Origin of the sequence: Actinomadura sp. NPDC000600, assembly GCF_040492135.1 — a bacterium.
In the GTDB taxonomy this organism is placed as follows: Bacteria; Actinomycetota; Actinomycetes; order Streptosporangiales; family Streptosporangiaceae; genus Spirillospora.
In genome coordinates this window covers 390,636-441,922 of record NZ_JBEUPD010000003.1, presented here as the reverse complement: position 1 = coordinate 441,922, position 51,287 = coordinate 390,636, and the positions used below count along the sequence as shown (strand labels likewise).

The 51,287-nt window shown below is 72.4% G+C and carries 50 protein-coding genes (1 of these 50 only partly in view); 21 read left to right on the top strand and 29 right to left on the bottom strand.

What is annotated here, in order from left to right; all coding sequences use genetic code 11:
- Positions 1-119 precede the first annotated feature (119 nt).
- The 5 genes from ABWI07_RS07255 to ABWI07_RS07235 all read right to left on the bottom strand — a co-directional run bounded on the left by ABWI07_RS07255 (position 120) and on the right by ABWI07_RS07235 (position 5,530).
- Positions 120-1,376, bottom strand: coding sequence for an ABC transporter substrate-binding protein (locus ABWI07_RS07255; protein WP_353817993.1), 1,257 nt, complete (start codon positions 1,374-1,376; stop codon positions 120-122).
- An 81-nt stretch (positions 1,377-1,457) separates the two neighbouring features.
- Positions 1,458-2,228, bottom strand: a complete 771-nt coding sequence (locus ABWI07_RS07250; protein WP_235036901.1) for a carbohydrate ABC transporter permease — start codon at positions 2,226-2,228, stop codon at positions 1,458-1,460.
- Positions 2,229-2,349: 121 nt separating this feature from the next.
- Entirely contained in the window at positions 2,350-3,351 is a 1,002-nt protein-coding gene (locus ABWI07_RS07245) for a carbohydrate ABC transporter permease (RefSeq protein WP_353817992.1), read from the bottom strand.
- A gap of 203 nt (positions 3,352-3,554) precedes the next feature.
- Positions 3,555-4,571: an aldose epimerase family protein gene (locus tag ABWI07_RS07240; RefSeq protein WP_149259952.1), complete on the bottom strand. Its 1,017-nt coding sequence runs from the start codon at positions 4,569-4,571 to the stop codon at positions 3,555-3,557.
- Complete coding sequence (locus ABWI07_RS07235; RefSeq protein WP_353817991.1) at positions 4,568-5,530, bottom strand: LacI family DNA-binding transcriptional regulator; 963 nt, start codon at positions 5,528-5,530, stop codon at positions 4,568-4,570. The genes ABWI07_RS07240 and ABWI07_RS07235 overlap by 4 nt, the downstream gene beginning before the upstream one ends.
- 146 nt (positions 5,531-5,676) lie before the next feature.
- Between ABWI07_RS07235 and ABWI07_RS07230 the strand changes: the two genes are divergently transcribed.
- From ABWI07_RS07230 to ABWI07_RS07220, 3 genes are read left to right on the top strand one after another with little or no spacing between them, the layout of a single operon-like run.
- Complete coding sequence (locus ABWI07_RS07230; RefSeq protein ID WP_353817990.1) at positions 5,677-6,564, top strand: NAD-dependent epimerase/dehydratase family protein; 888 nt, start codon at positions 5,677-5,679, stop codon at positions 6,562-6,564.
- Positions 6,565-6,595: 31 nt separating this feature from the next.
- Positions 6,596-7,639, top strand: a complete 1,044-nt coding sequence (locus ABWI07_RS07225; protein WP_149259955.1) for a mandelate racemase/muconate lactonizing enzyme family protein — start codon at positions 6,596-6,598, stop codon at positions 7,637-7,639.
- Positions 7,636-9,552, top strand: a complete 1,917-nt coding sequence (locus tag ABWI07_RS07220; protein ID WP_353817989.1) for a DUF6807 family protein — start codon at positions 7,636-7,638, stop codon at positions 9,550-9,552. Before ABWI07_RS07225 ends, ABWI07_RS07220 begins: the two co-directional genes overlap by 4 nt.
- On the opposite strand, the gene ABWI07_RS07215 is transcribed toward ABWI07_RS07220, so the two are convergent.
- Positions 9,542-10,033, bottom strand: a complete 492-nt coding sequence (locus tag ABWI07_RS07215) for a Rossmann-fold NAD(P)-binding domain-containing protein (RefSeq protein ID WP_149259957.1) — start codon at positions 10,031-10,033, stop codon at positions 9,542-9,544. The genes ABWI07_RS07220 and ABWI07_RS07215 overlap by 11 nt on opposite strands.
- Before the next feature lie 203 nt (positions 10,034-10,236).
- Here ABWI07_RS07215 and ABWI07_RS07210 point away from each other — a divergent pair, with 203 nt between their 5' ends.
- From ABWI07_RS07210 to ABWI07_RS07200, 3 genes are all read left to right on the top strand, one after another.
- Positions 10,237-10,530 (top strand): hypothetical protein, encoded by a 294-nt coding sequence (locus ABWI07_RS07210; protein WP_235036865.1) that lies wholly within the window; start codon positions 10,237-10,239, stop codon positions 10,528-10,530.
- A gap of 80 nt (positions 10,531-10,610) precedes the next feature.
- Positions 10,611-11,651, top strand: coding sequence for a permease (locus tag ABWI07_RS07205; RefSeq protein ID WP_353817999.1), 1,041 nt, complete (start codon positions 10,611-10,613; stop codon positions 11,649-11,651).
- On the top strand, positions 11,648-12,394 hold the full coding sequence (locus ABWI07_RS07200) for a TIGR03943 family putative permease subunit (RefSeq protein WP_149259958.1): 747 nt from the start codon (positions 11,648-11,650) through the stop codon (positions 12,392-12,394). The genes ABWI07_RS07205 and ABWI07_RS07200 overlap by 4 nt, the downstream gene beginning before the upstream one ends.
- 124 nt (positions 12,395-12,518) lie before the next feature.
- Here ABWI07_RS07200 and ABWI07_RS07195 read toward each other — a convergent pair whose 3' ends face one another.
- Both ABWI07_RS07195 and ABWI07_RS07190 read right to left on the bottom strand, forming a co-directional pair.
- On the bottom strand, positions 12,519-13,439 hold the full coding sequence (locus ABWI07_RS07195) for a glycoside hydrolase family 19 protein (protein ID WP_353817988.1): 921 nt from the start codon (positions 13,437-13,439) through the stop codon (positions 12,519-12,521).
- Positions 13,439-13,975, bottom strand: coding sequence for a lytic polysaccharide monooxygenase auxiliary activity family 9 protein (locus ABWI07_RS07190; protein WP_353817987.1), 537 nt, complete (start codon positions 13,973-13,975; stop codon positions 13,439-13,441). Before ABWI07_RS07190 ends, ABWI07_RS07195 begins: the two co-directional genes overlap by 1 nt.
- A gap of 593 nt (positions 13,976-14,568) precedes the next feature.
- Here ABWI07_RS07190 and ABWI07_RS07185 point away from each other — a divergent pair.
- The gene (locus tag ABWI07_RS07185; RefSeq protein WP_353817986.1) at positions 14,569-16,173 is read left to right on the top strand and encodes a GMC family oxidoreductase; all 1,605 of its coding nucleotides are present in this window, start codon (positions 14,569-14,571) and stop codon (positions 16,171-16,173) included.
- Positions 16,174-16,218: 45 nt separating this feature from the next.
- Here ABWI07_RS07185 and ABWI07_RS07180 read toward each other — a convergent pair whose 3' ends face one another.
- The 3 genes from ABWI07_RS07180 to ABWI07_RS07170 are packed head-to-tail and all read right to left on the bottom strand — an operon-like array spanning position 16,219 to position 19,775.
- Positions 16,219-16,650, bottom strand: coding sequence for a protein-tyrosine phosphatase family protein (locus tag ABWI07_RS07180; RefSeq protein WP_149259962.1), 432 nt, complete (start codon positions 16,648-16,650; stop codon positions 16,219-16,221).
- Positions 16,647-17,231, bottom strand: coding sequence for a CGNR zinc finger domain-containing protein (locus tag ABWI07_RS07175; RefSeq protein ID WP_353817985.1), 585 nt, complete (start codon positions 17,229-17,231; stop codon positions 16,647-16,649). Before ABWI07_RS07175 ends, ABWI07_RS07180 begins: the two co-directional genes overlap by 4 nt.
- Before the next feature lie 51 nt (positions 17,232-17,282).
- Positions 17,283-19,775: an ATP-dependent Clp protease ATP-binding subunit gene (locus ABWI07_RS07170; protein ID WP_149259964.1), complete on the bottom strand. Its 2,493-nt coding sequence runs from the start codon at positions 19,773-19,775 to the stop codon at positions 17,283-17,285.
- A gap of 280 nt (positions 19,776-20,055) precedes the next feature.
- Between ABWI07_RS07170 and ABWI07_RS07165 the strand changes: the two genes are divergently transcribed.
- The gene (locus ABWI07_RS07165) at positions 20,056-20,520 is read left to right on the top strand and encodes a nitroreductase family deazaflavin-dependent oxidoreductase (RefSeq protein ID WP_149259965.1); all 465 of its coding nucleotides are present in this window, start codon (positions 20,056-20,058) and stop codon (positions 20,518-20,520) included.
- On the opposite strand, the gene ABWI07_RS07160 is transcribed toward ABWI07_RS07165, so the two are convergent.
- Both ABWI07_RS07160 and ABWI07_RS07155 read right to left on the bottom strand, forming a co-directional pair.
- On the bottom strand, positions 20,457-21,095 hold the full coding sequence (locus ABWI07_RS07160) for a pyridoxal-phosphate dependent enzyme (protein WP_353817984.1): 639 nt from the start codon (positions 21,093-21,095) through the stop codon (positions 20,457-20,459). The genes ABWI07_RS07165 and ABWI07_RS07160 overlap by 64 nt on opposite strands.
- Positions 21,096-21,105: 10 nt before the next feature.
- A complete protein-coding gene (locus ABWI07_RS07155) occupies positions 21,106-21,879 on the bottom strand; it encodes a glucose 1-dehydrogenase (RefSeq protein ID WP_149259967.1) in 774 nt (257 codons plus the stop codon).
- An 88-nt stretch (positions 21,880-21,967) separates the two neighbouring features.
- On the opposite strand from ABWI07_RS07155, the gene ABWI07_RS07150 reads away from it, so the two are divergent.
- Positions 21,968-22,579, top strand: a complete 612-nt coding sequence (locus ABWI07_RS07150) for a TetR/AcrR family transcriptional regulator (RefSeq protein WP_149259968.1) — start codon at positions 21,968-21,970, stop codon at positions 22,577-22,579.
- On the opposite strand, the gene ABWI07_RS07145 is transcribed toward ABWI07_RS07150, so the two are convergent.
- Positions 22,576-24,126: a class I adenylate-forming enzyme family protein gene (locus ABWI07_RS07145; protein ID WP_353817983.1), complete on the bottom strand. Its 1,551-nt coding sequence runs from the start codon at positions 24,124-24,126 to the stop codon at positions 22,576-22,578. The two genes, ABWI07_RS07150 and ABWI07_RS07145, sit on opposite strands and share 4 nt — an antisense overlap.
- A complete protein-coding gene (locus ABWI07_RS07140) occupies positions 24,123-25,010 on the bottom strand; it encodes an alpha/beta hydrolase (protein ID WP_149259970.1) in 888 nt (295 codons plus the stop codon). Before ABWI07_RS07140 ends, ABWI07_RS07145 begins: the two co-directional genes overlap by 4 nt.
- Before the next feature lie 79 nt (positions 25,011-25,089).
- Between ABWI07_RS07140 and ABWI07_RS07135 the strand changes: the two genes are divergently transcribed.
- Positions 25,090-25,737: a TetR/AcrR family transcriptional regulator gene (locus ABWI07_RS07135; RefSeq protein ID WP_353817982.1), complete on the top strand. Its 648-nt coding sequence runs from the start codon at positions 25,090-25,092 to the stop codon at positions 25,735-25,737.
- Between the two features lie 53 nt (positions 25,738-25,790).
- Here ABWI07_RS07135 and ABWI07_RS07130 read toward each other — a convergent pair whose 3' ends face one another.
- Positions 25,791-26,771 (bottom strand): helix-turn-helix transcriptional regulator, encoded by a 981-nt coding sequence (locus tag ABWI07_RS07130; RefSeq protein WP_353817981.1) that lies wholly within the window; start codon positions 26,769-26,771, stop codon positions 25,791-25,793.
- A gap of 120 nt (positions 26,772-26,891) precedes the next feature.
- On the opposite strand from ABWI07_RS07130, the gene ABWI07_RS07125 reads away from it, so the two are divergent.
- A complete protein-coding gene (locus ABWI07_RS07125; protein ID WP_353817998.1) occupies positions 26,892-27,287 on the top strand; it encodes a RidA family protein in 396 nt (131 codons plus the stop codon).
- A gap of 74 nt (positions 27,288-27,361) precedes the next feature.
- Here ABWI07_RS07125 and ABWI07_RS07120 read toward each other — a convergent pair whose 3' ends face one another.
- Both ABWI07_RS07120 and gdhA read right to left on the bottom strand, forming a co-directional pair.
- Positions 27,362-27,871: a potassium channel family protein gene (locus tag ABWI07_RS07120; RefSeq protein ID WP_235036903.1), complete on the bottom strand. Its 510-nt coding sequence runs from the start codon at positions 27,869-27,871 to the stop codon at positions 27,362-27,364.
- Positions 27,872-27,980: 109 nt separating this feature from the next.
- Positions 27,981-29,318 carry an NADP-specific glutamate dehydrogenase gene (gdhA, locus tag ABWI07_RS07115; RefSeq protein ID WP_200841949.1) on the bottom strand — a complete coding sequence of 446 codons (1,338 nt, stop codon included), beginning with the start codon at positions 29,316-29,318 and terminating at the stop codon, positions 27,981-27,983.
- A gap of 343 nt (positions 29,319-29,661) precedes the next feature.
- Here gdhA and ABWI07_RS07110 point away from each other — a divergent pair, with 343 nt between their 5' ends.
- Genes ABWI07_RS07110 through ABWI07_RS07100 form a run of 3 tightly spaced genes read left to right on the top strand, consistent with a single transcriptional unit; the run spans position 29,662 to position 32,525 of the window.
- Positions 29,662-29,973 carry a circadian clock KaiB family protein gene (locus tag ABWI07_RS07110; RefSeq protein WP_353817980.1) on the top strand — a complete coding sequence of 104 codons (312 nt, stop codon included), beginning with the start codon at positions 29,662-29,664 and terminating at the stop codon, positions 29,971-29,973.
- Positions 29,973-31,457, top strand: a complete 1,485-nt coding sequence (kaiC, locus tag ABWI07_RS07105; RefSeq protein ID WP_353817979.1) for a circadian clock protein KaiC — start codon at positions 29,973-29,975, stop codon at positions 31,455-31,457. The genes ABWI07_RS07110 and kaiC overlap by 1 nt, the downstream gene beginning before the upstream one ends.
- A 15-nt stretch (positions 31,458-31,472) precedes the next feature.
- Positions 31,473-32,525, top strand: a complete 1,053-nt coding sequence (locus ABWI07_RS07100; protein WP_149259976.1) for a sensor histidine kinase — start codon at positions 31,473-31,475, stop codon at positions 32,523-32,525.
- Positions 32,526-32,561: 36 nt separating this feature from the next.
- Here ABWI07_RS07100 and ABWI07_RS07095 read toward each other — a convergent pair whose 3' ends face one another.
- The 3 genes from ABWI07_RS07095 to ABWI07_RS07085 all read right to left on the bottom strand — a co-directional run bounded on the left by ABWI07_RS07095 (position 32,562) and on the right by ABWI07_RS07085 (position 34,371).
- Complete coding sequence (locus ABWI07_RS07095; protein WP_149259977.1) at positions 32,562-32,918, bottom strand: DUF488 domain-containing protein; 357 nt, start codon at positions 32,916-32,918, stop codon at positions 32,562-32,564.
- 54 nt (positions 32,919-32,972) lie between these two features.
- Positions 32,973-33,365 (bottom strand): hypothetical protein, encoded by a 393-nt coding sequence (locus tag ABWI07_RS07090; RefSeq protein ID WP_149259978.1) that lies wholly within the window; start codon positions 33,363-33,365, stop codon positions 32,973-32,975.
- 160 nt (positions 33,366-33,525) lie between these two features.
- The gene (locus ABWI07_RS07085) at positions 33,526-34,371 is read right to left on the bottom strand and encodes a hypothetical protein (RefSeq protein WP_353817978.1); all 846 of its coding nucleotides are present in this window, start codon (positions 34,369-34,371) and stop codon (positions 33,526-33,528) included.
- A 136-nt stretch (positions 34,372-34,507) separates the two neighbouring features.
- Here ABWI07_RS07085 and ABWI07_RS07080 point away from each other — a divergent pair, with 136 nt between their 5' ends.
- Positions 34,508-35,500, top strand: coding sequence for an RNA-guided endonuclease TnpB family protein (locus tag ABWI07_RS07080; protein WP_149259980.1), 993 nt, complete (start codon positions 34,508-34,510; stop codon positions 35,498-35,500).
- A 26-nt stretch (positions 35,501-35,526) separates the two neighbouring features.
- On the opposite strand, the gene ABWI07_RS07075 is transcribed toward ABWI07_RS07080, so the two are convergent.
- From ABWI07_RS07075 to ABWI07_RS07065, 3 genes are all read right to left on the bottom strand, one after another.
- Complete coding sequence (locus ABWI07_RS07075; protein ID WP_149259981.1) at positions 35,527-35,775, bottom strand: hypothetical protein; 249 nt, start codon at positions 35,773-35,775, stop codon at positions 35,527-35,529.
- A gap of 347 nt (positions 35,776-36,122) precedes the next feature.
- A complete protein-coding gene (locus tag ABWI07_RS07070) occupies positions 36,123-37,052 on the bottom strand; it encodes a dienelactone hydrolase family protein (RefSeq protein WP_353817977.1) in 930 nt (309 codons plus the stop codon).
- 397 nt (positions 37,053-37,449) lie between these two features.
- A complete protein-coding gene (locus ABWI07_RS07065) occupies positions 37,450-39,042 on the bottom strand; it encodes a CocE/NonD family hydrolase (protein WP_353817976.1) in 1,593 nt (530 codons plus the stop codon).
- 81 nt (positions 39,043-39,123) lie between these two features.
- Between ABWI07_RS07065 and ABWI07_RS07060 the strand changes: the two genes are divergently transcribed.
- Complete coding sequence (locus ABWI07_RS07060) at positions 39,124-40,029, top strand: arginase family protein (protein WP_353817975.1); 906 nt, start codon at positions 39,124-39,126, stop codon at positions 40,027-40,029.
- A gap of 20 nt (positions 40,030-40,049) precedes the next feature.
- The gene (locus tag ABWI07_RS07055; RefSeq protein WP_353817974.1) at positions 40,050-40,235 is read left to right on the top strand and encodes a hypothetical protein; all 186 of its coding nucleotides are present in this window, start codon (positions 40,050-40,052) and stop codon (positions 40,233-40,235) included.
- Positions 40,236-40,304: 69 nt separating this feature from the next.
- Here ABWI07_RS07055 and ABWI07_RS07050 read toward each other — a convergent pair whose 3' ends face one another.
- From ABWI07_RS07050 to ABWI07_RS07040, 3 genes are all read right to left on the bottom strand, one after another.
- Complete coding sequence (locus tag ABWI07_RS07050; protein WP_149259984.1) at positions 40,305-41,420, bottom strand: hypothetical protein; 1,116 nt, start codon at positions 41,418-41,420, stop codon at positions 40,305-40,307.
- A gap of 124 nt (positions 41,421-41,544) precedes the next feature.
- Positions 41,545-42,780: an RNA-guided endonuclease InsQ/TnpB family protein gene (locus ABWI07_RS07045; protein WP_353817973.1), complete on the bottom strand. Its 1,236-nt coding sequence runs from the start codon at positions 42,778-42,780 to the stop codon at positions 41,545-41,547.
- A gap of 305 nt (positions 42,781-43,085) precedes the next feature.
- The gene (locus ABWI07_RS07040) at positions 43,086-44,423 is read right to left on the bottom strand and encodes an LCP family protein (RefSeq protein WP_353817972.1); all 1,338 of its coding nucleotides are present in this window, start codon (positions 44,421-44,423) and stop codon (positions 43,086-43,088) included.
- 334 nt (positions 44,424-44,757) lie between these two features.
- Here ABWI07_RS07040 and ABWI07_RS07035 point away from each other — a divergent pair, with 334 nt between their 5' ends.
- On the top strand, positions 44,758-44,904 hold the full coding sequence (locus tag ABWI07_RS07035) for a hypothetical protein (RefSeq protein WP_160160939.1): 147 nt from the start codon (positions 44,758-44,760) through the stop codon (positions 44,902-44,904).
- Here ABWI07_RS07035 and ABWI07_RS07030 read toward each other — a convergent pair.
- Positions 44,888-45,343 (bottom strand): ATP-binding protein, encoded by a 456-nt coding sequence (locus ABWI07_RS07030; RefSeq protein ID WP_149259988.1) that lies wholly within the window; start codon positions 45,341-45,343, stop codon positions 44,888-44,890. The genes ABWI07_RS07035 and ABWI07_RS07030 overlap by 17 nt on opposite strands.
- 176 nt (positions 45,344-45,519) lie before the next feature.
- Between ABWI07_RS07030 and ABWI07_RS07025 the strand changes: the two genes are divergently transcribed.
- Positions 45,520-46,917, top strand: a complete 1,398-nt coding sequence (locus tag ABWI07_RS07025; RefSeq protein WP_353817971.1) for a sensor histidine kinase — start codon at positions 45,520-45,522, stop codon at positions 46,915-46,917.
- Here ABWI07_RS07025 and ABWI07_RS07020 read toward each other — a convergent pair.
- On the bottom strand, positions 46,895-47,767 hold the full coding sequence (locus ABWI07_RS07020) for an NAD(P)-dependent oxidoreductase (RefSeq protein WP_353817970.1): 873 nt from the start codon (positions 47,765-47,767) through the stop codon (positions 46,895-46,897). The two genes, ABWI07_RS07025 and ABWI07_RS07020, sit on opposite strands and share 23 nt — an antisense overlap.
- A 90-nt stretch (positions 47,768-47,857) precedes the next feature.
- On the opposite strand from ABWI07_RS07020, the gene ABWI07_RS07015 reads away from it, so the two are divergent.
- Positions 47,858-50,929, top strand: coding sequence for an AfsR/SARP family transcriptional regulator (locus ABWI07_RS07015; RefSeq protein ID WP_353817969.1), 3,072 nt, complete (start codon positions 47,858-47,860; stop codon positions 50,927-50,929).
- 25 nt (positions 50,930-50,954) lie between these two features.
- Positions 50,955-51,287 carry the 5' portion of an arylamine N-acetyltransferase family protein gene (locus tag ABWI07_RS07010; protein ID WP_353817968.1) on the top strand. The gene runs 543 nt beyond the window's last position, so the window shows 333 of its 876 coding nt (coding positions 1-333); it begins with the start codon at positions 50,955-50,957; its stop codon lies beyond the right edge, outside the window.

Below are 51,287 nucleotides of genomic sequence, written 5' to 3'. Positions count from 1 at the left end.
GCGAAGCGGGCCTTCCCGCCGCCCAGGTAGAGGTCGGCGCCCGTCTGCACCTGCTGCTCGGCGATCGAGCCGGGCCCCCCGTTGACCTTGTCCTGGCACGGCTCGTCACGGGTCGGACGTCAGGACAGCGCGTTGTCGGCCTCGGTGAGGAAGGTCTTGGCCGCCGCGTCCGGCTGCGCCTTGCCGAACAGCACCGAGTCGGTGGCGCGCTTGAGGATGTCCTCCATCTCCATCGCGCCCTTCGGCGGGACGACCACCGGGCTGAGGTCGCCCTTGATCGATTCCATGAAGGCCAGCACCTTCTGGTCCGCCGGGGTGAGCTTGCCCTTGATCGCCGTGATGACCTTGGCGTTGGTGGGCAGGCCCCGGTCGCTGAGCAGGATCCCGCCGGCCTCCGGGTCGTTGACCAGGAAGTCGACGAACTTGCGGGCGTTCTCGGACTTCTCGGTCCGGGACGAGATCGTGTAGTACATCGCCGGCTGGAGGAACATGCCCGAGGCGGAGGCGCCCGGCGCCTTCGGCATGCGCAGCAGGTCGAGCTCCTGCCCGGAGCCCTTGGTCAGCGCGTCGAGCTGGTTGCTCCACCAGCTGCCGAACACGCTGGTGTTGGACCCGAGCAGCGCCAGGTCGACCTTGGTGCCCGTCTCCAGCATCTTGCTCGCGGACGGGCCGGCCTTCGTGTCGATGATCTTCTTCAGCAGGGCCCACCAGTCCTTGACGGTCTGCTCCGACAGGGCCACCTTGCCGTCGCCGTAGAACTGCTCGCCGCGCTGCGCGGCGAAGATCTGCAGGAACGCGGGGTTCTCGTTGTACTCGGTGCCCCAGACCTTGCCGCCGCTCTTCTCGGTGATCCTCTGGGACGTCGCGATGTAGTCGTCCCAGGTCCAGGTCTTGTCGTCCGGCATCTTCTGGCCGTACTTCTCCAGGGCCGCCCTGTTGACGATCAACGGGAAGGCGTTGACCCCGGTGGGGATCGCGTACTGCTTGCCGTCGACCTGGCCGGCCTTGAGGACGCTCTGGTCGAGGTCGGCCGTGTTCACCTTGCCGGTCAGGTCGGCGAGGGTGCCGCGGCCCGCGTACTCGGCCAGGCCGCGGATCTCGATCGACATGACGTCCGGGGCGTCCCCGGCGGCGGTCTTGGTGGCCAGCTTCTCGTAGTAGCTGTCCCAGTCGGAGAAGTCGCCCTCGACGTCGATCCCCGGGTTCTTCGCCTCGAACCTGGCGATGGCCGCCTCGGTCAGCTTCTGCCGGGAGTCGCTGCCCCAGTAGGAGAAGACGATTTTGTTCTTGCCGCCGGAATCGCCGTCACCGCTGCCGCACGCGGTGGCCGACACCGCGAGCAGGGTGAGGGCGGTGGCCGCCAGGATGCGCTTCATCAGTCGTGTACCTCCGGGGACGGGGGTGGGGAGGGACGGGGGGCCGGTTCGGGAGGGCGGGAGCCCGTGCGGGAGCGGGGCCTATTTGAGGCCGGTCGTCGCCATTCCTCGGACGAGGTATTTCTGGCCGGCCAGGAAGAAGCCGAAGATGGGGCCGAGCGAGATGATCGACATCGCGAACATCGGCCCCCAGGAGGAGTCGCCGCTGGAGTCCATGAACTGGCGCAGCGCGACCGGGGCGGTGAGCTGGTCGGAATTGGTGAGGTAGAGGTTCTGGGTGAAGAAGTCGTTCCACGTCCAGATGAAGGTGAAGATCGCCGTGGTGGCCAGCGCCGGGACGCACAGCGGCATCACCACCTGCAGGAACGTGCGCCAGTAGCCCGCGCCGTCGATCGCCGCGGCCTCGTCCAGCTCCCGGGGCAGGGTGCGGATGAACTGCACCATCAGGAAGATGAAGAACGCGTCGGTGGCGAGGAACTTCGGCACCACGATCGGCCAGATCGTGTTGATCCAGTCGATCTTGTTGAACATGATGTACTGCGGCACGACCGTCACATGGTGCGGCAGCATGATCGATCCCAGCATGAGCGCGAACCAGAACCGCTTGAGCGGGAACTCCAGCCGGGCGAACGCGTAGGCGGCCATCGAGCAGGCCAGCAGGTTCCCGACGACCGCGAGGGACGTGATGACCGCGGAGTTCCAGAGGTAGTAGCCGAAGGAGTGCTTGAGGGCCACCCACCCCTCGGAGTAGTTCTCGCCGGTCACCTCGGACGGCACCAGGCCGGGCTCCCGGAAGATCAGCTCCTCGGGCTTGACCGAGCTGGAGATCATCCAGAGCAGCGGGTAGAGCATGAACAGCCCGAACGCGATCAGCAGCAGGTGCCTGGTCAGCCGCGACACGGGCCGGAACAGCACCGGTGTCCGCCTGCCCGCCGCCGGATCGCCCTTCGCGCGGTCGCCTGTCGCCATGCGCTTACCTGTCGTCGCCATAGAAGACCCAGAATCGAGACATGAGGAAGTTGACGGCGGTCAGGGCCGCGATGATGAGCAGGAGCACCCACGCCATGGCGGCCGCGTAGCCCATCTCGTAGTTCTTGAAGCCCTTGATGTAGAGGTAGAGCGTGTAGAAGAGGGTCGAGTCGACCGGCCCGCCGTTGCCGCCGCTGACGACGAACGACTGCGTGAACGACTGGAACGACTTGATCACTTCCAGCACGGCGTTGAAGAAGATGATCGGTGTGAGCAGCGGCAGCGTGATCGAGCGGAACTGCCGGACCCGGCCGGCGCCGTCCACCCGGGCCGCCTCGTACAGGCTCTGCGGGATCTGCCGCAGCCCGGCCAGGAAGATCACCATCGGGGCGCCGAACGTCCAGACGTGCAGGACGATCAGCGTCCAGAGCGCGGTGTCGGGGCTCGTGACCCAGCCCTGCCCGTGGTAGCCGAACCAGCCGAGGAAGGTGTTGACGATCCCGTCCACCCCGAAGATCTTCCGCCACAGGATCGAGATCGCCACGCTGCCGCCGAGCAGCGAGGGCAGGTAGAAGACCGACCGGTAGAACGACAGCCCGCGCAGCCCCCGGTCCAGCGCCATCGCCAGCCCGAGGGCGAACGCGAGCTGCAGCGGGACGGAGACGACGACGTAGGTCGTCGTGACCTTGAGGGAGTTCATGAACCGGTCGTCGGCCGTGAACATCGTGTCGTAGTTCTTCAGGCCGACCCAGTGCGCCTCGCTCAGCAGGCTGTAGTCGGTGAACGACAGGTACAGCGAGGCGATCATCGGGCCGAGCGTGACGGCGAACAGGCCGATGAACCACGGGGCCAGGAACAGGTGGGCCGCCCACGCCTGCGAGCGCGCGCGGGAGCCCGCACGCCGACGGCGCCCGCGTCCCCACCGCGGCGCGCCCGCCCCGGCGGGCGGCACGACCGGCGGCTGCGGCGTCGCCGCCGTGCCGGACCCCGCGGATCTCAGCGTCATCACTGGCCCCTCGGTCAGTCGAGCGAATTGAGATAGCGCTTTCTTATAGCTCCGCCGTCGATCCCGTCAACCCTTTGCAGTGAGCTGGCTCACGATCAGCTCCGCGGCCGTTTCAGATCTTCCCAGGTCAAGGGAAGATCCAGCACGCAGCGCGAGCGCCAGATTGTTGCGGGTTGCGAGCTGTTACTACAACCGCTTGCAGTTCAGGCCTGACCGAAGCGGTAGGTGGTGACCGAAACGTGCTCCTGGCCGGGCCGCAGGACCGCGGACGGGAACGCGGGCCGGTTCGGCGCGTCCGGAAAGCGCTGGGTCTCCAGGCAGAGCCCGGCGAACGGGCCGTAGGGCGTGGCGACGCCGTCCAGCATGTGGCCGGTGTAGAACTGGACGCCCGGTTCGGTGGTGGTGACCTCCATCGTGCGCCCGGTGGCCGGATCGGCGACCGCCGCCCCGCCCCGGAGCACGAAGCAGTGGTCGTAGCGGCCGCCGAGCCGCGCGCCCACCCGGGTGGGGACGGTGAAGTCGAACGGCGTCCCGGCCACCGGGGCGGGCTCGCCCGTTGGGATCTTGCCCTCGTCCACCGGCAGGTACCGGTCGGCCTCGATCGTCACCACCTGGCGGCGCACGTCCCGCGTGCCGGACAGGTCGAAGTAGGAGTGGTTGGTCAGGTTGACCACCGTGGGGGCGTCGGTCGTTGCCCGGTACTCCAGCCGCAGCGCGTCGCCGTCCAGGGCGTACCGGACCTGGGCGTGCAGCTCTCCGGGGTAGCCCTCCTCGCCGTCCGGGCTCGCCAGGCTCAGCAGCAGCTCCGCCGGGCCCGCCGTCTCCACGCGCCACACCCGCTTGTCGAAGCCGCGGACGCCGCCGTGCAGGCTGTGCGCGCCGTCGTTGACGGCGAGCCGGTGCTGCCTGCCGTCGAGCGTGAACCTGCCCCCGGCGATGCGGTTGGCGTACCGGCCGACGACCGCGCCGAAGTACCGGCTGCGGTGCAGGTAGTCATCCAGCGTGGGGAGACCCAGGACGACGTCGGCGCCGTCGGCGATCTCAAGCCGCTGGAGGATCGCGCCGTAGGTGAGGACGGAGGCGCGCAGCCGCCCGTTGTCGAGCACGTGCCGCTCGACCCGCTCCCCTTCCGGCGTGACACCGAAGTCGAGCCCTGCGCCGGATTCGGGGGTGGCATCGTTTTCTGGAGTAGCGCCGGGAGCGCCGTCGTGAAGCCTCATGGGGATCCTTTCGGAGGGGCGGTGGACTCGCGGACGACCAGGTGCGTCTCCAGGACGGTGGCGGCGCTCATCGACTTGATGAGCAGGTCGACGGCCATGCGGCCGGCGTCGGCCGTCGGCATCGCGACCGTCGTGAGCTTCGGCCGGTGCAGCCGCCCGGTGACGCTGTCGTCGACGCCGATCACGCTGACGTCGCCGGGCACGCTGACGCCCCGCTCCTCCAGCGCCTCGATGAGGCCGATCGCGACGAGGTCGTTGTAGGCCAGGACCCCGGTGACCCCCGCCTCGGCCACCCGTTCGGCGACCGCGATGCCGCCCCTCTCGGTGGGCGCGTTGGGGCCGATGACGAGCGTGTCGAGGCCGGGCACGTCGGCCACGGCACGGCGGATCTCGCCGCTCGTCCAGGAGCCGGCCGGCCCCGAGACGAGGGCGACGCGCCGGTGGCCGAGCGCGGCGAGGTGCTCCATCGCGGCGCGGGCGCCCTGGGCGACGTCCATGACGACGGTCGGCACCCCGCGCATCCGCCGGTTGACCAGGACGAACGGGATCGTCTCGGCCAGCTTCTCCAGGGCCTTGTTGGACGAGCGCGGGCTGCACAGCACGATGCCGTCCACCTGCTTGGAGAAGGCCTGGACGAGGTCCTGCTCCTCAGCGGGGTCCTCGTCGGTGTCGGCGACGAACAGGTGGTAGTCCTGGCCGCGGGCGGCGGCCTGGGCGGCCTTGATCAGCGGGGGGAAGAATGGGTTGGCGAGGTCGGCCACGATCAGCCCGAGGTTGTTGGTCCGGCCCGTGGTGAGCGAGCGGGCCGCGCGGTTCGGCCGGTAGCCGAGCCGCTCGGCCACCGCGAGGACCCGGGTCCGCGTCTCGGCGTTGACCATGTGGGGCGCGGAGAAGGTCCGCGACACCGTCGACACATGCACGCCGGAGGCGTGCGCCACATCCCGGATCGTCACTGCCATGACGCCCATCCTAACGCAACCGTTTGCACGCCACAGCAGAGCGTACGGAGTGTTTCTCCTGGTCAAAAGCAGATGCTTGACGTACCGCCAAGGATGGAGCGATCGTTACTGCAACTGTTTGCAGGGAGATCGAAGGAGTCGCCGCGGTGAGCAGAGTGCTCGTCACCGGAAGCGCGGGCCGGCTGGGCCGAAGCGTCGTGGCCGTGCTGGCGGCCGCCGGGCACGAGGTGATCGGCGTCGACACCGCCCCCGGCACCCCCCGGGACGCCGCCGCCACCCTACCGGCCGACCTCACCGACCTCGGCGAGGCCCATTCCGCCGTCACCCGGTTCCGGCCGGACGCGGTCGTCCACCTCGCCGCCATCGCCGTCCCCTTCGGCCGGACGGACGCCACGACGTTCCGCGTCAACACCCGGCTCGCCTTCAACGTCTGCGCGGCCTCGGTCGCGCTCGGCGTGGAGCGGCTGGTCGTCGCCAGCAGCCCGACGGTGATCGGCTACGGCGCGCCCGGCGGCTGGGCGCCCGACTACCTGCCGCTGGACGAGGAGCACCCGGCCCGTCCCTGGAACGTCTACAGCCTGTCGAAGCTGGTCGCCGAGCAGACCGTGCAGACGTTCGCCCGTTCCGCGGACGGCACGCGGATGGCCGCGTTCCGGCCCTGCTTCGTGGTCGCGCCCGAGGAGTGGGAGGGCGCCCCCACCCAGTCGGGCCACACCATCCGCGAGCGGCTCGACCGGCCCGAGATCGGCGGCGCCTCGCTGTTCAACTACATCGACGCCCGCGACGCCGGCGCGTTCGTCGACGCCCTGCTCGCCGGGCTGCCCCGGCTGGAGCGCAACGGCGAGGTGTTCTTCGCGGGCGCGGCCGACGCGCTGGCCCGCGAGCCGCTGGCCGAGCTGCTCCCCCGCTTCGTCCCGCAGGCCGAGGAGCGGGCCCAGTCCCTCACCGGCACCTCCCCCGCCTTCTCCTCCGCCAAGGCCGAACGGCTGCTGGGCTGGACCCCCGAGCGCAGCTGGCGCACCGAGCTCTCCTGAAGGGACGCTCGCCCATGGAACGGACCCTCGAATGATCAAGGATCTGTCGGTCGCGCCGCGGTCGGTGCCGCTGGCCCGGCCGTGGGGCGCGGACGTGCCCTGCAACCACGTCCTGGTCGTCACGCTCACCCTGGACGACGGACGCTCGGGGACCGGCATCTCCTGGACCCCGCAGATCGGAGCGCACGCGGTCAAGGCGCTGCTGGAGCACGACGTCCGGGACGCGGTGATCGGGCTTCCCGCGCACCCCGGCCTCGTCTGGGACCGGTTGTCGGCCCACCTCGGTGAGGCGGGACGCACCGGGATCGTCCCGCTCGCGATGGCCGGTGTGGACCTCGCGCTGTGGGACCTGGAGTGCGGCGAGCGTTCGCTGGTCGAGGTCCTCGGGGCGCGGCGGGACCGCGTCCCCGTCTACGGGAGCGGCGTCAACCTCCACTACACGCTGGAGGAACTGACCGCCCAGGCCGCGCGGTGGGCCGCCGAGGGATACCCCGCCGTCAAGGTCAAGGTGGGCCGCCCCTCGCTCGCCGAGGACGTCGCGCGGGTGGCCGCCGTCCGCGAAGCCGTCGGCCCGGACACGGCGCTGATGATCGACGCCAACCAGCGGTGGGACCTGCACCGGGCACGGACCGCGCTGCGGGCGCTGGAGCGCTTCGACCCGTTCTGGATCGAGGAGCCGCTGCCCGCCGACGACATCGCCGCCCACGCGGAACTGCGCCGCGGCATCGGCACGCCGATCGCGGTCGGGGAGAACGTCGCCACCGCGCACGGCTTCCGCGACCTGCTGACCGCGGGGGCCTGCGACGTCGTCCAGCCGAACGTGGTGCGGGTCGGCGGCATCACCCCGTTCCTGCGCATCGCGGACCTCGCCCGCGTCTTCGACGTGCCCGTCTACCCGCACCTGCTCACCGAGCTGTCCGGGCAGCTCGCCCTCGCCCTGCACCATCCCGCGATGGTGGAACTGGTCGAGGACGCCTCGCTGGCGGACCTCGGACTGCTCGCCGGCCCGTCCCCCGTGGAGATCACCGGTGCGGAGCTGCGCGCGACGGGCGCGCCGACGAGGTGGGCCCGGTGAGGCCGGTCCGGGTCGTCGTGGCCGGGGTCCACGGGTACGGGCACCACCATCTGGACAACGTCGCCCGGCTCGGCGCGGCGGGCCGGGTCGAGCTGGCCGGCGTCTGCGACGTGCGGCCGCCGTCCGGGCTCGGCGTGCCCGTGTCGGCGGACCTGCCCGCGCTGATCCGCGAGACCGGGGCGGAGATCGCGGTGATCGCCACCCCGATCCACACCCATGCCCCGCTGGCCGTGGCCGCCCTCGACGCGGGCGCGCACGTGCTCCTGGAGAAGCCGCCCGCGCCGTCGGTCGAGGAGTTCGCCAGGATCTCCGATGCGGTGGCCCGGACGGGGCTGGCGTGCCAGGTCGGCTTCCAGTCGCTCGGCTCGGACGCGATCCAGGCCGCCCGGGAGCTGGTCGGCGGACCGGTGCGCGGCATCGGGGTGGCCGGGGCGTGGAGCCGGCCGTTCGGCTACTACACCCGCTCGGCCTGGGCGGGCCGCCGCAGGCTGGACGGCGCCGACGTCATGGACGGCGCCCTCACCAACCCCTTCGCCCACGCGGTCGCGACCGCCCTGGCCGTCGCCGGGGCCGACGCGGCGGAGTCGATCGCCGACGTCGAGCTGGAGCTGTACCGGGCCAACGCCATCGAGTCCGACGACACCTCCAGCGTGCGGGTCCTGCTCGCGGACGGGACGGTCATCGCGATCACCGTCTCCCTCTGCTCCGACCGGCGTACCGAGCCCTACCTGCACCTGCACGGCCGGGACCGGCCCGCGCGCCTCTTCTACACGGTCGACGAGATCGAGGCGGACGGGGTCGTCACCGGCCACGGCCGGGCGGATCTGCTCGACAACCTCGTCGCGCACGTGCGGGACGGCGCGGAGCTCCTCGTGCCGCTCGCCCGCACGGGAGGCTTCACCCGGCTGCTCGACGCGATCCGGCTCGCCCCCGACCCGCGTCCGATCGAGGCGCGGTTCGTCCGGGCCGAGCCGTCCAGACTGGTCCTGCCAGGTATCGCGGACCTGGCCGTGCGCGCCGCCGAGGACCTGAAGACCCTCTCCGAGCTGGGCTTTCCCGGCAGCCTGGGGTCCGTGCGGGCACCGTGGCCGCAGACCTCGCTGCGAGTGGACGGGCGGGAGGTGGCCGAATACGTCCAGCGCGGCGACCTCCAGGCCACCGACGCACCGCGGCCCCACCTGCACCCGGTGCGGACCCTCGGCGGGACGGTCGTCACCGAGAGCCGCCCGGAGGACCACGTCCACCACCTCGGTGTCAGCGTCGCGATCTCCGACGTCGACGGCGTCAACTTCTGGGGCGGCTCGACCTACGTCCGCGGGGAAGGGCCGCGGATGCTCGCGAACCACGGACGGCAGAGGCGCCGATCGCTCCGTCCCGTCGACGGCGGCTACGCGGAAGAACTCGCCTGGACGGGGCCGGACGGGACCGTCCTCGCCACCGAGGAGCGGACCCTGGTAGCGCGGACCGTCCCCGGCGCATGGGCGCTGGACTTCGCGTTCACGCTGACCGGCCGGACCGGGCGACCCCTCGTCCTGCAGAGCTCGGCGTGCAAGGGCCGGACCGGCGCCGGGTACGGCGGTTTCTTCTGGCGCGCCCCCAAGGACTCCGCCGGTCTCGCCGTCTTCACCGGCGAGGCGTCCGGTGAGGAGGCCGTGCACGGCAGCGTCACCCCGTGGCTCGCGCTGACCTCCGACGCGTGGAGCCTGGTGTTCGTCCAGACCACCGGGCTCGATCCGTGGTTCGTCCGGGTCGCCGAGTACCCGGGCGTCGGGCCCGCGCCGGCGTGGGACGAGCCCCTCACCGTCCCCGAACGGCTGGAGCGCGCGATCACCGTGGTCGTCGCGGACGGGCGGCTCGCCCCGGAGCGCGCCCACGCCCTCGCTGAGGGGGCGGCCGCGCCGCTCACCCGGTGAAGACCTCGGCCACGGCGCTCTTGCGGAGCTCTTCGAGGAGGTCGATCTGCGCCTCGGCCCGGTCGTGCAGCGTCTCCAGCTCGTCCGCTTCCAGGTCCGGCGTCCGGTCGGCGAGCGTGCGCAGCGTGCGCCACCCCGCGGCCTTGCCCTCGACGGCCAGGCGCAGGAACTCGTACTCCACCAGGTCGGTCAGCGGGGAGCGCTCCTTCAGGCGGCCGTTGAACTTGAGCCGTCCCGCCTTCTCGGCCACGGACAGCGCGATGCTCTTGTAGTGGCGGACGGCGATGCCGAGCGACCCCATGATGGCCAGCAGCGCTCCCCGGTCGGCCGCGATGTCGTCGGCCAGCCGCTGCAACCGCTCTTCGTCGGGCCTGCCCTGGTGCGCCTGGGCGAGCGCGCGCGACCTCCCCACACCCGCCGCCGCGCCCGCGAGGTGGTCGTTCAGGTAGATCGCCAGGAACGGTCCGGCAGTCGTCTCCATACAGGTCCTCTCGGGTGGTGCCGCTCGTCGGCCGACGCACCTCGCGGTACCCGGCGGACGGACGGGTACTCGCCGCGGTCCCCCTGGTCCGGCCGCCCTCCCCGGCGGCCGGACACCCGCGCGTCCGGAGTGGGCAAAAACCGGTCCATGTGCGCTTGTGCCGGTGAACGCCCGGGTACGGCCCGACCGACCAAGGGGGGAAAATGATCAAGACACTGCACAAGCGGGGCATCAAGTCGCACCACATGTACTCGGCCGGACTCGGGTCGGTCGGCCTGGCGATCGCGTCGTGGGTGCTGTCCAGCCGGCTCGAGGAGAGAGGCATGGAGCGCGCCGACCGCTGGGGCATCTTCGTCGGCGAGTGGGCCCCGACCTTCTTCGCCATCGGCGTCGCCATGCGCCTGGAGGAGATGCAGGAAGCGATCGCCGAGATTCCGGAGCAGCGCGGCGAGATGGGCGAGCGGGCCAGAGGCCGCGCGACCCACGCGATGCGCTAGCCGAACTCGGCCGTACATCGTGGACTCGGTCATGTGGCCGTAGGTAGACCCCAGGCGTCGCAAGCGCGATGTCTGGAACCATGGCCCGCATGACCGAACGCACCGGCCTGCGGGCGGCCGAGGAGGAGTTCCTTCCACCGGCGGACTGGGGACGCGGACCGGGCACGGCGCCCGGAGTTCGTGCGGCGTGGGCGTTCGGAGCCCTGGCCGCGGTCCTCGTCCTGGGCCGGACGTGGGCGGCGCCGCGGATCGACGCGCGGGCCCTGGACGCCTGGGCCACGATCTTCGTGGCGGTGTGCGTGCAGGCGCTGCCGTTCCTGGTCTTCGGCGTCGCGCTGTCGGCCGCGATCACGGCGTTCGTCCCGGCATCGGTGTGGCGGCGGGTGCTGCCGCGCCGGCCGGGGGCGGCGGTGCCGGTCGCGGGCGCGATGGGAGCCGTGCTGCCGGGGTGCGAGTGCGCCTCGGTGCCGGTCGCGAGCGGGCTGATGGCGCGCGGGGTGGCGCCCGCCGCCGCGCTCACGTTCCTGCTCGCCGCCCCCGCGATCAACCCCGTCGTGCTGGTCGCCACCGCGGTCGCCTTCCCCGGCCGGCCGGAGATGGTGGCGGGGCGGTTCGCCGCCTCGCTGCTCGTCGCGGTGCTGGCCGGGTGGGCGTGGCTGGTGCTGGGCAGGCGCGAGTGGCTCAGGGTGCCGTCCCGGCCGGACGCGCACGGCGCCGCCGGACGCCTGGACGCGTTCCGGCAGGCCATGCGGCACGACATCATGCACGCCGGAGGGTTCCTGGTCGTGGGCGCCGCGGCGGCCGCGACCATCAACGCCGCGGTGCCCTCCAGTTGGGTCGCGTCGGCGGCGGGCGATGCCGTGGTGTCGGTCCTGCTGCTGGCGGTGCTGGCCGTGCTGATGTCCATCTGCTCGGAGGCCGACGCGTTCGTGGCGGCCGGCCTGTCGCAGTTCTCCACCACCGCGCGGCTGACGTTCCTGGTGGTCGGGCCGATGGTGGACCTCAAGCTGATCGCCCTGCAGGCCGGGTTCTTCGGCCGGAGCTTCGCGATCCGGTTCGTCCCGCTGGTGTTCTGCCTGGCGGTGGGGATCAGCGCGCTGGTGGGAGGGCTGCTGCCGTGAGCAGGTCCGCGCAGAACCTGCTGCTGGTCCTGCTCGGCGGCGCGATGCTGTGGATCACGCTGGGCAGCGGCGAGTACGTCAACTACGTGCGGCCCGGGTTCCGCTACCCGCTGGTGGCCGCGGCGATCGCCCTGGTCGCGCTGGGCGCCGCCGGGCTGCGCCGGGAGTGGCGGGACACCGGCGGCGACGCCCAGGACGTCCACGAACCCCACGGCGACCACGGCGGGCACGCGCACGGGCCGGGGGTGGCGTGGCTGCTCTGCCTGCCCGTGCTGGCGATCTTCGTGATCGCGCCGCCCGCGCTCGGCTCGTTCACCGCCGCGCGCGGCGCCGGCCGCGCCGCTCCCCCGCCGGCGCCCGCCGAGGGCTTCGCCCCGCTGCCGAGGACGGGGGCGCCCGCCCCGATGAGCATGGGCGAGTTCATCGGACGCGCCTACGAGGCGCAGACGGGCGACCCCGCCTCGTTCGCGGAGGTCCCGGTGCGGCTGACGGGCTTCGTGAGCCCGCCGGCGAAGGGCGAGCGCGGCTGGCGCCTCGTCCGGCTGAAGGTCGCGTGCTGCGCGGGGGACGCCGTCCCGTTCCCGGTCATCGTGCGCGGCCTGCCGCGGCCGCCCGCCGACGCGTGGGTGTCGGTCGACGGGGTGTGGGAGCCGCCCGCGACCGGGCGCCGCGCGACGGTCGTCCAGACGCTGCGCGGACGGTCCCTCCAGCGGGTCGGCAAGCCCGGCAACCCCTACGAGTGACCGCCCGCCGGAGGGCGGCCACCGGCGGACGGCGCGCGCCCGGGGTGGCCGGGCACGGGCCGTCCGCCGTTCCTTCGGGCGGCCGTTTCCGCCTGCGGTCGGGTCGACCGGCAGGCCGGGTCCGTCAGCAGGTCAGGTTGCTCCCTGGAGGGACGCCGAGGATCTGGGTGAAGCGCTGGTAGGCGTTCACCCGGCTCTGCACCTGGGCCGGATTCCGGCCGTCGCATTCCAGTGCGCCGTTGATGCTGCGGATCGTCTCGCCGAACCCGCGGCCGTTGACCATCGCGCTGTGGCCGGTCATCGTGCCGGGGCCGTTCTGGGTCATCCAGTACCAGAGCCCGGTCCGCCACGAGACCGACGCGTCCCGTTCGACCAGCCACGGGTTGTTCAGCAGGTCGAGGCCGAGGGCGTCGCCCGCCGCCTTGTAGTTGAAGTTCCAGCTCAGCTGGATGGGCCCGCGCCCGTAGTAGGCCGCCTGCCCCGCCGGGCACCCGTAGGGCCGGCTCGCGTCGCAGTAGTGCGGGTAGTTCCCGGTGTTCTGCTCGACGATGTAGACCAGCCCGCCGGTCTCGTGGTTGACGTTGGCCAGGAAGGCAGCCGCCTCCTGCTTCTTCACCGTGTCGCTTCCGGTGTTGGCGAACGCCGGGAAGGCCGCCATGGCCGCAGTCAGGCCGTTGTAGCCGTAGAACGCGTTGCGGCTCGGGAACATCTGATTGAACTGCGACTCGCTCACCACGAACCCGCTCTGGCCGGGCGGATCACCCGGATCGGACGACCCGCCGCAGGTCCCCTGGTCGGCCCACACGTCGGCGCGGCCCGGGGTCTCGTTCTGCGTCCACCATTTCGCCGACCAGTTGTGCCCGCCGTAGGACACCGTGGCACCACCCGTGTAGACGGCGGAGGAGCTCCACGCCGCGGCGCAGTCCGCGGCGAGGGCCGGCGCCGCCGGAAGGACGGCCGGCAGCGCGCCCGCCGCGAGCACGGCGGCACCCGACACCAGGGCTCCGAGCAGCCGGCGGACGCGCCGCGCCTTGCGGTCGGCCATCACTGGACGTTCACGTCGACGCAGGCGTAGAACGCGTTGGCCGTGTCGGCGATGTTCCAGATCGCCAGCACCTTCTGCCGCCCGGTGACGCCGCCGAGGTTGACCGAGTGCGAGACCGTGGACGGCGGCTGCTGGTTGTTGCCGTCCACCACGGCGACGCGCCTGCCGCCGACGTAGTACTCGTAGTTCGCGGTGCGGTGGCGGGCGGTGAACGTCCAGGTGAAGGTCACCGTCTGGCCGACGGTGGTGGCCCGCCAGCCCCTGCTGTCATCGTCGAGTTCGGCGAACCGGGCGTTTCCGCCGCTGCAGCTGCGCAGGCCCTTCGGGCCCTCGACGCTCTGCGGCTCCCACTGGATGGAGCCGCACTGGACGATGCGCTGCGCGCACTGGGCCTGCCGGCTCATCGGCGCCGACACGTACCCGTGGGCCCAGGCCGAGGTCGCCGGAATGACCACGGCGACGAGGGGGGCGATTCCGACACCGGCCGTGATGGCGGCGATCCTGCGCGAGCGTTTCGTGCGGGGGGTCTTCTTCATGCGGGGTCCTTGCGTGATGGGGGTGGTCATGGGATGTCGACGCGGCGGGATCCGCCGCGTGGGAGCGGACGACGGACGCGCCGGCGCACGCGCGCCGCGGGCGCGCGTCGCCGGTCAGGGGCGGGGCGCGGGGCATGAGCACTCCATCGGATAGGAAACTTTCCTATCGGATTGAGCGAACGTTAACCCCGCGCGCGAGGCCGGGCAAGGCCTCGCCGGAGCAGCCGGAAAGGCACGACAGGACCAGTGCAGGCAGAGGAGCGAACCAGCCGGCTCCGGCCAGAAGATTCGGCACCATTCCCCGCCGCCGCCTCTATTGGTGGGCAGAACCTGCCAAACACCCGGCCCAAGGTCCGGTCCAATAGCCGTGTCCAAGGGAACCCGGAGGGGCACCAGGGCGGGCGCGGGTCAGGTTCCGGTCACCGGGACGCCCCTTGGAGAGCCGTCCCCGCCCTTCTACGATCGGGCCACCCATTTCTGTCGCCCGACCGGCGGGAACTCCCGCGTCCGGCCGGGACGGCGGCGCCGACAGGGCCAGGCGCGGGCCCTCGTTAGCGGTCGCCACGCTGCACGGCGCCCGCCGAGAGGAACACATGGACCAGAGCGCTGATTACGTCGTGGTGGGGGCCGGGAGCGCCGGCTGCGTGCTGGCGAAGCGGCTGGCCGAGTCCGGGGCGAGCGTCGTCCTGGTGGAGGCGGGCGGACCGGACCGGACCCCGCTGGTCCGCAAGCCGGGGCTGATCGCCGTCTTCCACAACATCCCGCAGCTGAAGAAGCGGCTGGACTGGGGCTTCTACAGCACCCCGCAGAAGAGCGCGCTCGACCGGAGGATCCCGCAGGTCCGGGGGCGCGTCCTCGGGGGCTCGGGGTCGATCAACGGGATGCTGTTCGTGCGCGGCCACCGCAAGAACTACGACGACTGGGCCGCCGAGGGCTGCACCGGATGGGGCTTCGACGACGTCCTCGGAAGCTACAAGCGGATGGAGAACTGGGAGGACGGCGCCTCCGACCTGCGCGGTGCGGGCGGCCCGATCCAGGTGACGCGGCAGCGGGACCTCACCCCGGCGTCCGAGGCGTTCATCGAGGCGGTCGTCCAGACGGCGGGCGTCAAGCGCAACGACGACTACAACGGCGCCGAGCAGGAGGGCGTGGGGATCTTCCAGCAGAGCGTCGCGGACGGCCTGCGCTACAGCTCGTCCGTCGGCTATTTGGACGACCACGGCCTGCCGAACCTGAAGGTCCTGACGAACGTGACCGTGCAGCGGGTCGTGATCGACAAGGGGCGGGCCACGGGCGTCGAGGTCGCGGGCAAGAAGGGGAAGGCGACGATCCGGGCCTCCCGGGAGGTCGTCCTGTCGGCGGGCGCGTTCGGTTCCCCGCACCTGCTGATGCTGTCCGGCGTGGGACCGGCCGGCCACCTGAAGGACCACGGCATCGAGGTGCGCGCCGACCTTCCCGTGGGCGACAACCTGCACGACCACATGTTCGCGCCGATGACGTTCGTCATGGACACGGCCCGCCACAAGGGCACCGCGCCCTACTTCGCCAGGGGCGTCGCCAAGGAGTGGACGAGGGGCGGGACGTGGGTCGCCCGCACCGTGTTCGAGGCGGTCGGCTTCGTCCGCAGCGGGCAGGCAGGCGAGATCCCCGACATCCAGCTGCACGCGTTGCCGTGGTCGTACCCGTTCCCGAACCAGGACGCGCCGACACGGCACGCGGTCGACAAGCGGTCCGCGCTCACGATCATGCCGACGCTGATCTACCCGAAGAGCCGCGGCACGGTCCGGCTGGGGTCGGCGGACCCGTCCGCCGCGCCGGTCATCGACCCGGGCTACCTCACCGACCCCGACGACGCCCGGCTGCTGCTGGACGGCATCGAGCTGGTCCGCGAGGTGATGGCGAGCCAGGTCATCGCGGGGGACGTCAAGGAGGAGCTGTCCCCCGGGCCGCAGTTCCCGGACCGGAAGGCACTGGCCAAGGAGCTGCCGAACCGTGCCACGACCGTCTACCACCCGGTGGGGTCGTGCCGCATGGGCGCGGACGAGCGGGCCGTCGTCGACCCCGAGCTGCGCGTGCGCGGCATCGAGGGTCTCCGGGTGGCGGACGCGTCGATCATGCCGACCATCATCGGCGGCAACACCAACGCCCCGAGCATGATGATCGGCGAACACGCCGCGAAGCTGATGCTCGGCGACTAGCCGGTCTTCGGCCAGGAGGAGGTGCTCCCGGCCCGGGCTCGGTGTTCAGGTCGGGAAGCCGGTCACCCATCGACGCTGCCAGGGCGTCTCGACGGCGCGCGGATGGTGGTGCTCGCGCGCCCAGGCCACGGCCTCCGACGGGTCCACCCCCGACAGGACGGCCAGGCATGCGATGACGGTGCCGGTGCGTCCGACGCCGCCTCCGCAGGCGACCTCGACCGAAGCGCCGGAACGGGCCCGCTCGTGCAGGGCGCGGATCTGCCGGACGGCCTCGTCCCGGTCACGGGGCAGCAGGAAGTCGGGCCAGTCGAGCCACGCGGACGGCCAGCGCAATACCGGCTCGTGCCTGCGGCGGAGCCGGCCGGAGCCCAGGTAGAGCCCGAAGTCGGGGACGGGCCCGTCCGGGAGGGGTCTCCGCAGGCCGCGCCCGCGGACCGGGGTGCCGTCCGGGAGCGTGATCGCGCCGGTGAGCGTCATCGGGTCACCGCCCGGCGGCGTGCGCGGTGGTTGGCGACGTTGAGCCTGTTCCCGCACAGCTCGGGCGTGCAGTAGCGGCGGCGCCCCGCGCGGCTGGCGTCGGCGAACACGCCGCCGCAGCCCGGAGCGCCGCACGCGCGGAAACGGCCGTGGCCGAGCGCCCGGAGGAGGCCGAGCAGCGCGACACCGGCGACGGCGGCCACTTCGGCGACGAGGGAGGCGTCCCGGGCCGTCGGGACGTACCACTGCCACCGGCCGGACGGGTCGCGGCGCAGCACGGGCGCGAGCCCGACGTGCCCGGCCAGCAGCGCCGCGCGCTCGACCGCCTCGTCCTCCGTCCCGGACTCCAGCACGGCCCGCACCTCGCGGCGCAGGAAGCGGACCTTCTCCACGTCCTCCACGCTCAGCGCCGCAGGGTCGAAGGGGGCGACGTCGTAGGCGGCGAGGTCGTATCCGGAGAGCAGGGCGGCCAGGTCGCCCGGCTCGGAGAGCGCCTCGGCCCCCCGGACCTCCGGGGACGTGCCGACCAGGGTGTTCGCGACCTCGACGCCCGCCGCGTAGTCGGCGATCGGGATGAGCACACAGCCTCCTGGAACCCTCGATGTGTAAGGGTTATAAGAAGACTGTAGCCCTTACCCAGTGGCGACGTCGAACTGGAGGCCGCCGTTCACCGCGGACACGTCGACATGCCCGCCGTGCCGCAGGTCGCCGGACAGCAGCAGGTCGGAGAGCCGGTCGTCCACCTCCCGCTGGATCGTGCGGCGCAGCGGCCGGGCCCCGAACTCGGGCTGGTAGCCGCGCTCGGCGAGCCAGTCGACGGCCTCGGGGCTGAAGGTGACGGAGACGTCCTGGGCGCGCAGCCTGCGGCGCGTCTCGTCCAGCAGCAGGTCGGTGATCTGGCGGAGCTGGCCCTCCTCCAGCCGCTGGAAGACGATGATCTCGTCGATCCGGTTGAGGAACTCGGGCCGGAACGACTCGCGCAGCCGCCGCATGATCCGGTCGCTCAGCGCGCTGCCGTCGCCGGACGTGCCGAAGCCGATCTCGGTCGTGCCGGTGATCAGCTCCGAGCCGAGGTTGCTCGTCATGATCACCACGGTGTTGCGGAAGTCGACGGTGCGGCCCTGCGCGTCGGTGAGGCGGCCGTCGTCGAGGAGCTGGAGCAGGACGTTGAAGACGTCCTGGTGCGCCTTCTCGATCTCGTCCAGCAGGATCACCGAGTACGGCTGGCGGCGGACGGCGTCGGTGAGCTGCCCCGCCTCCTCGTAGCCGACGTACCCGGGCGGCGCGCCCATCAGCCGGCTGACGGTGTGCCGCTCCTGGAACTCGCTCATGTCGAAGCGGATCATCCGGTCGCGGCTGCCGAACAGCGCCTCGGCCAGCGCCTTGGCCAGCTCGGTCTTGCCGACGCCGGTCGGGCCGAGGAACAGGAACCCGCCGATCGGGCGGTCCGGGTCGCCCATCCCGGCGCGGGACCGCCGCACGGCGCGCGACACCGCCTCCACGGCGTCCTCCTGCCCGATCACGCGCTGGTGCAGGTGCCCCTCCAGGTTGGCCAGGCGCTCCCGCTCGGCCTGGGTGAGCTGGGTGACGGGGACGCCGGAGATCCGGGAGACGACCTCGGCGATGTCCTCCGTCGTCACCTCCGGGACCGTGGTCGGCGCGCCGTTCCCGCGCGTCTCGGTGAGGTCCTTCTCCAGCCGGGCGACCTCGTCGCGCAGCTCGGAGGCCCGCTCGTAGTCCTCGTCCGCGACGGCCTGGTCCTTCTCGCGGCGCCGCTGGTCGAGGCGCTGCTCCAGCTCGCGCCGCCCGCCGTCGCGCGTGGAGCGCAGCCGGACGCGGGCGCCCGCCTGGTCGATGAGGTCGATCGCCTTGTCCGGCAGGAACCGGTCGGTCAGGTAGCGGCTGGACAGGTCGACCGCCGCGACGAGCGCCTCGTCGGTGAAGCGGACCTGGTGGTGCGCCTCGTACCGGTCGCGGAGCCCGCGCAGGATCTCGATGCTGTCGTCGGCGCTCGGCTCCGGCACCAGGATCGGCTGGAACCGCCGCTCCAGCGCCGCGTCCTTCTCGATGTTGCGGCGGTACTCGTCGATCGTGGTCGCGCCGACCACGTGCAGCTCGCCGCGGGCGAGCGGGGGCTTCAGCATGTTGCCCGCCGACATCGCGCCCTCCGCGCTGCCCGCGCCCACGATCGTGTGGATCTCGTCGATGAACACGATCAGCCCGTCGGCGTGGTCGCGGATCTCGTCCACGAGCTTCTTCAGCCGCTCCTCGAAGTCGCCCCGGTACCGGGTGCCGGCGACGACGCCGCCCAGGTCGATCTGGACGATGCGCTTGCCGCGCAGGGTCTCGGGGACCTCGTCGTCCACGATCCGCTGGGCCAGCCCCTCGGCGATCGCGGTCTTGCCGACCCCCGGATCGCCGATCAGCACCGGGTTGTTCTTGGTGCGCCGCGAGAGGACCTCGACCGTCTCCTCGATCTGGTCCTCGCGCCCGATCACCGGATCGATGCGCCCCTCCCGCGCGAGGGCGGTCAGGTCGCGCCCGAACTCGTCCAGCGTCGGCGTCCCGGACGACTGCCCGCCGCCGGGCGGCGGCTGCCCGGGGCCCCCGCCGGACGCCGCCTGCTGGAGCGAGTCGGGCGTCACGTGCTCGTGGTCGAGGATCCGCCCGGCGCTCGACCCCCGATCGAGCGCCAGCGCGAACAGCAGGTGCTCGGGCCCGATGTAGGACGAGCCCAGCGCCCGCGACACCTGGTGCGAGTCGAGCAGCGCCCGCTTGGCGGACGGGGTCAGCTCGGGCGGGACGTCCCGGGGCTCACCGCGCCGCGCGTGGTCCTCGATCTCTTCCCTGATCTTGTCCGGATCCGCGCCGGCCCGCGCCATCCACTGCCGCGTCCCCTGCTGCCGCGTCGCCGCCCACAGCAGGTGGTCGGTGTCCAGATCGTTGCTCCCCCACTGGGCCGCCTGCGCGGCGGCGTCCCGCACCAGCTCCCGCGCGGGCTCGCTCATCAGCCGCGCGAGGCTGATCCGCTCCATGGGCCTCCGGTGCGCCCGCGCCCCGAAGAAGCGGGCGAGCATCTCCTCGAACGGGTCCATTCCCCCTGGCCCGTACCATCCCGCGGTCATCCTCGAAAACCCCCCGGTAGTCGAAGGACACGTCATAACAACGGACATGCCCCTGCCCATGGCATGCCCCAGGAAACCCCCGCGCCAACCGTCCCACGCCCGCGAGCACGGGCGCACGCGTCCCGGCGAACACCACGCCGACGGGGCCGGCGGCTCGTCTGGACGCGGGTCGCGGGACCGGTCAGGAACCAAGAAGCGCCCTTTACCGGGCCGCGCCTAGCGTGGTCGGTACGGAGACCCCCCAGGTACGGGCGACGTGGCGACGGACGGGAGGCAGACGATGGCACAGGATCAGCGGGTGAAGGCGCGCAAGCGCGGCACGCCAGGGGCGGTGTCCCGATGGGTGCAGCGGACGATGAACGCCCGCATCATCGGCAAGGTCCGGCGCGGACGCGGAACGTTCATGGGCATGGACGTCCTGGTCCTGGACACGGTGGGCCGGCGAACCGGCCGGCGGCGCGAGACGCCCGTGTCGTGGTTCCCCGGTGGAGACGACGCCTGGCTGATCGTCGCGTCGGGCGGCGGGAGCCAGGACCCGGACTGGTACGTCAACCTGATGGCGCACCCCGACCAGGCGGCGGTCGAGCTGCCCGGCGGCGGGGCCGTGCCCGTGACGCCCCACCGGCTCGACGGCGCCGAACGCGAGGAGGCCTGGCAGCGCATCACCGCTGCCCAGCCCCGCTACGCGAAGTACCAGCGCCGGTCCGACCGCCAGTACCCCGTGGTCCGCCTCACCCGGCGCTGAGCTCGCGTGTTCGGCGGGTCAGGCGGACTGGTGCGCGGTCGCCAGCTGCCCGCGTGGGTGCACAAGAGCTGACCGCCCAGCGGGGACGCGGCCGCCTGCCGCGCCGCTGGATGACGCCGTCCGCGGGCGGTCTTCAGGGCCTGGGGGACGCCTCCTCGACCCGTTGCGTCGTCCGCGACCAGGAGGAGGTCGTCCAGGACGGCCGGGATGGGACGCCGCCCTGCGACGCCGTCGGCGATCGTGTCGGTCGATTCGGTGGTGACGACACGCCGTTGATGCCAGGAGCGCGTCATCGCGGGCGCGCCCAGCGGCTGGACGCAGATCACCTCGACTTCGGGCGCGCAGGCCTTCACGACGTGGCCCACGCCGGTGGCCAGCGCACCGCCGCCGAGAGCGATCAGGACGGCGTCGAACGGCGGCACGGCGTCCACCAGCTCCAGCCTGGCGCCCAGCACGCGGATGCGGTCGAGCTTGGCCGCAGGCGCGGCGCGGGAGGCCACGACGGTGACGTCGGGCCCCCGGCCGCGACCGGACCAGGCGAGAGCCTGGCCGAGGTTGCCCGCGCTGGCGCACACCGCGGGCGGCTTACAGCCCGGAGCCGCCCGTAGCGTCGATCACCTGGCCGGTCACCCAGCGCGCGTCGTCGGAGGCGAGGAACGCCACGATGTCGGCCACGTCCTCGGTCCGCCCGATCCGGCCCAGCGCGGACAGGGCCGCCGCCTGGGCCTCGGCCTGCGGGTTTCCGCGCAGCCAGCCCGCGTTGACGTCGGTGTCGATGATGCCCGGCGCCACCGAGTTCGCCGTGATGCCCCGGGGGCCCAGTTCCTTGGCGAGGTTGAGGGTGAAGGTGTCGAGCGCGCCCTTGGTCGAGCCGTAGGCCATGATCTCCGGCAGGGCGATGCGGGCCGCGCCGCTGGAGATGTTGATGATCCGGCCGCCGTCGCGCAGCCGCTTCAGGCCCTGCTGCACGATGAAGAACGGCGCGCGGACGTTCACGGCGAAGACCTCGTCGAAGTCGTCCTCGGTCAGCGACGACAGGTCGGGGCTGCGTCCGATGCCGGCGTTGTTGACGATGATGTCGACCGCCCCGCCGGGCGCGTACTCGCCGGCATGGGCGTCGAAGGCGGCCCACAGGCGGGCCGCGTCGCCATGCCGTCCCAATTCCGCGCGCAGTGCGAAGGCCCGGCCGCCGTCCTTGCGGATGCGTTCGACGACCTCCTCGGCCGCCGCCTCGTTGCGGGCGTAGGCGACGGCGACGGCCGCGCCGTCCCGGGCGAGACGCTGCGCGATGGCCCGTCCGATGCCGCGGCTCCCACCGGTGACCAGCGCGGTCTTCCCTTCGAGTGCGCGTGCGCCCATGGCTGTGACCACTCCCTCAGTATTTTTGAGCGATGACTCAAGAAATAACCTAGCACGCCTTGTTGAGCGGTCGCTCTAAAATGTGGGGGTGAGCGACACACGCGCGAAGCGGGGGCGGCCGAGGGCGTTCGACCGCGACACGGCACTGGACGCGGCCACACGGCTGTTCTGGGAACGCGGCTACGAGGCCACCTCCGTCGGCGAACTGACCGAGGCGATGGGCATCAGGCCCGGCAGCCTGTACGCGGCCTTCGGGGACAAGAAGTCGCTGTTCAAGGAGGTGGTGCACAGCTACGGGCGCTCGGCCGTCGGCGCGTTCATGAGCGTCGCGCTCGATGAGGAGCCCACCGCCTACGGCGCCTTCGCCCGCATCCTGCGCGAGGCGGCCGTGATCTACAGCGACCCGTCCCACCCGGCCGGCTGCCTGACGATCAGCGCGGCCACCAACGTCACCCCGCAGGACGCCGAGGTGGCGGCCTTCCTCCGTGATCTGCGGAACAGGAACCTGGACGTCTTCCAGGCCCGCCTTCAGGCGGCGCAGCAGGCGGGCGAGCTACCCGCCGCAGCGAACCCCCGTGCCCTGGCCGCGTACTTCGCCGCGGTCATCCAGGGAATGTCGCAACGCGCCGCCGACGGAGCGACAGCAGCCGAACTCACCGAAACCGCGGAACTGGCCCTCACCGCATGGCCCGCGCCCTAGTGCAGTCTGTCTTTCTGGACCTTGCCGGCAGGGGTCATGGGCAGGCCAGTGCGGATGATGATCTGCTTGGGGACCTTGTAGTCGGCGATGGCGGCGGCACAGAAGTCGCGCAGTTCTCGCGCGGTGGTCTCGGCCCCGGAGGTGAGCACGACGTAGTAGCGGCCGATCTCGCCGAGGACGGGGTCGGGTACGCCGACGCCGGCGGCCAGGGCCACGCCGGGATGCGACATCAGGAGGTTCTCGACCTCGATCGGGTAGACGTTGAAGCCGCCCTGGACGAACATCTCGTGGCGGCGTCCGCGCAGGGTCAGGTGCCCGTCGCCGTCGGCCCGGGCCATGTCGCCGGTGCGCAGCCAACCGTCCGCGGTGATCGATCGTGCCGTCTGGTCGGGCATGGCGTGGTAGCCGGCCATGAGCGAAGGGGCGCGGACCAGCAGTTCACCGGTCTGCCCGGCCGCGGTCTCGGCACCGTCACCGTCGACGATCTTGATCTGGACGCCGGGCAGCGGCCGTCCGACGGCCCGGAGGGTCGTCTCCCGGTCACTGCCCCAGGGAGTCATCACCACCGCTCCGGACGCCTCGCTCAGTCCGTAAAGGTTCATCACGGTGGCGCGGGGGAACGCGCGGGCCAACCGTTCGAGCAGCGCCGGGTCGGCGTTGGCGCCTCCGGTGACGACCAGCCGGACGGCGGAGGTGTCGGCCGTCGCGAACTCCGGAGCCCGCAGCAGCAGTGTGTGCATCGTGGGCACGCCGACCCAGACCGTCAGCCCGGACGTCCCGAACAGGCGGGCGGCTTCACGGGGAGAGAAGGCCGGCAGCAGGACCGCCCGGGTGCGGGCGACCAGCGCGGTCAGCACACAGCAGGTGATCCCGCTCACGTGGTTGAGCGGGACGGTCACCGGCAGGACGTCGTCGGGCCCCAGCCGCATGTGCCGTGCCTGGGCGGTGGCCGCCGCCAACTGTCCGCGGTGGGTCAAGGTCGCCCCCTTGGGGCGTCCGGTCGTCCCGGACGTATAGATGACCAGGACCGGGTGGCCGGGGTCCACCGCTCCCTCGGCCGCGGCGAGCGCGGCGGCGTCGGGCGGGTCGGCCTCAAGGTCGTCGAGGGTGAGAGCACCGCCCGGACCGAGGGTCACCGTCCCCTCCACCTCAGGGGTGCGATCGCGTATGCGGGCCAGGAGGTCGAGGAGGTCGACGTCCGCGGTCGCCGGCACGGTGAAGACGAATCGGGCTCCCGAGTGGCCGAGGATGTGGGCGAGTTCGCTTTGGCGGTAGCGCACGCTCAGCGCCACCACGACCGCGCCGATCTTCGCCGCCGCGAAGTAGATCGCCAGCCAGTCGGGGGTGGTGTGGTCGTTGACGGCGATGCGATCGCCGTGCCGCACTCCCAGCCGCAGCAGGCCGCCGGCGATGCGGTCGGACCGCTGGTCCATCTGCGCCAGGGTGATGTTCCGTCCGCCGGCCGACCAGCCGATCCGGTCTCCGGCCGTCCGTGCCGCCGCGCGCAGCAGATCACTGATGCGCTCTGGAGCCTCCCGCCGCGTCATGACCGGGGCCGCAGGTGGGTGGTCAGGAACTCGATCTGGTCGGCGACGAGCCGTTCGACCAGCGGCGGGTGGTAGACGGTGAAGTGGTCTGCGTCGTAGTGCCTGAGCTCGCCCCGCGACGCGGCGGCTGCGGCCCTCTCCGCGATCGCGGTGTCGACCAGGTTCTCCCGGTCGCTCTGGCACACCAGCAGCGGGCACCGCACGCGGGACGCGCGGGACGCGGCGTTGTAGAAGAGCATTCCCAGCCCGGAGGCGGCGGTGACGCGGTTGTCGAACTCATAGCCCGGCGGGCACACCGACCGCCAGCCCTCCAGAGCGCCCGGCTGGTTGACGAAGGCCGGCTCGCCGGGAGGGCCGACCAGCGGCACGTACCGCCGCGGCCGCCGCAGCGCGGCGCGCACCAGGTCGGAGATGACGGGGACGGTGAACCGGGCCAGGTGCCGCAACCCGCCTCGCAGGGCGATGGCGCGCCCGCTGAGCACCGGGCACTGCACCACCGCCGCCGTCAGCTCGGGGTGCCTGGCGGCCGCGGCGAGCACATGGCTGGCGCCGAACGAGGTTCCCCACAGCGCGACCCGTCCGGCGTCCAGTTCAGGCCGCGTCCGGGCGAACTCCAGTGCGGCGTCGATGTCCTGGGCGTACCGGCGTGCGCTGACCAGCTGACGCGGCAGACCGCCCGATTCGCCCAGGTGACGGAAGTCGAAGGCCAGCACGGCAAGGCCCGCCTGGGAGAACCACTTCTCGTACTGGTCGAGCATCATGTCGTGCGTCGCGCCACCGCCGTGCACCAGTACGACGATCGGATGCGGCCCGGAGCCCTCGGGGACGGTGAGCCAGGCGGCGCATTGATCGCCGCCGGAGGTGAACGAGGTACGCGTCGTCATGCCCTCTCCAATCAAGTACGTTGTACGTGAACAGGGAGAGTTAAACACGTACCTTGTACGCAATCAAGGGGAAGGGTCCATGCCGGCACCGCGCAAGTTCACCCACCAGCAGTTGCAGGCCGCGGCTCTGGAGCTGATCGACCAGGAGGGCCTGGCCGGGCTGACCATGCGCGCCCTGGCCGCCCGGCTCGGCACCGGCCCGATGACCATCTACAACTACGTCGACGGCCGTGAGGGACTCGAACGTCTCGTCACCGGCGCGGTCATGGCGCAGGCCCGCTGGTCCGACGAACCTTCCGGCGACTGGCGGACACGGCTGGCGGCGACCGCCGAGGCGATCTGGCGGGCCGTGCGCGCGCACCCCAACGCGATCCCCCTCGTCCTCACCACCCGCAGCCTCGACGAAGACGCACTCGCCCCCGCCGAAGCCCTGCTGCAGGCCCTGGCCGACAGCGGACGAACCGGAGCCGAACTACTGGCCGCCTTCCGCGTGGTCTCCGGCTTCATCGCCGGATTCGCCCAGGCCGAACTCACGGGTCCCCTCGCATCCGCGGCCGGCCAGGACGCCGGAACCATCGTCGCGCGGATGGCCGACCTTCCGGCGCAGCGGTTCCCCCGGCTGATCGAGATAGCCCGCGCAGCCACCGGCGACCCTCAGACCGAGTTCCGCGCCGGATTGGGGATCCTCCTCGCCGGGATCGACGCCTCGGGCCCGCACCCGGACTGACCTCCCTCAAAGATCAGGTCCTCCGCACGGGTCTCGAAGACCACGGCTCTTCGTCAGTTCTCGGGTGGAGGGCCGTAGGAGGCGGCCATCGCGGCGGCGCGGTCGCGCAGGGCGGTGCGCAGCCACTGCGGGGCCAGGGCCTCCGCGCTGGTGCCCAACTGCCACAGGGCCCAAACGGCATGCCTGGGATCTTGGAAGGCCACCTCCATCCGCAGCCGGCCGTCCGCGTCGGTCTCCTCGGCGCGGACGGCAAGCGCGGTGCCCACCAGGTCCTCCCGCCGCGCCGGGTCCACCCGGACCAGCACGGTGACCTGGTCGCCGCCCGTCCGGAACCGCGTGCTGCGCTCCTGCCAGGCGCGGTCCAGGTCGACCCGGTCCGACCGCGAGGCGGGTTCGGCGAGCTCCTCGGCGGCGAGGATCCGGGACAGCCGGTAGGTGCGGTCCGCGCCGGACCGCGTGGCCAGCAGGTAGCCCTGGTCGCGCACGGTGACCAGGCCGATCGGGTCCACCGTCCGCCACTTCGGGCCCTGGCCCGCGGCCGCGTAGTGGATGCGCAGCTTGTGTCCGGCGAACACCGCCCGCCGGACCTCGGCCACCACGGCGTCGGGCACCTCGTCGGCGACCGGCCGGCGCGAGAGGAGATCGGTCTCCGGGTCGATGAGCAGCCGCTCGGCCGCGCCGGCCGCGGTGTCGCGGTGGCTCTCGGGCAGCGCGTCGACCACCTTGAGCATCGCCGAAGCGAGCGCCGAGCCGAGGCCGAACGCCTGCGCGCCGCGGCGCGAACCCGCGACCAGCAGGGCGAGCGCCTCCTCGTGGTTCAGTCCGGTGAGCTCGGTCCGGAAACCGGGGAGCAGCGCGAACCCGCCGTGGCGGCCGCGTTCGGCGTAGACCGGGACGCCGGCCGCGGACAGCGCCTCGATGTCGCGCAGCACGGTGCGGGTGGACACCTCCAGCTCGCGGGCCAGCGCGGCCGCGGACATCCGACCGTGCCGGCGCAGCAGCAGCACCAGCGAGACCAGCCGGTCGGCGCGCATGCGCGAAGTCTACGGAAATACACGACACAGGATGTCGTGATTTGTTGGGAGCCTCATCAGCGCGGCCCGAAGATGCGGCCGCCAATGCCGATGGACGTACGCAATGGAGCTGATGTGGCAATGGAGCGAACGGCGGTCAACCCGTGGGCGTGGTCCGTGGAGATGGGCTACAACCAGGGCGAGATCGTCTCCGGCAACACCCGGACCCTGTACTGCGCCGGGCAGACCGCCATGGACGGCGACGGCAAGCCCCGGCACGCCGATGACATGGCGGCGCAGCTGGCGCTGAGCCTCGACAACCTGGAGGCCGTGCTCGGCGAGGCCGGCATGTCCCTCGCGGACCTCGTCCGGCTCAACGTCTACACCACCGACGTCGACCGGCTCTTCGAGCACTACGGCGTGCTGGCGTCGCGCCTGGGCGCCGCCGGGGCGGCGCCGTCCACCACGATGCTCGGGGTGACCCGGCTGGCGATTCCCGTCCTGATGGTGGAACTCGAGGGGACCGCCGTCGCCTGACGCGCCCTTGCCGCCTCCGGCACGACCGCCGGAGGCGGCGCAGCGCGAGTGACGGGCCTGCGGGGACGCCGCGCTCACTTGGCTCCGCCGTCGTCCGGAGCAGCGGATTCGGCGGCCTTGCGTTCGACGCCCCGGCGCATCGCCTCCAGGAAGACCTTGGCCACGATGCCCAGGAAGACCAGGTCGCCGAGCATCTGCACGGCCGTCAGGGCGCGGGCCGTCTGGGACGTCGGGACGATGTCGCTGAAGCCGACCGACGTGAAGATCGTGATGGTGTAGAAGAGGGCGTCGATGTGCGTCAGGGGCTCGGAGAAGCCGGGCGGGGTGTCGTGGCTCATCAGCCGGTAGCTGGAGGCGAACACCAGCACGAAGAGCGAGACGGAGGTGCCCAGCGCCTCGACGGTGCGCATCCGGGGGGAGTGCGACTGCGTGATCGACCGCGCCTGCCACGCGACGAGCAGGCCCAGGGAGATCAGCGAGGCGCTCAGCACCGTGCCGGTCACCGCGGTGAACGACCTGTTCAAGGGGGCCGTGAAGTACACGACGAGCAGGGCCGCCGTGGTCAGCGTCGTGCGCAGGACCACCCAGGTCAAAAGCCCGAACCGGGCCCTTCGCGAGGGAGCGTTCACTCTCCGTGCATGCCCAGGGCCGCCCCGTCTGATCCGTGGGCCGGGCCGCTCGCCCCGGTGCCCGCTAGATGAGGCCCTGGGCGAGCATGGCGTCGGCCACGCGCTCGAAGCCGGCGATGTTGGCGCCGACCACGTAGTCGCCGGAGGCGCCGTAGCGTTCGGCGGTCTCGTAGCAGGTGTCGTGGATGCTCGTCATGATGGCCGACAGCTCCTCCTCCACCTGGGAGAACGGCCAGGAGGCGCGGCTCGCGTTCTGCTGCATCTCCAGCGCGCTCACCGCGACGCCGCCCGCGTTGGCGGCCTTGCCGGGGCCGAACGCGACGCCCGCGTCCTGGAGGATGTGCACGGCGTCGGGCGTGGTCGGCATGTTCGCGCCCTCGGACACGGCCTTCACGCCGTTGCGGACGAGGACCGCGGCGGCCTCGGCGTCCAGCTCGTTCTGCGTCGCCGACGGGAGCGCGATGTCGGCGGGGACGTCCCACACCCGGCCGCCCGCGACGAACCGCGCGGAGGCGCCGCGCAGGTCGGCGTAGTCGGAGACGCGGCCCCGGTCGACCTCCTTGACCTGCTTGAGGAGGTCGAGGTCGATCCCCTTCTCGTCCACGACGTAGCCGCCGGAGTCGGAGACCGTGATGACGTTGGCGCCGAGCTGCTGCGCCTTCTCGATCGTGTAGATCGCGACGTTGCCGGAGCCGGACACGACGATCTGCTGGCCGTCCAGGTCCTCGCCTCGGCGGCGCAGCATCTCGGCCGTGAACATCACGTTGCCGTAGCCGGTCGCCTCCGTCCGGACGGCGGAGCCGCCCCACAGCATGCCCTTGCCGGTCAGCATCCCGGCCTCCCACCGGTTCGTGACGCGGCGGTACTGGCCGAACAGGTAGCCGATCTCGCGGGCGCCGACGCCGATGTCGCCGGCCGGGACGTCGGTGTGCTCGCCGACGTGGCGCTGCAGCTCGGTCATGAACGACTGGCAGAAGCGCATGACCTCCGCGTCGGAGCGGCCGTGCGGGTCGAAGTCGCTGCCGCCCTTGCCGCCGCCGATGCCGAGCCCGGTCAGCGCGTTCTTGAAGATCTGCTCGAAGCCGAGGAACTTGACGATGCCGAGGTTCACCGTGGGGTGGAAGCGGAGCCCGCCCTTGTACGGCCCGAGCGCGCCGTTGTACTCGACGCGGAAGCCGCGGTTGACGTGGATCTCCCCGTTGTCGTCCTCCCACGGGACCCGGAACATGATCTGGCGCTCCGGCTCGATCACCCGCTCCACCAGCTTGGCGGTGGCGAGCCCCGGCCGCGCGGCCAGCACCGGGCCGAGGCACTCCAGGACCTCGTGCACGGCCTGGTGGAACTCGGCCTCACCCGGATCGCGGCGCAGCACGCCCGAGTAGGTCTCCTCCAGGACGGCCATGGTCTCGGGCGGGGCCGGCAGGCGTGAGGCGAGGGGCATAGCGGGGATCCTTCCTTCAGACCCCTTCACTTTAGAACCCGTTTCCGGGTGCCGGAGGAACGCCTCGCCGCGGCGACCCCCTCCAGGACGGCCGCAAGGCGGGATCTCTCTGGCGGGGACACGGCCAGGCGGGGACGCTCCGGTGGATTAGGACACGCTGTCAAGGCAAGGATGTGACTGAGAGTGTTCGGAGGGTCGCGCACACGAGGTCGGCGCGGTCGGCGGAGGCCGTGGCGGCGGAGCAAAGCCGACCAGACCACGGTGAAGGCTGTAACGGAGGGTTACCGATGACGCGGTGGTCATGATGGCGGCGACGGTCTACTCGTTCACGGTGTACATCGCGGGTCGCACGCCAAGGTCGCTCAGCGCGCTGGCCAACCTGCGGTTCCTGTGTGACTCCTTCTTGCCCGACCGCCACGACATAGAGGTCGTCGACGTGTCGGAGCGGCCGGATCTGGCGGAGCGGGACGGTGTTCTGGCGACGCCCATGGTCATCAGGACCGGTCCGCTTCCGCGCTGCCGGGTCATCGGGGACCTGTCCGATCACCGGAAGGCCGCCGACTTCCTGGGCCTGGTCGAGGTGGACCGGTCGTCTCCAGTGGAAAAGGGGCGCTGATGGTCACTGAGGTTCGGCGCACCCCGACCGGGATCAGCGGCTTCGACGAGGTGGCCGTGGGCGGGCTGCCGGCCGGTCGCTCCACGCTGGTCACCGGTACCGCCGGCAGCGGGAAGACCCTGTTCGCTCTGGAGTTCCTCGCCCGGGGGATCATGAAGTACGAGGAGCCCGGAGTCTTCGTCACCTTCGATGAGACGCCCGAGGACCTCCGGAGCAACGTCGCCTCCCTCGGCTTCGACATCGCACGCTGGGAGCGGGACGGCAAGTGGGTCTTCGTGGACGTCTCCGCTGTCGAGGAGGAGATGCTCTCGGTCGGCGGGTACGACCTGGGGGGCCTGATCGCGCGGGTCGAGCACGCCGTGGCCCAGGTCGGGGCCGGGCGGATCTCGCTCGACTCGCTGGGGACACTGCTCATCCGTTTCCAGGATCGGGAGCTGATACGCCGCGAGCTGGCCAGGCTCACCCGGAGGCTGGAGTCGGTCGGGGTCACGTCGGTGCTGACCACCGAACGCGACAGCGAGTACGACGGCCTGACCCGGCACGGCGTCGAGGAGTTCGTCCTGGACAACGTCCTGATCATTCGCAACGTCCTGCGGAACGAGAGGCGCCGCCGGACGCTGGAGATCGTCAAGTTCCGCGGAACCACGCACCGTACCGGGGAGTGGCTGTTCACCATCGACCCGACGGAGGGCCTCGTCGTCGTTCCCCTGGCGTTCCTGGCCCCGCGCGAGCAGGCGTCGCGAGCGCGGGTGTCCACCGGGACTCCGGGACTGGACGAGATGGTCGGCGGCGGGATCTTCCGTGACGCGCTGGCCCTGGTGACCGGACCGCCCGGCTCCGGCAAGACGCTCATGGCCCTGCAGTTCGCCGACGCGGCGTTCCAGGCGGCCGAGCGCAGCCTGTTCTACGTCTTCGACGAGACCCGTGACCAGCTCTACCGCAGCGCCGCCGGCTGGGACATGGACCTGGAGGCCATGGAATCCTCGGGGCTGCTGCGGATCACGGCCGGCTACCCGGAGGAGGCGTCGGTGGAAGATCACTTCCTGAGCGTCCGGAGGGACATCACCGACTTCGCGCCGAGCCGGCTGATCATCGACAGCCTGTCCGCCCTGGAGCGCCGAGGAGCACCGAGGACGCTGCTGGACTTCGTGATCGCGCTGGGCGCCCTCGCGCGGGAGCACGAGATCACGACCCTGTTCACCTCCTCGACTTCGTCCGACACGTGGGCACCGGTCCCCGCTGCTTCGGCCATGGAGGTCGCCAGCATCACCGACGTGACGATCCTGCTGCGCTACGCCGAGAACGCGGGAGTGGTGCAGCGCATCGTCGCCGTGCTGCAGAGCCGCGGATCGCCCCACGATCCCACCGTGCGCCGAGTCGGCATCGACCACGCCGGGCTACGCGTGGGAGACCCCTACACCACCGGATCCCGCCTGTTCCCCGACCCGGACGTGCCGCCGCCCGACCGGCGGCCGGAACGCTGAACGCGATGAGCACGGATGGGTGAGTTCGAAGGGGCTCCGGCCACGCCGGAAACCGGACCCGGGTGGCCGGTCGACTTCGCGCGCGAAGCGGGGCCCACGGTGGTGTCGGCGCTGGCGGACGGGCTCGTCGCGGTCGACGACCAGGGCGTCATCCGCATCTGCAACGCCGCGGCCGAGGTACTGCTCGGCCGTCCGGCGAGCGAGCTGGTCGGCAGCCCGTTCGGACACCCGGTCGTCGCCGACCACTCCACCGAGATCGATCTGGTGCTGCCGGGCGGAGGCACCCGGGTGGTCGAGATGTGCGCCAGCACCACGACGGTGTCGGGTCAGCGCCTGCACCTGGCCTCGCTTCGCGACATCACCCTCCGGCGACGGGCATGGGAGCGGCTCGAAGCGGAACTGGACCTCCAGGGAACGATGATCGCCGTCATGGCCCACGAGATCCGCAATCCCCTGGCCGGGATCGGCCTTCTGATAGACACGCTCCGCGAGCCCGCGGAAGACCTCACCGACGACGAACGGAAAAGGATCCTCGACCAGGTCGCCGATCGCGTCGCCCGCCTGCAGTCACTGGCGGCCAGGCTCCTGACCACGATCAGGACCGGCGGAGAGCTCCCGCGCCCGCCCCGCGAGCCGGTCCCGCTGCTGGAGATCACGCTGCAATGCCTGGCGGACTTCGGTGACCGGGCGCGGGACACGCACGTCTACTGCGACCCCGAGATCCGGGTGCTGGCCGACCGTGGCGAACTGGCAGAGATGCTGGTCAACTATCTGCAGAACGCCTTCCACCACGGAGCCCCGCCGATCGAGATCCGAACGACCGGCGCGGGCGACGCCGTCGAGGTCCAGGTATGCGACAGCGGGCCGGGAGTACCCGAGGAGTTCGTGCCCAGCCTGTTCGAACGCTTCACGCGCGCGGCGGGGCCCCGACGGGACGCCGACGGGTCGGGGCTGGGTCTGTGGATCGTCCGGCGGCTGGCCCAGGCCAATGGCGGAGAGGCCTACTACCGGCCGGGCGAGCCCCAAGGCGCGTGCTTCTGCCTGCGCCTCCCGCGGGCAACGGAATGAGGAAGCGGGCTCCGATCAGCGGCGGCCGCGGGGCGGTCAGCCGGAGTCGCGGAGCCGGTCGGCGAGGACGGCGGCCTGGCTGAGGTCGACGTCCTTGGTCGCGGTGAGCAGGGTCACGGTGCCCTGCCGGGCGAGTTCCCGCAGGTGATCGAGAGCCTCGGCGCGCTCGGGCTCGGCCAGTTCGGCGTCGTAGCGGCGGGTGAACTCCTCGAACTTGTCGGGGTCGTGCCCGTACCACTTGCGGAGGTCGGTGGAGGGGGCGACGTCCTTCTCCCACTCGTCCAGGTGCGCCTTGTCCTTCGACAGGCCCCGCGGCCACACGCGGTCGACCAGGATTCGCGTCCCGTCCTCGCCCGATGGCGGCTCGTACACCCTGCGCAGCTTTACCTCCATGGCGGCTGTATACCCGGGGTCACGGACGACACGCACGTCCCCCTGATCCTTGGCTCACTGCGGGGTTCGCGGGTGGCCAGGCGGCGTCGCCAGGGGCGGGCGGCGGGGCCCGTCAGGGTCCGCTGGGACGGGCGCCGCCGGCGGAGACGCCCCGAGGGCGCGCTCCCCGCCGGGGACGTCGTCCAGGGCGCGGCCGCGGTCGGCGGCGGCGCGGCGGGCGAACTCGGCGGCGGCCGTCCGGCGGGCGAACTCTCCGGCGAGGGCGCGGCCGAGGACGTCGTCGTCGGGATGGTGCCTTTCCAGGTATTCGAGGGCCTCGGCCAGTTCCGCGGTGGTCAGTCGCCGCACGGGCTTCCCGGTCCAGCGCGGAAGGACGCCGAACCGTCCGGCCGGCGATACGGCGGAGGGTGCGGCGCGGGGTTCGGTGCTCATGGGCTCCGTGCTCATGTGCGGGGTCCTTTCAGTTCTGGTGCCGGAAGCGGCGGCACTGGAGGCGGGACGGTTCCGAGACCGCCGCACACCTGTCCGCCCGGCCGAGAGAGCGGCCCGCCCCAGCGGAGATACCGGTACGTCCGTGCAAGGGGACGCATCGGTATCCCACGGAGTCTCAGGAGTCGCTGAAGGACTTGCGTTCCACCCGTCCGTTCGTGCTCGGCCCCCATCCGTTCGTGCTCGCGGACCGGCCGTTGGTGCTCGGGGCAAGGCGGGAGGTCTTGGCGGGCGAGGGGCGCGGCGGCGCGGTCTCCACCAGGTAGTCGTGGTCGGGCGCCGGGACGGCCGGACGCTGCTCGGGGCCGGCCGCCGGGCGGGGCTCGTCGCGGGGCCGGTCCCGCAGCCGCCGCGCCGCCTGCCGGAGGGCGCGCTCGCCGACGAGCCGCGCCAGTTCCAGGCCCCAGCAGTCCAGCTTGTCGGCGTCGGTGAGGTCCTCGCGGGCGCTCAGCTCGGCCGCGAGGCCGCCGAGCCGCTGCGCCTCGGACAGGTCGAACTCGCGCATGAGGTGGCAGCACAGCTCCGCAAGCGCCGCGTGGTCGCGTTCGAACGACAGCCCGGCCAGGTCGTTGTGCGACAGCCTGCTGAGCGCGCGCTTGCGCTCCAGCTCACCGTCGGCGAGCCGCAGTATGCCGCTGAGGAGGGCGACGGGACCGGTGCCGCCGCCGCGGCTCTGCGCGGGGGCGAACGACATGCGCAGCACCGCCGCGGAGCCGATCCCGGCGGCGATGACCCGGACGACCATGAGGCTCGCCGGGGGTGTGGTGGGGGGCAGCCCGAACGTCCACCCGGAGGCGGTCACCGCGATCAGCGCGATCAGCGCAGCGCTGGCGTTGACGAAGACGAACAGCAGCCCGCCCGGGGAGAGCAGGGCCGCGACGGGCTTGTCGCGGTAGCGCGCGACGAGCTCGGCGAAGCCGATCGCGCCGCCGATCAGGGCGGCGAAGAGCATCTCGATGGTCATCGGTTCTCCTTGGTGGATACTCCGGCCTTCAGACCGGGGGGAAACGAAGCTCCTGCCGAGCAGGGCAGGAAGGGGCGAGTCGCCTCCGGGGCCATTCGCCATCCGCGCTCGCACCCAGGCCGACAGGTTGCGGGCCATGGCGCGGCAGGTCAGGCGGGCATTCAAGTACCGCTTCCATCCCACGGGCGAGCAGGCGGCCGAGCTGTCGCGCACGTTCGGCTGCGTGCGGCTGGTGTACAACAAAGCGCTTGAAGAGCGCACCCGGGCCTGGAACGTCGAGCGGCGCCGCATTTCCTACGCGCAGTCGTCGGCCTTGCTGACGCAGTGGAAGAAGACCGAGGAACTGGCCTTCCTGGCCGAGGTGTCCTGCGTCCCGCTTCAGCAGGCGCTGCGCCATCTCCAGACCGCTTTCACCAACTTCTTCGCCAAGCGCGCCAGGTATCCGCGATACAAGTCGCGCAAGCGGTCGCGTGCGTCGGCCGACGCCGGGATAACTTCGCTGGTGACCTTGTCGACCGGGGAGAAGGTCGCCAATCCCCGGCAGGAGCGCCGTGACCGCGCCCGCCTGGCCAAGGCGCAGCGCGAACTCGCCCGCAAAGCCCCCGGCTCGGCGAACCGGGACAAGGCCCGCCGCAAGGTGGCCCGCGTGCACGCACGGATCGCCGACCGGCGCCGCGACCTGCTGCACAAGCTGTCGACCCGTCTCGTCCGTGAGAACCAAACGGTCGTGATCGAAGACCTCACCGTCGGCAACCTGCTCAAGAACCGCACGCTCGCACGCGCCATCTCCGATGCGGCGTGGCGGGAGCTGCGCTCGATGCTGGAGTACAAGTGCGCCTGGTACGGCCGCGAGCTGGTCGTGGTCGACCGCTGGTTCCCCTCCTCCAAACTGTGCGCGGCCTGCGGAACCATCTGCACCAAGCTGCCGCTGGACGTCCGCGAATGGACGTGCGAGTGCGGCGCGATGCATGACCGCGACGTGAACGCGGCACGCAACATCCTGGCCGCCGGGCTGGCGGTGACCGCCTGTGGAGACGGTGTAAGACCTCAACGGGACACCTCCCGGACGGGGCACTCGTCGGCGAAGCAGGAAACCCAACGGGCGACCGCTGGAATCCCCCACCCTTAGGCGGGAGAGGAAGCCAAGGACTTCCCTTACGCGCTGCGGGCGGACAGCCGGCCGAACGGGGACTCCTCGGTCCTGCCGCGCCGGGACGGCAGGGGTGCGGGGCGCCGCCGGGACGCCGGCTCGCCGCGTCCGACCTCCAGGAAGACCAGCAGCCACTCGGCGGGCCCGGAGGCGGCCCCGGTGTACGTGCGCAGCGCCTGCTCGCGGGCGCCGAGAAAGGCCAGCATCCACTCGGCGGGGCCGGTCGCCCCGGTGGCTCGAATTCGTGAATCCATGCGGGAGACCATTCCGCAGCCGAAGATCGAAGTCGACTCCTTCCGGGTCAATTTTGCGGGTCCCGCCTCACACACCGACCATTTGCCGTCATGTCGGAAACGTCGGCCGGGCAGCGCGATCTCCTTCCCGGTGGCACGGCGGACGGGAGGTTGGAACGGGCGCGAGGTTTCCTTTACGAAGAATTGCGGCAATGCGCCGGGCGGCCTGCCAGGGGGAGATCCCGATTTATGCGGCGGTGCCGCGCCCGCACGCCACCGAGCATTCCCTCACGACACGCCCCCGGGGTCGCGGACGGTGGTGGCGGCCGAGCGGGGGTGGCCGCCACCACCGTCCGGAACCGGCTGGATCAGCCGGTCGGGCAGGTGCCCTCGTACTGGGCGATGGTCGTGCTCGGGCTCGGTTCGGGGCAGAGGAACTGCTCGTAGCGGGCGTCATCGTCCACGAACCGCTTCATCCAGGCGATGGCATATTTCGCGATCGTCGTGTTCGGCGCGTTGAACGTCGTGTGCCCGGCGTTCCTCAGCTCCAGGTACGCCTTCTCGGGGACGGCCGTAAGGGTGCCGTAGTACCTCTCCGCCATCGAGTCGGCCGGCGCGATGGTGTCGTTGTCCGCTCCCATGATCATGGTGGGGGCCTGGACGTTCTTCCAGTCGTAGTTGGTGTCCCACGGCGCGAGGGGGACGGCGGCCTGCAGCGACGCGCGCTTGTTCGCGGCCTCCAGCGTCCCGCCGCCGCCCATGGAGTGGCCCATGACGGCGAGGCGGGACGCGTCGATCCGGTCCTTCGCCTTGCTCTTGCCCGTCATGTAGTCGAGCGCGGCGAGGAGCTGGTCACCGCGGGCGGCCGGGGCGTCGAGCAGGCTCTTGGTCTCCAGGGTCATGACGACGAAGCCCTGCGACGCGAGGCGGGGCCCGTACCAGTCGATCACGCTCTGCGGGGACATGAACCCGGGCGAGACGGCGATGGCGCCGAACGTCCCCTGGCTCGTGTCGGTCGGCGCGTAGATGGTGCCCCTGTTGAAGCCGGTTCCGCTGCCCGCCGGAACATCGATCTTCTCGATGGCGAACGGGCCCCGCTCCGCGGTGATGCTCGCCTCGGTCGGCGCGGGCCCGCGCTCGTAGGGGCTGTCGGCGGGAGCGGCGGCGAGGGGACGGGCGGGCAGGGCGGCGGGACCTGCGGGGGCGGCGGCCTGCGCGGCGGGCGCCAGCGCGGCGCCGGCGGCCAGGGCGACGGTGGCGGGGAGGACTCTGAGCGCGTGCGTCAGATGCCTGTTCATCGGGAGCGCACCCTTCACTAGGCGTGACCCGCAGCGGGGGTGGAATCCGCGGGTTCCCGCATTGTGAAGCGCTCCGGCTTTCTTTGCTTCTCCCGCAACTGCGTTCTCGCCGTGGCGACATCGTCGCCGACTGACAAAGTGGTCAGCCGGCGGGGCAGTCCATGGAAACGGACGGAGGGGCCACTCCCCCCGAGTGACCCCTCTCCCCCCGTACCGCCGTCGCCGTCCCGGCGCGGACACAGGACCGGCCGCTCCCCCCGAAGCGGCTCGCGCCGGTCGTTCGGCGGATGCGAAGACCGTAGCGAGCCGTCCGCGGGCGCATCCCGGCTTTGCCCGGCCCTGTCGACGAACGGGCCGCAGCGTGCGATGAGCGGAGCACACCGCGCGTCCGGCGTGGTCAGCCTCGCCAGACTGGCAGGTGGACGGCGGAGGGGTGGTCCCGGTCGCGGAGGACCTCGAAGCGCGTGCGCCGGGACGCGACCGCCCGTCCGGCGGGCTCCGCGGTGCCGTGGTTGCGGGCGAAGCGGGGGAACGCGCCGCCCGCGAGCATCACGCGCAGGCGGTGGCCGCGCCGGAAGCGGTACGCGGTCGGGTGCATCTCGATCTCGGCGCGGACGAGACCGGTGGACGTGATGCGCAGGATGCCGTCGGTGACGTTGCGCGAGACGCCGCCCCGGTCGACGTCGCAGAGCCGGACGAACAGGTCGCCGCACCCGGTGCTGGTGCGCACGTGGACCGTCGCCCAGACGGGCCCGATCACGTCGAGGTCCTCGGGGAGCGGCGCACCGGTGAGGACGGCCACGTCGTCCCGGCGTTCAAGGGGGGCGTTGTCGCGCTGCCTGCCCTTGCCCGGCGACAGCAGCGGGCCGCCGACGTTCGGGGTCGGGTCGAGGGGGTCGTAGGTGAACGTGGCGGGGTCCGCATCCGGCTCGTCCCAGACGAGGCCCTGCGAAAGGTAGAGCGGCGTGGGCGTGGTCTCGGGCGGGGGCCACTGGTCGAAGTCCAGCCAGGTGTTGGCCTGTTGCAGGTGGAGCCTTACCGGCGCCCTGCGGAGTTGGGCCTTGTCTCCGTTCAGGTGGGCGTTCAGCCAGGAGACCTGGTCGTAGAGCGTCGCGCGGAGGGCTTTGGCGTCGTGCCCCCAGGGGCCGATGGTGATGCGGACCTGTTGTCCCTCCGCGCGCATGGCGGCGAAGTCCCTGAGCTGGCCGCGCAGGAAGAGGTCCCACCAGCCCGTGACCATCGTGGTGGGGGTGGTGGTCATCGGGACGGCGGGGCTGTGGTCGGTGGCCTTCCAGAAGTCGTCGCCGGGCTCGGCATGGGCCGTGACCTCGCGCAGGAACGGTTCGGGGCGTCCGATGGCCGCGAGGTCGGCCTCCCCCACCGGAAGGTGCCGCATCGCCCGCCGGACGCGCCGGTGGTGGAACGGCCGCCTTCTCCCGTCCTGCGTGCCCATCAGCGACGACCAGACAAGGGTGTTGTGCAGGGCGAGCGCGCCGCCCGGGTAGAACGAGCTGGCGAACTCGGACGCGGTGATGCCCAGTCCCATCGCGGCCAGCGGCGGGTCCGCGTACGGCGCGACGGCCCACTGGGTGAATCCGAGGTAGCTGGCGCCGGCCATGGCGATCCGCCCGTCGCACCAGGGCTGCGCACGGAGCCACTTGAGCGTGGCCAGGCCGTCGTCCTTCTCGTCGTGGAAGGCATGGAACTCGCCGCCCGACCCGAAGACGCCGCGCACGTTCTGGACGACCACCTGGAACCCGCGGCGGGCCAGGACGCCCGCGAACAGCCGGACGACGGCCTGCCGCTTGCCGTAGGGGGTGCGTATCAGCACGACGGGCAGCGGCCCCGCGCCGCGCGGACGGTAGAGGTCGGCGACGAGCACGACGCCGTCCGGCATGGGCATCCGCAGGTCCCGTGCCGCCTCGACGTGCGGGGACGGCGACTCGGGGAGGCCGAGGACGCGGTCGACGAGCCGCCCCGAAATGGTCACTGACCGATCCTTTCCGGCGATTCCGATGTTCCGCTTGTTTCCGTAGTGTGCCGGGCCGAGTCCGTGTTCTAGATTGCAGGAATGATCGCAGTGCTCGACGCCCCGTCCAACCTGGGGCTCCGTCCTCCGCGCGAGGGCCACGAGCCCGGTGTGCGGCGGCTCGCCCGCGCGCTGCGCGGGCACGACATCGTCGCCCGGCTGAAGGCCGAGGACGCGGGCCGGGTGGACCCGCCGCCCTACGTGTTCGGCCCGGACCACGAGACCGGCTACCTGAACGGACCGGGCATCGCCGACTACACCGAGCGGCTCGCGGCCTGCGTCGGCGAGATCCTGGACCGCGGCGACTTCCCGGTGGTGCTCGGCGGGGACTGCGGCATCCTGCTCGGCCCCATGCTCGCGCTGCGCCGGCGCGGCGCGTACGGCCTGGCGCATCTGGACGGGCACGACGACTACTCGCCCCGGCGGGACCCGTCGACCGTCGCCGGACGGCTGACGGCGGGCGGGGCGGCGCTCGGCCTCGTCACCGGGCGCGGCCCGGCCGCGCTCACCGGCATCGAGGGGCTCGCCCCCTACGTGCGGGAGGAGGACGTCGCGCACATCGGCGTCCAGCGGGAGCCCGAGGACTTCGAGCTGTTCGACCTGGACGCGTTCGAGGCCTCGCACGTGCGGCGCTTCCCGATCGAGTACATCCGCGAACACGGCGCGGACTCGGCCGCCGAGGGGGCCCGGGCGCACCTGGAGGCCGCCCCGATCGAGGGGTTCTGGATCCACCTCGACGTCGACATCCTGGACAAGAGCGTGATGCCGGCCGTCGACTCCCCCAACCCGGACGGTCTGTCGTTCGAGGAGCTGACGTCCGTCCTGCGGACCCTGGTGGCGAGCCCGCGCGCGGTTGGGATGCACATCGCCATCTACGACCCGGAACTGGACCCGGACGGCGTGGCCGGCGCGGCCCTCACCGAGACGATCGTCGCGGCGTTCTCGTAGCCGTGTCGTCCTGGTGAGCCGTGTCGGCCAACGTCCACTTCGTCTCCAGCGAGGCGATCGACCCCGCTGAGGTCCACGAACTGGTCCTGTCGCGGGGCGGCGGCCGTGACCCCCTGCATCACGTCCCGGGGGAGGCGGCCCTCGCCCGAGACGGCGCCTGCGTCAACGTCAGCCGGTCCTGGTGCGGGGCTTCTCGGGGCGGCTGACGACCGTGGACGACGTGCGGGCGCGCGTCGCGGCGGGCGCCCACGACATCTTCGACCCGTGACGGGCGGTCAGACCGCGATCAGTCGTTCGTACTCGTAGAGGACGCTGGCGAACTCGCCCGTCGGCACCTCGCACGTGTGTCCGGGCAGCCACAGGTGCTCCAGCCGGACGGTCTGGACGTCGATCCTGACGTGGCAGGCGTTCCCCGTGTGCTCCCAACCTGGCCGCGCGGCGCGGACGACTTCCAGGTGGTGGCGGTGGCTCTGCACGTCGTGGAGCAGGAACGCCGTAAGGACGTGCCGCGGCCCGTTCACCGAAGGCGTGAACGCGCCGGCGCTGGAGGCGGCCGCCGCGAGGTCGACACCGGAGTCGGCGAGTTCAGGGAAGAACACCTTGACGCGCCGGGCGACACCCCCGATCTCGATGGGCTCGCAGGGGAGCCGCAGGACGGACTCCGGGTCGACGTAGCCGTGCACAGGCACCCCGGCGACGACACCCGACCACGCCCCGGGGATCCCGTTGAGGAATCGGGCCTGGGTCAGGGCGTTTCCCAGCTCGCCCATGAGGCGCTCCGGGTCGAGGCCCTTCGGCATGAACGTCTTGGTGCCGCTGCGTAGGCGCGTCCCCGATTCGTCCAGGACGGCGAGGTCCGCCCAGCAGGCACCGGAGCCGGTCTCCATGATGCCGTGCGGCAGGCAGGCGTCCGGGTGGGGAGTCAGGCCGGCCAGATCCTCCAGCACGGCGCGAGGGGTCTGGACGAGGCCCCATCCCTGCGTCCGCTGGGAGACCGAACCGAGGGCGAGGGAGGCGGCCATGGGCTCGCCGCTGCCCGGGCGGCCGAGCTCGCGTTCCAGGCTGCGGCGGCTCTTGAGCGCGCCGACCTGCTGGAGGTACTCGTCCAGGCACCGCCGCAGGACGGCCGGATCGAGGTCGCAGGACGCCCATCCGCCGACGTCCCGCACGTGCACGGTCGTCCCGTCGAAGTCGAGGCGGTGGTAGCGGTACTCCTCCTGCCAGGGCCGGGCCGCGCCGTCGCTCAGCCGCCCCTGGGCGCGCGCTATCGCCGAGACGTCCTCGCCCAGGTCGTTGATGAGAAAGTCGCGCAGCGGGGCGTGCAGGGGATCGGTCTCCACCGCCACCCGGACCCCATCGCTGCGGAACCGCACCGGAAGCGACATCGCCATTCGCGTGATTATGCCTATAAGCGAAGATCATCACCGGTATGGCGGAATGTTCGTTCCGATCAGACGGGTTCGTCCGCCATGTACGGGGGCGCCGGCTCGTACTGGATTTGACATCCTCTCCGTCCTAAAGGACGGAGACTCCCTCCACGCTGCGCATGGTCCGCGCGGCGTCCGGGTGGGTTACCGCTTCGCCGCGCGGTGCCGCCATCGCTGGTGGTCTGACCCGCGCTCCACGGTCGTTTCGACTCTCCGCCCGTCCGGCGGCGAGTATGTTCAGCGCCGCGTTCACGTCGCGGTCGTGGGCTGCTCCGCAGGGGCAGTCCCACGCCAGGACGTTGAGCGCGATCTTGTCGTTGATCCGGCCGCATGCCGAGCACATGCGGGTGGAGGGGAAGAACCTGTCCACCCTGCCGAAGGTGCGCCCGTACCGGGCGGCCTTGTACTCCAGCATGGCGGTGAAGCTGGCCCATCCGGCGTCGTGGACGCTCTTGGCGAGCCGGGTCCGGCCCAGACCGGTCACGCACAGGTCCTCGACGTAGACCGCTTGGTTGTCGCGGATGATCGCCGTGGACAGCTTGTGCTGCCAGTCCCGCCGGGTATCGGCCACCCGCCCGTGTGCCCGCGCGACCTTGACGACGGCTTTCCTGCGGCGGTTCGAGCCCTTCTGCTTGCGCGACAGGGCCCGCTGCAACCGCCTGAGCCTGCGGGCCGCGCGGCGCAGGAACCTCGGCGCGGCGACCTTCGTGCCGTCCGACAGCACCGCGAAATGCGACAGGCCAAGGTCGATCCCCACCTCGCCTTCCGAGGGCGGCAGCGTGTCCTGCGGACCGGTCTGCACGACGAACGAGGCGAAGTAGCGCCCGGCCGCGTCTCGGATGACCGTCACCGACGACGGGTCGGACGGCAGCGGCCGCGACCACCGGACCCGCACCTCGCCGATCTTCGGCAGTCTGAGCCGGCCGTTGTCCAGCACCTTGAACCGGGAGTTGCGGGTGAACCGGATGGCCTGCCGGTTGTCCTTGCGGGACCGGAACCTGGGCGGGGCCATCTTGCGGCCCTTGCGCTGCCCGCTGATCGAGGCGAAGAAGTTGCGGTAGGCCGCGTTCAGGTCGGCCAGGGCCTGCTGTAGCACCACCGCCGACACCTCGCCCAGCCATGCCCGCTCAGGGGTGGCCTTCGACAGGGTGATGATCTGCTTGGACAGTTCGGCGTCCGGGATGTACGGCAAGCCCTGCTCGCGGGCCTGCTGCCGTGCGCGCAGCCCGTCGTTGAACACCACCCGCGCGCACCCGAACGCCTTGGCCAGCGCGATCTGCTGGCCAGGCGTCGGATACATACGGTAGTTGTAACGTAACTGCACACCCGCACCGTACCGGTCCATGACCGAACCCGAAGGCAATAGCACCGACAGACACCGCGTCGTTGCGATGCACTTGCACCCGGTCTTCGCGACGAAGTTCCGGCACGCCGAGCGCCGTCAGCGGTACATCGAGCAGCGGAACCGTCCCGGTCAAGGCACTGCCCGGGCCATGATGTCCCTCCCAGCACGGGCCTTCACCCCCGGCCTGAAGGCCGGAGCACTGGCCCATAGATCACGAACGCGACGCGCATGCGTCCAGGCTGTCACCGGAGCCGGCATGGCGTCCACGACGGGCACCCCACAGATCACGCCACCCGTTCGCACACCTCGTCGCTCGCCCGGCTCTCGCCGCGCTGGACGGGGATGCCGCCGGACGTCCGGACGCGCGTGAACCCCGTCCCGATGACCAGGTCCACGACGCCGGGGGCCGTCTTGGCGCGCGGCGCGACCCGAGCGCCCGGAAGGAGGCGGGCGAGCGCCCTCGCCTGCGGCTCCGCGCCCGTCCCGTAGCGGACGTAGGTGGCCTGGGGCCGGGACCCGAGGTTGCCGACCCCGGCGACCTGCCAGCCGGCGTCCTTGAGCTGCCCCGCCACCTGCCCGGCGCGGCCGTCGACCCCGGACGCGTTGAAAACCCGCACCTTCCCGGGCGGCACGGCCGGGGCCTTGGCGGGCGCCGGCGCCACCACGTCCCTGCGGAGGGCGTCGAAGAACTCGTTCGCAGCGGGCTGGGTGAGCACCACCCGGTTCCGGTTCAGCGCGTAAGGCCCGGACGGCACGGTGACGAACCGCAGCTTCCCGGCGTTCAGGTCGCGCATGCCCTGTGCGATCTTCAGCATCTCCCCGGCGGTCAGCCCCTTGTCGGTCGTCAGCGACTCGGCCGTGGCCCTGAGCAGCGCGTTCAGGCGTCCCGGATCGGTGAGGACGCCCGCGCTCATCGCCTCCTTGGCGAGCGCGCCGAAGAAGTGCTGCTGCCGCGTGATGCGCTCGGTGTCGCTCCCGTCCCCGAAGCCCTTGCGGCTGCGGACGTAGGCGAGGGCCTGCTCGCCCTTCAGGCGGTGCCGGCCCTTGGCCAGGGTCAGCCCGGAGTCCTTGTCGTGGACGTCGCCCGTCACGCACACTGGCACGCCGCCGACCGCCGTCGCGATGCGCTTGAAGCCGGTGAAGTCCACCTGCACGAAGTGGTCGATGTGGACCTTCGTGAGCTGCTCGACGGTGTTCACCGTGCAGGTGGGGCCAGCACGGCCGATCGCCTCGTTCAGCATGGCGGCACTGCTGGCCGGCGCCTTCGTCCCGTCCCTGCGCATGCACGCCGGGATCGGCACCAGCAGGTCGCGGGGGAAGCTGACGGCGACCGCCTGCCCGCCGCCCGGCGACAGGTGCAGCAGCACCATCGTGTCGGACGCGGGCGGCTTGCCCCGCAGGCCCCGTCCATACCGGGCGTTGGCGCCCTCGCGGGTGTCCGACCCGAGCACGAAGATGTTGACGGCCTCGTTGAGCTTCTTCGGCCGGTTCCCGCCGATCAGCCGGTCGACGTCCTCGTGCTGGACGGCGTTCTGCAGCCGCCAGTAGTACCCGTACGCGGACAGCCCGCCCGCCACCATCACCGCGGCCGCCGCGACGGCGACCCAAGCCAGCAGCTTCATGAAGCCTCCCGGCATGTATCGCCGCTTCTCCGGCGCCGGGTTCACGCGTCTCCGCGCGTTCCGTTCCCGCGCCCGGTCCGCACACTGGCGGAATTTATTGGTTGACACGCGTCCGGAGGTATGGCTAACTACTCACCATGAAGCTTTGATTCTTCTCCGGTCGAGCCGCCCCCGGCATTGCCACGGGCCCGCTCCCGTCTCCCCGCATGGCGCACCCTTCTCGCATGGCCACCTCTGTGTCCCTGCGACGATGCGGCGCGCCTTTCTCCACCTTTTTCGCGGCCTTTCACGGCCGAATTCAGACGTGCCCGGAGGTGATCTCTTCATGCGTGCGATGAACCATGAAACGAGCGGCGACCCCTTCGCCAAATCCCGGAAGAAGGGCAAGCGGAAGAACTCCGACTTCAGGTCGGCGAATTTCGCGAACAACCGCCGCAACGCCCGGCAGATGCCGGCCCGGCAGCTCAACCGGGGCCGCTGACCGGCGCCTCCCGGCCCCGGTCCCGCCCATCGCCGGCGACCGGGGCCGGGAACTCCGCCCACACCACCGTCCGGGCCCCGTCCGCCCGGAACCCCCACCGCGACGCGAGCGCGTCCACGATCCGCATCCCGCGCCCCGTCTCCGCGCCCGTCTCGTCCTTCAGGTGGGGGCGCCCGCCCGCCGCGCCCTCGTCCGCGACCTCGACCCGGTACCCCCCGTCCCCGGCCAGGACGGCGACCGTCACCAGCCCGCCCTCCAGCCCGGACGCCGTGTGCGTGATCGCGTTCGCGACCGTCTCGCTCGCCACCAGGACCAGGTCCTCCAGGGCGGGATGCCCGGCCGCCACGCACCGGACGAAGCTCCGCGCGCAGCCCACCGACCGCCGCACCCCCGGAAGCGTGATCTCGCCGATCACCACACGGTCCCGCGTCCCGACCACAGCACCGCCTCCCCGTCCCGACCGCCCTCACGTCCGGAAGGCGGCCCGTCACCCAGGATGTACGGATCGCGGCCCCTGTCCTGTTCACGGCGCCCCGCCCCGGCGCCGCACGCGGACCTCCGCCCCTCACGTTGCGTCACTTAGAGTGACGTTGTGCACGGTTCCGGGATTCCACTGTGACGACTGTGACGCAGGAGCACGCCCACGTGCTGAGCAGGCGCCTGCTCTTCTCCATGCGGGGGCGCGCGACCCTCATCACCGTCGCGGTGTCGGCGCTGATCCTGCTGCTGGCGCTGGTCCTGATGCTGCTGCTGGCGCGCGACTGGGCGCAGAACACGGTCGCGCGGGAGACGGAGCGGACCGCCGAGCGGATCGCGTTCGGCCTCTCCAGGGGGACGAACCCCGCGATCATCGACGTCCGCCCGGACGAGGCGCAGATGGTGCAGGTCGTGAACACGCGGGGCGAGGTCGTGGCGGCCAGCGAGGCGATCCGCGGGCGCCCGGCGCTCGCGACCGCCGACCTGGCGCGCGGCGAACTGCTCATAGACCAGCGGGTCTGCCCCCGCTACCTGGACAGGTGCGTGTGGGCGTTCGGCCTCCGCCTCCGCACGTCGCCCTGGGGCCCGGACGTCATGGTCATCGCCGCGGCCCCGCTGCCCGGCCTGCTCAACGTGTGGCTGCTGCCGCTCGCCCTCTTCGGCCTGCTGGTCGCGCTGCTCAGCCTGATCGCGTGGTGGACGTGGCACACGATCGGGCAGGCGTTCGTCCCGGTCGACCTGATCCGTGCCGAGATGGCCAGCATCGACGAGCGCGGCCTCGACCACCGGGTGCCCGTCCCGGAGGCCGGCGGGGGGATCCAGAGCCTCGCCGAGACCGTCAACGCCACCCTCGACCGGCTGGAGGCGGCGGCGAGCCGGGAGCGCCGCTTCGTCTCCGACGCCTCCCACGACCTGCGCAACCCGATCACCGGCCTGCAGACGCGGCTGGAGGTCGCCCTCGGCGAGCCGGACGACGCCGACTGGAAGCCGATGGTCCGCGGCGCGCTCCGCGACACGCAGCGCCTGAACGACATCGTCGCCGACCTCCTGGAGCTGTCGCGGCTCGACGCCCGCGCGCCGCAGCCGGTGGAGCCGGTCGACGTCGCCGCCCTGGTCCGCCGCGAGGTCGGCATGCGGAGCGGCGACGTCCCGATCACGACGCGCCTGGAGCCCGGCGCGGTCGTCCGCGCGAACCCGGTGCGGCTGAGCCGGGTGCTCGGCAACCTGCTGGGCAACGCCGAGCGGCACGCCGAGTCGCGCATCGAGGTGACCGTGTCGCGGGACGGCGGCGACGCGGTCGTGGAGGTCCTCGACGACGGCTCCGGCATCCCCGAGGAGGCCCGCGAACGCGTCTTCGAGCGCTTCGCCCGCCTTCCCGAGTCGCGGACCCGGGACCCCCACGGCACCGGACTCGGCCTGCCCATCGCCCGCGAGATCGCCGAGATCTACGGCGGCTCCCTCCGCATCGCCGACTCCGGCGCCGGCGCCCGGTTCGTGCTCCGCCTCCCGCTGGTCACCGGGGGCGGATCGCCGTGATGACGCTGGACAGCCCGTCCTCGCCGTGACCGGCCTCCACGGCACGCCAGAACAGGTCCCGCAGGGCGGTCGGACCCGCGACGTCGATCCCGGCCTCCCGGGCGGCCTCCACGACGTGGTCGGCGCCGACGGCCTGCATGCGGAGGCTGTTGTCCGCGCCCGGGGAGACGCCCGCGTCGATCTCCCCCGCGAGGTGCTTCAGGAAGCCCATCGGCCCGTCGCCGCCGAGGTCGAGCAGCATGGACGCCGCGAACGGGCGGAACCGCTCGGCGGAGACGCCCGCCGTGCCCAGCAGCGCGACGGCGTGCATGTAGGCGGTCAGGGTCGACCAGAAGAGGTACAGCTGCGACTGGTAGTAGAGCATCGCCAGGCCGGGGTCCTCGCCGACGAACGTGACGTCCCCCAGCTCGCCCAAGGTCTCGCGGTGGCGCTCCAACACCTGCTCAGGGCCGCTGTAGAAGACGTACGAACCCGGCCGGCCGATGCCCGGCGGAGGCACCATGATCCCACCGGTGATCAGGACGCCGCCGCGCCCGGAGACCCATTCGCTCGCGCGGCGCAGTTCGCCGGGGCTGCCGGAGCTGAGGTTGGCCAGTACGCGTCCTTTCAGGTCCGCGCCATCGAGCGAGTCGTGCATCGCCGTGTAGTCGGTCTGGCTCACGACGACCAGTTCCGAGGCCGCGAGGGCGTCGGCGGCGGTCGGGGCAAGGGTCGCCCCGGCCTCCACCAAGGGGACCGCCTTGGACGCCGTCCGGTTCCAGACCGTGGTCGGGTGGCCGTTCTCGAGGAACGTCCTCGCCATCGTCGCGCCCATGGGCCCGAGGCCGATGACGGTCACTGGGGTGCTCACATGTCCTCCTGAGATGTGTTTCCTCCACACTCGCCTCGGCCGCTACGGACCTTCCTCGGGTCCGTCCGTAGCGGTGGCTACGCTGGCGCCGTGCGTTTCGGGGTGCTGGGGCCGCTCGCGGTGTGGACGGACGCCGGGGCGCCCGTCCGCGTACCGGAGGCGAAGGTCCGCACGCTGCTCGCCGTCCTGCTCACCGAGCCCGGACGTCCCGTCCCCGTCGACCGGCTGATCGACGCGCTGTGGGGCGACCGGCCGCCCCGCAACCCGCTCGGCACGCTCCAGGCCCGGGTCTCGCAGCTCCGCAAGGCGCTGGAGGAGGGCGAGCCGGGCGGCCGCGGCCTCGTCGCCGCCCGCCCGCCCGGCTACGCGCTCGACACCGCTCCGGAGGCGGTCGACGCCGGGCGGTTCATGGCGGCGCTCGGCCGCGAGGCCGCCGACCCCCTCGCCCGCAAGCGGCTCCTCGGCGACGCGCTCGCGCTGTGGCGCGGCCCGGCCTTCGCCGACTTCGCCGACGCCGGGTTCGCCCGCACCGCGATCATCGAGCTGGAGGAGGCGCGGCTCGCGGCGCTGGAGCGGCACGCGCAGGCCCGGCTCGACCTCGGCGAGCACGCGGCGGTGGCGGCCGAGCTGGCCGCGCCCGCGGCCGACCATCCGCTGCGCGAGCGGCTCCACGCCCTCCACCTGCGCGCCCTCCACCTGGCCGGCCGGCAGGGCGAGGCCCTCGCGGGCTACCACGCGCTGCGCGAGCGGCTCGCCGAGGAGCTCGGCGCCGACCCGAGCCCCGAGCTGGCGGCGCTCCACCTGTCGATGCTCGCGGGCGACGGCGTCCCGCCGCCGCGGCCGGCGCCCCGGCTGCCCGCCGCGCTCGACGAGCTGATCGGCCGCGCGGACGCGGTCGAGCGGGGCCGGGCCCTGCTGGCCGAGCACCGGCTGGTGACCTTGACCGGGCCCGGAGGCGTCGGCAAGACCCGGCTCGCCGTGGAGATCGCCGCCCGGTCGCTCGCCGAGCATCCCGACGGGGTGTGGATGGTCGATCTGGCCGCCGTCGACGACAGCGCCGACGACGACACCGCCGGCGGCGTGGCCGGGCAGGTCGCCCGCGCGCTGGGCCTGCGCGAGGAGTCCGCCGGGCGGCCGATCGCCGACGCGCTGCGGGGCCGGCGGGCACTGCTCGTCCTGGACGACTGCGAGCGCGTGCTCGAACCCGTCGCCGAACTCGCCGGGCGCCTCCTCGCCGACGCGCCCGGCCTCCGCGTCCTCGCGACCTCGCGCGAACCGCTCGGGATCGCCGGGGAGCGGCTCCAGGTCGTCCCGCCGCTCGACCTCCCCGGCCGCGACGCCTCTCCGGACGCGCTGCGGGAGGCGGGCGCGGTCCGGCTGTTCGTCGCGCGGGCCGCCGCGGCCTCCCCCGGCTTCGCGCTGGACGGCGGCACCGCACCGTGGGTCGCGGCGATCTGCCGCCGCCTGGACGGGCTGCCGCTCGCGCTGGAGCTGGCCGCGACCCGCGTCCGCGCGCTCGGGGTGCGGGAGCTGGCGGCGCGGCTGGACGACCGCTTCCGCGTGCTGGCCGACGGGCGGCGCGGCGGCCCGGCCCGGCAGCGGACGCTCCGCGCGGTGATCGACTGGAGCTGGGACCTGCTCACCGCGCCCGAGCGGGTCGCGCTGCGGCGCCTCGCCGTCCACGCGGGGGGCTGCACTCCGGCCGCGGCGGAGGCGGTCTGCGGGACCGGCGTCGAGGTGCTCGCCCGGCTGGTCGACCGCTCCCTCGTCGTCCGGACGGAGCAGGGCCGGTACCGGCTGCTGGAGTCGGTCGCCGCCTACGCCCTGGAACGCCTGCGCGAGGCGGGCGAGGAGGACGAGTTCCGCCGCCGCCACGCCGTCCACTACACCGGCCTGGCCGAGCGGGCGGCGCAGGGGCTGCGCGGGCCCGAGCAGGGCCACTGGCTAGCGGTGCTCGACGAGGAGGCGGCGAACCTCGGCGCGGCGCCGGCCGGCGGCACGGGGTTCCGGCTGGTGAACGCGCTCGCCTGGTACTGGTACCTGCGGGGACGCTTCGAGGAGGCCCGCCGCGCGTTCACCGCGGCCCTGTCCGCACATCCGCAGGCGTCACCGGCCAGAACCGAGGCCGCGACGTGGCTGACCGCCTTCACCATGCTGGTCGGCGAAGGCGTCGATTCGGAGGAGCTCCGGCAAGCCGCCTTGGCCGAGCACGACGATCCGCTGGCCAGGGCCAAGGCCGAGTGGCTCCTGAGCCACGTGCACTGGGCGTACGGCGACCTGGCCATGAACGAGCGGCGCGTCGACCGCGCCCTTGCGGTGTTCCAGGAACGGGGCGACCGCTGGTTCACGGCCGCCGCGCTCGCGACGCGGGCCAAGCTCGCGGTCGGGCACGGCGACCTGGCCTCCATGGAGAGGGACGCGGTGCGCAGCGCCGCGCTGTTCGCCGAGCTCGGCGACCCGTGGGGGCGGCTGGAGGCGTCCGACGCCCTCGTCCGGCACGCCGAGATCACCGGCGCGTACACCGAGGCCGCGCGGCTCCTGCGCGACGGTCTCCGGCTGGCCGAGGAGATGGGGATGTGGCCGGAGGCCTCGTTCCGGCTGGCCGGCCTCGGCCGCGTCGCGCTCCTCACCGGCGCCCTCGGCGAGGCCCGCGACCTGCACGAGCGGGCCCTCGACCTGGCGCGCCGGCACATGGCGCGGTCGGCCGAGGAGTTCGCCGAGGTCGGGCTGGGGCTCGTGGCCCGCGCCCGCGGCGACCTCGCCGCCGCCGAGGCCCACCTGCGCGCCCGGCTCGGCTGGCTGCGCGGCATCGGCGGGACCGCCGGCATCGCGTTCGTGCAGGCCCAGCTCGGCTTCATCGCCGAGGAGCGCGGCGACGCCGCGGCCGCGCTGGCCCTGCACACCGAGGGGCTCGCCGCCGCGCGGGCCGTCGGCGACCCGCGCGGGATCGCCCTCGCGCTGGAAGGGCTGGCCGGGGCGCGGTCCCTGGCGGGCGAGCACGGGGCGGCGGCCGGGCTGCTCGCCGAGGCGGGCTCGCTCCGCGCGGCGGCCGGGGCGGCCCTGCCGCCCGCCGAACGCCGCGACGTCGAGCGGATCGCCGGGAGGATCCGGGGAGCCTCCGGTGTTGTCGCCAAGGACGGTGGTCCGGCGCCACCGGGATGATCGGCACCGGCGGGGAGAGGGAGACATGAGCGAGGACCTCGGATACGGGTGGGAGGGCGAGCTGCTCGACCTGCCCGCCTACCTGAAGCGGATCGGCCACGACGGCGACCTGGCCCCGACCGGCGCGACGCTGCGGGCTCTGCACCGCGCGCACGTCACGTCCATCCCGTTCGAGAACCTGGAGATCATGCTCGGGCGGCCGATCGACCTGTCGCTGGAGGCCGTCCAGGCGAAGCTGGTCCAGCGGCAGCGCGGCGGCTACTGCTACGAGCACAACCGGCTGTTCGCGGCGTTGCTGGAGAAGCTCGGGTACGAGGTCACGGCGCTGGCGGGGCGGGTGACGCTGGGGGCGCAGAAG

Coding starts and splice junctions, on each gene's coding strand:
- ABWI07_RS07140 (WP_149259970.1), bottom strand. CDS start 25,010: ATGACGACGCGTACCTCGTTCACCTCCGGCGGCGATCAATGCGCCGCC.
- ABWI07_RS07070 (WP_353817977.1), bottom strand. CDS start 37,052: ATGAACAGGCATCTGACGCACGCGCTCAGAGTCCTCCCCGCCACCGTC.
- ABWI07_RS07235 (WP_353817991.1), bottom strand. CDS start 5,530: ATGGCAGTGACGATCCGGGATGTGGCGCACGCCTCCGGCGTGCATGTG.
- ABWI07_RS07155 (WP_149259967.1), bottom strand. CDS start 21,879: ATGGGCGCACGCGCACTCGAAGGGAAGACCGCGCTGGTCACCGGTGGG.
- ABWI07_RS07040 (WP_353817972.1), bottom strand. CDS start 44,423: ATGAAGCTGCTGGCTTGGGTCGCCGTCGCGGCGGCCGCGGTGATGGTG.
- ABWI07_RS07170 (WP_149259964.1), bottom strand. CDS start 19,775: ATGACCGCGGGATGGTACGGGCCAGGGGGAATGGACCCGTTCGAGGAG.
- ABWI07_RS07180 (WP_149259962.1), bottom strand. CDS start 16,650: ATGACGCTCACCGGCGCGATCACGCTCCCGGACGGCACCCCGGTCCGC.
- ABWI07_RS07125 (WP_353817998.1), top strand. CDS start 26,892: ATGGAGCGAACGGCGGTCAACCCGTGGGCGTGGTCCGTGGAGATGGGC.
- ABWI07_RS07210 (WP_235036865.1), top strand. CDS start 10,237: ATGATCAAGACACTGCACAAGCGGGGCATCAAGTCGCACCACATGTAC.
- ABWI07_RS07225 (WP_149259955.1), top strand. CDS start 6,596: ATGATCAAGGATCTGTCGGTCGCGCCGCGGTCGGTGCCGCTGGCCCGG.
- ABWI07_RS07100 (WP_149259976.1), top strand. CDS start 31,473: ATGGGTGAGTTCGAAGGGGCTCCGGCCACGCCGGAAACCGGACCCGGG.
- ABWI07_RS07080 (WP_149259980.1), top strand. CDS start 34,508: ATGGCGCGGCAGGTCAGGCGGGCATTCAAGTACCGCTTCCATCCCACG.
- ABWI07_RS07240 (WP_149259952.1), bottom strand. CDS start 4,571: ATGAGGCTTCACGACGGCGCTCCCGGCGCTACTCCAGAAAACGATGCC.
- ABWI07_RS07060 (WP_353817975.1), top strand. CDS start 39,124: ATGATCGCAGTGCTCGACGCCCCGTCCAACCTGGGGCTCCGTCCTCCG.
- kaiC (WP_353817979.1), top strand. CDS start 29,973: ATGGTCACTGAGGTTCGGCGCACCCCGACCGGGATCAGCGGCTTCGAC.
- ABWI07_RS07075 (WP_149259981.1), bottom strand. CDS start 35,775: ATGGATTCACGAATTCGAGCCACCGGGGCGACCGGCCCCGCCGAGTGG.
- ABWI07_RS07050 (WP_149259984.1), bottom strand. CDS start 41,420: ATGGCGATGTCGCTTCCGGTGCGGTTCCGCAGCGATGGGGTCCGGGTG.
- ABWI07_RS07130 (WP_353817981.1), bottom strand. CDS start 26,771: ATGCGCGCCGACCGGCTGGTCTCGCTGGTGCTGCTGCTGCGCCGGCAC.
- ABWI07_RS07215 (WP_149259957.1), bottom strand. CDS start 10,033: ATGGAGACGACTGCCGGACCGTTCCTGGCGATCTACCTGAACGACCAC.
- ABWI07_RS07165 (WP_149259965.1), top strand. CDS start 20,056: ATGGCACAGGATCAGCGGGTGAAGGCGCGCAAGCGCGGCACGCCAGGG.
- ABWI07_RS07110 (WP_353817980.1), top strand. CDS start 29,662: ATGGCGGCGACGGTCTACTCGTTCACGGTGTACATCGCGGGTCGCACG.
- ABWI07_RS07195 (WP_353817988.1), bottom strand. CDS start 13,439: ATGGCCGACCGCAAGGCGCGGCGCGTCCGCCGGCTGCTCGGAGCCCTG.
- ABWI07_RS07205 (WP_353817999.1), top strand. CDS start 10,611: ATGGCCCGCATGACCGAACGCACCGGCCTGCGGGCGGCCGAGGAGGAG.
- ABWI07_RS07085 (WP_353817978.1), bottom strand. CDS start 34,371: ATGACCATCGAGATGCTCTTCGCCGCCCTGATCGGCGGCGCGATCGGC.
- ABWI07_RS07095 (WP_149259977.1), bottom strand. CDS start 32,918: ATGGAGGTAAAGCTGCGCAGGGTGTACGAGCCGCCATCGGGCGAGGAC.
- ABWI07_RS07185 (WP_353817986.1), top strand. CDS start 14,569: ATGGACCAGAGCGCTGATTACGTCGTGGTGGGGGCCGGGAGCGCCGGC.
- ABWI07_RS07250 (WP_235036901.1), bottom strand. CDS start 2,228: ATGCTCTACCCGCTGCTCTGGATGATCTCCAGCTCGGTCAAGCCCGAG.
- ABWI07_RS07245 (WP_353817992.1), bottom strand. CDS start 3,351: ATGACGCTGAGATCCGCGGGGTCCGGCACGGCGGCGACGCCGCAGCCG.
- ABWI07_RS07190 (WP_353817987.1), bottom strand. CDS start 13,975: ATGAAGAAGACCCCCCGCACGAAACGCTCGCGCAGGATCGCCGCCATC.
- ABWI07_RS07035 (WP_160160939.1), top strand. CDS start 44,758: ATGAACCATGAAACGAGCGGCGACCCCTTCGCCAAATCCCGGAAGAAG.
- ABWI07_RS07135 (WP_353817982.1), top strand. CDS start 25,090: ATGCCGGCACCGCGCAAGTTCACCCACCAGCAGTTGCAGGCCGCGGCT.
- ABWI07_RS07090 (WP_149259978.1), bottom strand. CDS start 33,365: ATGAGCACGGAGCCCATGAGCACCGAACCCCGCGCCGCACCCTCCGCC.
- ABWI07_RS07255 (WP_353817993.1), bottom strand. CDS start 1,376: ATGAAGCGCATCCTGGCGGCCACCGCCCTCACCCTGCTCGCGGTGTCG.
- gdhA (WP_200841949.1), bottom strand. CDS start 29,318: ATGGCCGTCCTGGAGGAGACCTACTCGGGCGTGCTGCGCCGCGATCCG.
- ABWI07_RS07145 (WP_353817983.1), bottom strand. CDS start 24,126: ATGACGCGGCGGGAGGCTCCAGAGCGCATCAGTGATCTGCTGCGCGCG.